Annotated in this window: 52 protein-coding genes; 32 read left to right on the top strand and 20 right to left on the bottom strand. The window is 45.0% G+C overall.

The window, feature by feature from the left end; genetic code table 11:
• From HQM11_14315 to HQM11_14325, 3 genes are all read left to right on the top strand, one after another.
• The coding region (locus HQM11_14315) for a hemerythrin family protein (GenBank protein MBF0352203.1) at positions 1–634 on the top strand (634 nt) is incomplete at its 5' end.
• Complete coding sequence (locus HQM11_14320) at positions 631–1,404, top strand: hypothetical protein (protein MBF0352204.1); 774 nt, start codon at positions 631–633, stop codon at positions 1,402–1,404. The genes HQM11_14315 and HQM11_14320, both read left to right, overlap by 4 nt.
• 14 nt (positions 1,405–1,418) lie before the next feature.
• Entirely contained in the window at positions 1,419–2,594 is a 1,176-nt protein-coding gene (locus HQM11_14325; protein MBF0352205.1) for a cation diffusion facilitator family transporter, read from the top strand.
• A gap of 261 nt (positions 2,595–2,855) precedes the next feature.
• Here the strand turns inward: HQM11_14325 and HQM11_14330 are convergent, their stop codons facing one another.
• The 3 genes from HQM11_14330 to HQM11_14340 form a co-directional block, all read right to left on the bottom strand.
• Positions 2,856–3,290, bottom strand: a complete 435-nt coding sequence (locus tag HQM11_14330) for an AAA family ATPase (protein ID MBF0352206.1) — start codon at positions 3,288–3,290, stop codon at positions 2,856–2,858.
• Positions 3,290–3,775: an AAA family ATPase gene (locus HQM11_14335; GenBank protein MBF0352207.1), complete on the bottom strand. Its 486-nt coding sequence runs from the start codon at positions 3,773–3,775 to the stop codon at positions 3,290–3,292. The genes HQM11_14330 and HQM11_14335 overlap by 1 nt, the downstream gene beginning before the upstream one ends.
• A gap of 62 nt (positions 3,776–3,837) precedes the next feature.
• A complete protein-coding gene (locus HQM11_14340) occupies positions 3,838–4,497 on the bottom strand; it encodes a thiamine phosphate synthase (GenBank protein MBF0352208.1) in 660 nt (219 codons plus the stop codon).
• A gap of 651 nt (positions 4,498–5,148) precedes the next feature.
• Between HQM11_14340 and HQM11_14345 the strand changes: the two genes are divergently transcribed.
• Together HQM11_14345 and HQM11_14350 are read left to right on the top strand one after the other, a co-directional pair.
• Complete coding sequence (locus HQM11_14345) at positions 5,149–5,295, top strand: hypothetical protein (GenBank protein ID MBF0352209.1); 147 nt, start codon at positions 5,149–5,151, stop codon at positions 5,293–5,295.
• Between the two features lie 1,254 nt (positions 5,296–6,549).
• Positions 6,550–8,151, top strand: coding sequence for a flagellin (locus tag HQM11_14350; protein ID MBF0352210.1), 1,602 nt, complete (start codon positions 6,550–6,552; stop codon positions 8,149–8,151).
• 113 nt (positions 8,152–8,264) lie between these two features.
• On the opposite strand, the gene HQM11_14355 is transcribed toward HQM11_14350, so the two are convergent.
• Positions 8,265–8,438, bottom strand: a complete 174-nt coding sequence (locus HQM11_14355) for a hypothetical protein (protein MBF0352211.1) — start codon at positions 8,436–8,438, stop codon at positions 8,265–8,267.
• Positions 8,439–8,485: 47 nt separating this feature from the next.
• Positions 8,486–8,725, bottom strand: a complete 240-nt coding sequence (locus HQM11_14360; protein ID MBF0352212.1) for a hypothetical protein — start codon at positions 8,723–8,725, stop codon at positions 8,486–8,488.
• 402 nt (positions 8,726–9,127) lie between these two features.
• Here HQM11_14360 and HQM11_14365 point away from each other — a divergent pair, with 402 nt between their 5' ends.
• The 3 genes from HQM11_14365 to HQM11_14375 all read left to right on the top strand — a co-directional run bounded on the left by HQM11_14365 (position 9,128) and on the right by HQM11_14375 (position 12,955).
• Positions 9,128–10,573, top strand: a complete 1,446-nt coding sequence (locus HQM11_14365) for a flagellin (GenBank protein MBF0352213.1) — start codon at positions 9,128–9,130, stop codon at positions 10,571–10,573.
• A gap of 319 nt (positions 10,574–10,892) precedes the next feature.
• Positions 10,893–12,014: a KamA family radical SAM protein gene (locus HQM11_14370; GenBank protein ID MBF0352214.1), complete on the top strand. Its 1,122-nt coding sequence runs from the start codon at positions 10,893–10,895 to the stop codon at positions 12,012–12,014.
• Between the two features lie 8 nt (positions 12,015–12,022).
• Positions 12,023–12,955 carry a hypothetical protein gene (locus tag HQM11_14375; protein ID MBF0352215.1) on the top strand — a complete coding sequence of 311 codons (933 nt, stop codon included), beginning with the start codon at positions 12,023–12,025 and terminating at the stop codon, positions 12,953–12,955.
• A 12-nt stretch (positions 12,956–12,967) separates the two neighbouring features.
• Here the strand turns inward: HQM11_14375 and HQM11_14380 are convergent, their stop codons facing one another.
• From HQM11_14380 to HQM11_14405, 6 genes are all read right to left on the bottom strand, one after another.
• On the bottom strand, positions 12,968–13,732 hold the full coding sequence (locus HQM11_14380) for an inositol monophosphatase (GenBank protein ID MBF0352216.1): 765 nt from the start codon (positions 13,730–13,732) through the stop codon (positions 12,968–12,970).
• A complete protein-coding gene (locus tag HQM11_14385; GenBank protein MBF0352217.1) occupies positions 13,729–14,040 on the bottom strand; it encodes a hypothetical protein in 312 nt (103 codons plus the stop codon). The genes HQM11_14380 and HQM11_14385 overlap by 4 nt, the downstream gene beginning before the upstream one ends.
• A gap of 47 nt (positions 14,041–14,087) precedes the next feature.
• Positions 14,088–16,865: a biotin carboxylase gene (locus HQM11_14390; GenBank protein MBF0352218.1), complete on the bottom strand. Its 2,778-nt coding sequence runs from the start codon at positions 16,863–16,865 to the stop codon at positions 14,088–14,090.
• Positions 16,866–17,184: 319 nt separating this feature from the next.
• On the bottom strand, positions 17,185–18,303 hold the full coding sequence (locus HQM11_14395) for a hypothetical protein (protein ID MBF0352219.1): 1,119 nt from the start codon (positions 18,301–18,303) through the stop codon (positions 17,185–17,187).
• Positions 18,304–18,631: 328 nt separating this feature from the next.
• The gene (locus tag HQM11_14400; GenBank protein ID MBF0352220.1) at positions 18,632–19,132 is read right to left on the bottom strand and encodes a cytochrome c; all 501 of its coding nucleotides are present in this window, start codon (positions 19,130–19,132) and stop codon (positions 18,632–18,634) included.
• A 30-nt stretch (positions 19,133–19,162) separates the two neighbouring features.
• A complete protein-coding gene (locus tag HQM11_14405) occupies positions 19,163–19,498 on the bottom strand; it encodes a hypothetical protein (protein MBF0352221.1) in 336 nt (111 codons plus the stop codon).
• 135 nt (positions 19,499–19,633) lie between these two features.
• On the opposite strand from HQM11_14405, the gene HQM11_14410 reads away from it, so the two are divergent.
• The 3 genes from HQM11_14410 to HQM11_14420 all read left to right on the top strand — a co-directional run bounded on the left by HQM11_14410 (position 19,634) and on the right by HQM11_14420 (position 22,327).
• A complete protein-coding gene (locus HQM11_14410) occupies positions 19,634–20,641 on the top strand; it encodes a hypothetical protein (GenBank protein MBF0352222.1) in 1,008 nt (335 codons plus the stop codon).
• A gap of 208 nt (positions 20,642–20,849) precedes the next feature.
• On the top strand, positions 20,850–21,665 hold the full coding sequence (locus HQM11_14415; protein ID MBF0352223.1) for a hypothetical protein: 816 nt from the start codon (positions 20,850–20,852) through the stop codon (positions 21,663–21,665).
• Between the two features lie 80 nt (positions 21,666–21,745).
• Entirely contained in the window at positions 21,746–22,327 is a 582-nt protein-coding gene (locus tag HQM11_14420) for a glycerol-3-phosphate acyltransferase (GenBank protein ID MBF0352224.1), read from the top strand.
• On the opposite strand, the gene HQM11_14425 is transcribed toward HQM11_14420, so the two are convergent.
• A complete protein-coding gene (locus tag HQM11_14425) occupies positions 22,324–23,478 on the bottom strand; it encodes a hypothetical protein (GenBank protein ID MBF0352225.1) in 1,155 nt (384 codons plus the stop codon). The genes HQM11_14420 and HQM11_14425 overlap by 4 nt on opposite strands.
• Positions 23,479–23,505: 27 nt before the next feature.
• Here HQM11_14425 and HQM11_14430 point away from each other — a divergent pair, with 27 nt between their 5' ends.
• From HQM11_14430 to HQM11_14470, 9 genes are all read left to right on the top strand, one after another.
• Complete coding sequence (locus HQM11_14430; protein MBF0352226.1) at positions 23,506–25,044, top strand: pentapeptide repeat-containing protein; 1,539 nt, start codon at positions 23,506–23,508, stop codon at positions 25,042–25,044.
• Between the two features lie 21 nt (positions 25,045–25,065).
• Positions 25,066–25,926, top strand: a complete 861-nt coding sequence (locus tag HQM11_14435; GenBank protein MBF0352227.1) for a hypothetical protein — start codon at positions 25,066–25,068, stop codon at positions 25,924–25,926.
• 11 nt (positions 25,927–25,937) lie between these two features.
• Positions 25,938–26,945 carry a methyl-accepting chemotaxis protein gene (locus tag HQM11_14440; protein ID MBF0352228.1) on the top strand — a complete coding sequence of 336 codons (1,008 nt, stop codon included), beginning with the start codon at positions 25,938–25,940 and terminating at the stop codon, positions 26,943–26,945.
• Positions 26,942–28,846 carry an NAD-binding protein gene (locus HQM11_14445; protein ID MBF0352229.1) on the top strand — a complete coding sequence of 635 codons (1,905 nt, stop codon included), beginning with the start codon at positions 26,942–26,944 and terminating at the stop codon, positions 28,844–28,846. Before HQM11_14440 ends, HQM11_14445 begins: the two co-directional genes overlap by 4 nt.
• Before the next feature lie 284 nt (positions 28,847–29,130).
• A complete protein-coding gene (locus HQM11_14450) occupies positions 29,131–30,255 on the top strand; it encodes a glycosyltransferase family 2 protein (GenBank protein ID MBF0352230.1) in 1,125 nt (374 codons plus the stop codon).
• 103 nt (positions 30,256–30,358) lie between these two features.
• Positions 30,359–30,967 (top strand): hypothetical protein, encoded by a 609-nt coding sequence (locus tag HQM11_14455; protein MBF0352231.1) that lies wholly within the window; start codon positions 30,359–30,361, stop codon positions 30,965–30,967.
• 83 nt (positions 30,968–31,050) lie between these two features.
• Positions 31,051–31,500 carry a hypothetical protein gene (locus HQM11_14460; GenBank protein ID MBF0352232.1) on the top strand — a complete coding sequence of 150 codons (450 nt, stop codon included), beginning with the start codon at positions 31,051–31,053 and terminating at the stop codon, positions 31,498–31,500.
• A gap of 26 nt (positions 31,501–31,526) precedes the next feature.
• Positions 31,527–31,832: a hypothetical protein gene (locus HQM11_14465; GenBank protein MBF0352233.1), complete on the top strand. Its 306-nt coding sequence runs from the start codon at positions 31,527–31,529 to the stop codon at positions 31,830–31,832.
• 195 nt (positions 31,833–32,027) lie between these two features.
• Positions 32,028–34,271, top strand: a complete 2,244-nt coding sequence (locus tag HQM11_14470; protein MBF0352234.1) for a bifunctional (p)ppGpp synthetase/guanosine-3',5'-bis(diphosphate) 3'-pyrophosphohydrolase — start codon at positions 32,028–32,030, stop codon at positions 34,269–34,271.
• A 5-nt stretch (positions 34,272–34,276) separates the two neighbouring features.
• On the opposite strand, the gene HQM11_14475 is transcribed toward HQM11_14470, so the two are convergent.
• Positions 34,277–35,608 (bottom strand): hypothetical protein, encoded by a 1,332-nt coding sequence (locus tag HQM11_14475; GenBank protein ID MBF0352235.1) that lies wholly within the window; start codon positions 35,606–35,608, stop codon positions 34,277–34,279.
• 28 nt (positions 35,609–35,636) lie between these two features.
• Entirely contained in the window at positions 35,637–37,658 is a 2,022-nt protein-coding gene (gene ligA, locus HQM11_14480) for an NAD-dependent DNA ligase LigA (protein MBF0352236.1), read from the bottom strand.
• Between the two features lie 61 nt (positions 37,659–37,719).
• Between ligA and HQM11_14485 the strand changes: the two genes are divergently transcribed.
• From HQM11_14485 to HQM11_14500, 4 genes are all read left to right on the top strand, one after another.
• Positions 37,720–39,102 carry a hypothetical protein gene (locus tag HQM11_14485; protein MBF0352237.1) on the top strand — a complete coding sequence of 461 codons (1,383 nt, stop codon included), beginning with the start codon at positions 37,720–37,722 and terminating at the stop codon, positions 39,100–39,102.
• Positions 39,103–39,227: 125 nt separating this feature from the next.
• Entirely contained in the window at positions 39,228–40,211 is a 984-nt protein-coding gene (locus HQM11_14490; GenBank protein ID MBF0352238.1) for a hypothetical protein, read from the top strand.
• Positions 40,212–40,222: 11 nt separating this feature from the next.
• The gene (locus HQM11_14495) at positions 40,223–41,119 is read left to right on the top strand and encodes an alpha/beta fold hydrolase (protein MBF0352239.1); all 897 of its coding nucleotides are present in this window, start codon (positions 40,223–40,225) and stop codon (positions 41,117–41,119) included.
• Positions 41,120–41,152: 33 nt separating this feature from the next.
• Positions 41,153–41,473: a divalent-cation tolerance protein CutA gene (locus tag HQM11_14500; protein ID MBF0352240.1), complete on the top strand. Its 321-nt coding sequence runs from the start codon at positions 41,153–41,155 to the stop codon at positions 41,471–41,473.
• Here HQM11_14500 and HQM11_14505 read toward each other — a convergent pair.
• A complete protein-coding gene (locus HQM11_14505; GenBank protein ID MBF0352241.1) occupies positions 41,470–43,494 on the bottom strand; it encodes a hypothetical protein in 2,025 nt (674 codons plus the stop codon). The two genes, HQM11_14500 and HQM11_14505, sit on opposite strands and share 4 nt — an antisense overlap.
• Before the next feature lie 417 nt (positions 43,495–43,911).
• Between HQM11_14505 and folE the strand changes: the two genes are divergently transcribed.
• From folE to HQM11_14520, 3 genes are all read left to right on the top strand, one after another.
• Positions 43,912–44,487, top strand: coding sequence for a GTP cyclohydrolase I FolE (gene folE, locus HQM11_14510; protein ID MBF0352242.1), 576 nt, complete (start codon positions 43,912–43,914; stop codon positions 44,485–44,487).
• A gap of 224 nt (positions 44,488–44,711) precedes the next feature.
• On the top strand, positions 44,712–44,936 hold the full coding sequence (locus HQM11_14515; GenBank protein ID MBF0352243.1) for a hypothetical protein: 225 nt from the start codon (positions 44,712–44,714) through the stop codon (positions 44,934–44,936).
• A gap of 8 nt (positions 44,937–44,944) precedes the next feature.
• The gene (locus HQM11_14520; GenBank protein MBF0352244.1) at positions 44,945–45,922 is read left to right on the top strand and encodes a hypothetical protein; all 978 of its coding nucleotides are present in this window, start codon (positions 44,945–44,947) and stop codon (positions 45,920–45,922) included.
• 41 nt (positions 45,923–45,963) lie between these two features.
• On the opposite strand, the gene HQM11_14525 is transcribed toward HQM11_14520, so the two are convergent.
• A complete protein-coding gene (locus HQM11_14525) occupies positions 45,964–46,152 on the bottom strand; it encodes a hypothetical protein (GenBank protein ID MBF0352245.1) in 189 nt (62 codons plus the stop codon).
• A 141-nt stretch (positions 46,153–46,293) separates the two neighbouring features.
• Between HQM11_14525 and HQM11_14530 the strand changes: the two genes are divergently transcribed.
• From HQM11_14530 to HQM11_14545, 4 genes are all read left to right on the top strand, one after another.
• On the top strand, positions 46,294–50,796 hold the full coding sequence (locus tag HQM11_14530; GenBank protein ID MBF0352246.1) for a GAF domain-containing protein: 4,503 nt from the start codon (positions 46,294–46,296) through the stop codon (positions 50,794–50,796).
• Between the two features lie 332 nt (positions 50,797–51,128).
• Positions 51,129–51,737, top strand: a complete 609-nt coding sequence (locus HQM11_14535) for a 2OG-Fe(II) oxygenase (protein ID MBF0352247.1) — start codon at positions 51,129–51,131, stop codon at positions 51,735–51,737.
• 79 nt (positions 51,738–51,816) lie between these two features.
• On the top strand, positions 51,817–52,074 hold the full coding sequence (locus HQM11_14540) for a hypothetical protein (protein ID MBF0352248.1): 258 nt from the start codon (positions 51,817–51,819) through the stop codon (positions 52,072–52,074).
• A 10-nt stretch (positions 52,075–52,084) separates the two neighbouring features.
• Positions 52,085–52,288, top strand: coding sequence for a hypothetical protein (locus HQM11_14545; protein MBF0352249.1), 204 nt, complete (start codon positions 52,085–52,087; stop codon positions 52,286–52,288).
• Positions 52,289–52,301: 13 nt separating this feature from the next.
• Here HQM11_14545 and HQM11_14550 read toward each other — a convergent pair whose 3' ends face one another.
• Positions 52,302–53,729: a VWA domain-containing protein gene (locus HQM11_14550; GenBank protein MBF0352250.1), complete on the bottom strand. Its 1,428-nt coding sequence runs from the start codon at positions 53,727–53,729 to the stop codon at positions 52,302–52,304.
• Positions 53,730–53,736: 7 nt separating this feature from the next.
• Entirely contained in the window at positions 53,737–54,642 is a 906-nt protein-coding gene (locus HQM11_14555; protein ID MBF0352251.1) for a MoxR family ATPase, read from the bottom strand.
• 94 nt (positions 54,643–54,736) lie between these two features.
• On the opposite strand from HQM11_14555, the gene HQM11_14560 reads away from it, so the two are divergent.
• A complete protein-coding gene (locus tag HQM11_14560; GenBank protein MBF0352252.1) occupies positions 54,737–55,162 on the top strand; it encodes a hypothetical protein in 426 nt (141 codons plus the stop codon).
• Between the two features lie 15 nt (positions 55,163–55,177).
• On the opposite strand, the gene HQM11_14565 is transcribed toward HQM11_14560, so the two are convergent.
• Both HQM11_14565 and HQM11_14570 read right to left on the bottom strand, forming a co-directional pair.
• The gene (locus HQM11_14565; protein ID MBF0352253.1) at positions 55,178–56,926 is read right to left on the bottom strand and encodes a hypothetical protein; all 1,749 of its coding nucleotides are present in this window, start codon (positions 56,924–56,926) and stop codon (positions 55,178–55,180) included.
• Between the two features lie 20 nt (positions 56,927–56,946).
• Entirely contained in the window at positions 56,947–57,555 is a 609-nt protein-coding gene (locus HQM11_14570) for a porin family protein (GenBank protein ID MBF0352254.1), read from the bottom strand.
• Positions 57,556–57,671: the final 116 nt, after the last annotated feature.

Here is a 57,671-nt window from a genome sequence, read left to right on the forward strand (position 1 = left end):
TGACGCTCCCGGATTGCGTGAAGACAAATTGGCACTGCTTGGGCTCTTTGAAGAAAGTGTCTGTCTCTATCACCTGGGCAAATACCTCCAGGCCGCGGTGCTGCTGAAAGAATATCTGCTTAAAGTTTCCGAAGATCCCATTGCCAAACTCTATTTTGCAAAATGCAATGAACAGATTGACGCAGGAAAAACCGATGTTTCTCAAACAGAATTCAAGGAGATCGAGTGGACAAAGGATCTGGAAGTTGGTGTGGTCATGATCGATCAACAACATCAGGAACTTTTCCGGCGTGTCAACAAGCTCATGCGTGCCATCCAGATTGAAGATTCCACAGAAACTGTTCCTGAAATGCTCGATTTTCTCGAGGAATACGTCATTATTCATTTTCATGCGGAAGAAAAGCTGATGATGGATACCGGATATCCGCATTATTATCGACACAAACAGGAGCACACCCAGTTTATCAAGGTCTTCCGACAATTGACTGAACTTTATGAAAACAAGCAGAAAGGTTTGTTTTTTCTGTTTCATTTGCAGAATCATGTCATTGAATGGCTGGTGTATCATGTCGCAGGCGAAGATCGCACCCTGGGACGCTGGTATAAAAATGACAGAAAAGGATCTCAGGAATGAAGTGCTTGTTCCCTGCTTGTGTGACACTGTTCCTGGTGACAGGATGTTTTTCCCTGTCCTACGCTCAAACGCAATCCCCTCAAGAAGTCAATTTCCAGTTGATGCAAGATTTCGGTGACAGGTTTTATGACACGCGGGAAGTGCCGGGTAACATTTTGCGTTCTGTGGAATTCTATAAAAAAGCCTTAAAGATTCATCCGAAATCCGGAGATATCGCGTGGAAAATCGCCCGTTCCCTGTGCGGCATTGACCGGCACACCACCATTCCTGAAACTCGTATTGAATGGCTGGAGCAGGGCATTTCTTTTGCGGAACAGGCCGTCGAATGGGCCCCGGCTAATATCAGGAGCCATTTCTGGCTGGGGGCCTGCTATGCGGAATATGGAAGCGCGGCCGGATTATGGAAAGCCTGGCATTATATTTATCCTGTACGTCGGGAAATGCGGCTTGTCCTGGAAAAAGATCCGAAATTTGCTGGAGCTTATCATGTTTTGGGGGCATGGTACTTCACCGTACCATTCTGGCTGGGGGGCTCCAGGGACAAAGGCATCGAACTCCTGTATCAGGCGGTGGCCTACCAACCCGATTATACTCCGCATTTTATTCGTCTGGCACAATACCTTTTGCAAGAAAAACGAACCAGTGCGGCCATACAGATCCTGAAACAGGTCTTACAGGTGGAACAACCTTATCATCCGGCACTGGCAAGTGAAGATTTTGAATATGCCCGTGAATTGCTTTCACTTCACCAACAATCATCAACCCCCTGAGCCCAGGAGATTTCATGACAACTTCTACTGATCATTCAGCCATTCGTATCACCTGGATTGGTGTCATCGCCAATCTTTTACTGACTCTGCTCAAACTGGTGGTCGGCGTGATTGGAAAATCGTCCGCGTTGATTGCGGATGCGGCTCACTCTCTTTCTGACCTGTTGACTGATGCGGTCGCACTCTGGGCTTTGAAAGTTTCACAACAACCCAAAGATCAGAATCATCCTTATGGCCATGGTAAATTTGAAAGCATGGGAACGCTGATTATTTCCAGCATTCTGTTTATCACAGGAGTCGGGATTGCCTGGCAGTCTCTTCAGAAAATTGATAATCCAGTCACGCCGGATATTTCCACATTGTGGGCCGCCTTAATTTCCATCGTGGTCAAGGAATGGATGTATCATGCCACCGTCAGGGTCGGCAAACGCACCAACAGCCAGGTTCTGATCGCCAATGCATGGCATCACAGATCTGATGCCATTTCATCGGTTGCCGCGTTCATCGGCATTGGTTTGTCCCAGTTTGGATATCCGGTGATGGATCCGGTGACAGGTGTTCTGGTGGCATTGATCATTATAAAAATGTCTATCACACTCTCATTTTCAAGCGCCCGTGAATTGACAGACACCCAGCCTGAAGAAGAAGTGAACGAAAAAGTGGACAAAATCCTGCAAAATATTGAGGAAGTGGTGAACTATCATGAAATCCGTGCCAGAAAAATGGGACCCTATCTGCTGGTGGATCTGCATATACAAGTAGACAGCGCCATGAGCGTTTCCGCGGCGCATCAGGTAGCTCAACGGGTCCAGCTCGATGTGCTGAAAAAAGTACCGATAATCCATGAGGTGCTGGTGCATGTGGACGCAGAGGAAGACACTGAACTGGTAAACCCGAAACTCATGCGTTCCCAGAAAGAAATTGAACGGGAAATCCTGGATCGTCTCCAGAATTTTAATGAAATTGACCAGATTTCACACATACTTTGCCACTTTCTCAATAATCAATTAACAGTGCAAATCACCATCAACCTGAATCCCGATATGACCATCCGGTCGGCCTATAAAATTGCTGAAAAAATTCAGGAACGGGTCAATGGCATTGAGGATGTGGAAGATGTTGATGTTCATCTGGAACTCTCCCGGGAGCATAAATTTCAGGATCTCAAGTTCCATCTTCCTCAAACCTGATCACAGAGGTTGATAATGAAACAAGCGGTCCGACACTCTATGGAAGATTTTAAACAAGACGTTTTGAAATTGGTTTGGAAGATGGGGAGGCGACCAATTTAAGCCGATACAGTTAGGTAGAGACGGGTTTCAAACCCGTCTCTACCGATGGTGCCCTTCCACGGTTCGTTGGCAAGCCACCGGAGGTGGGATAAGGAGGGTTCCCCACCAGAGGTAGGGAACCAGAAAAAATGTTTAAAGATTCATGGTCGATTACTCAACTCAAAGCTCCAGCGGTTGTCTGGAAATAAAATTCAACACGGACCAGGGATTGAAGATCACCTGGTTGCCAAACAGATAGCCGTTATACCAATCCTGCACTTCCTGACGGCGGTGAGTCTGTTGGAAATCCTCCAGCATTTGATCCACCTCCGGTTCCGTGAAGCCAAACCAGTTCGAAAATTGGGGCGATACCAGCGAATACACCCCGAGATTGTTGAGTCCGGAAAAAATCGAATCCCGGGCCACTCGCAAAATCCCGGTCATGACGCTTTTTTCCAGATCCAGGTTGTCTTTCATCGCGCCGCTGAGCAGGTTGCGCATGAACAAAACCACGTCTTCATAGTAGCCATATTGCCACCCCGCGTGGATCGGCGTGTCATATTCATCAATCAGCAGTATGACTTTTTGCTGATGCGTTTTGTGCAGGAGTTTCATCAATAAGCGTAGGGCATTTCCGAGCAAGGGAACTGAAGCTTTTTTTGCGAGATCTCCTGGAGTTCCTGATTCTCTCTTGCTGTCAAATGATTGTGCTCCAAAACGGAGTAATGACGTTCGACTTCCTCCGCTAACAACAAGCTCATCTCCTGGTAGCAGCTCTCCCAGGTTTTTTCCTTCACATCCTTGAAGGTGAGATAAATGACTGGATACTGCCCCTGCCGGGCCATGAGTTCGGGATGTTGCGCAATCGCCAACTCGGCAAACAGCGCGGTGTTGGCAGGGTCGGTTTTTTCAAAGAAGTACCGTAGCATGGAAAGATTCAATGTTTTCCCAAAACGTCTGGGACGGGGCAGAAGCAGGACTTTATCCCCAAATTCCAGCACCTCCCGAATCAACAGACTCTTGTCCACATAGGTGTACGACTCTTCTATCAATTCCTTGAAATCCGATAACCCGATCGGAAGTTTGCGTTTGTGTGTCATCGATGTTCCTTTCTCTGCTTGGCAGTGATTCCTGACGTCTCGTCGGGAACCATTCCATGTGTTCACTGTCCGTTCCTGATTTTCAATCGGGAACGTTCAATTTGATACAGAAAATCATTCAGCGATTTCAAGGGGTCGCTTGCCCCCCAAACTCCAGAAATCGCGGCAATTCCATAAGCACCGGCCTTCATACAATTTTCAACACTTTCCGGTGTAATTCCCCCTAATGCGAAAACAGGAATTTTGCAATTATCAGTGATCAGGCTGAGACCTTCAATTCCCGGTACCACTGTTCTTTCAGGATGAGAGGTTGTTGGGAAAACGGGGCCGAATACCACAAAATCCGCACCCTGTTTTTCCGCTGTCAAAACCCCTTCCAGCGAATGCGTCGAGATTCCGACCGATAAAGATTGACGAAGGACAGGATGCATTTTTTTCAATTCACAACTGTCTTCCCGAAGATGAACCCCTGACAATCCAAGATTCAATGCCAGATCCGCACGGTCATTGATAAATAGCGATACGTTGTGTTGAGGGGGCAGGCAATGGAGCAATTTTTCAGTGAAGCTTGTCAGGTCGCGGGGGGATTTGTATTTTTCCCTGATTTGCAGGCCCAGATGTCGTGAGGCAAGATGAGGTGCGAGTGTGAGAAGTTGATCGGGAAATTGCTCTTCGTTGCTGAGCAAATAGAAGCGAAATGGTGGGGGCGTCACAGAACGCATGACAGGTAACAGATAGCCCTTCAGAATCAATGAGTTGAGAAAATCATGAAGAATTTCTGAAGCTCAAATTTATTCAAAACAAGTATGCCAGAAATGGTGAAACCATTATTCCTACAAGCAGAACAGGTGTAAATATCATATGTCCTCCTTCTCAGTTGTCCAGTATTCACACCAACCAGACAATCCGGAATTATCATTACAAGAAATCAATCTTCTCCCAGTCATCCTGACAAGAGACACCCGCTGACATCTTTCCTGTGTATGATCTTCAACTTCCTTGTTTGAGAAGGTTATCAACAACCTTAAAAAAACTATGACAATTAATTAAAGAAAAAACAAACTGTTCCGATAAGAAAATCAAAGAAACTTCAGGGACTCAAAACAGAGTCTCCAGCACTGGATTTCAGCCTTGTGAATGGGTGAAACGCTGAAGGGAATAAAAATGGACAAAGTAAACCATAATCTTAAAAAAACTTAAGGGATCTGCTAAAGAAAATTTCAGGACGACCGATAAGAAGGACAAGACAAAAGAGAATTCTACCAAGTGGTTTAATCATATATTTCAAGATTCTACAGGTGGATTTTAGGCTCTCTCAAGAATGTTGTGAGATTAGCAGATAAAATTTTATTAACCATTGACGCTGAGGTTGTATGGGTATCGGAATCAAATTTTATGAAGAACGAATGGGACAACGAACAGAACGTCCTGCGGACCGACAAAGTTTGTGCACCTTGCAGGGAATGGTATTTCAACCGGAATCTGTTGAAAGCATGACATCCATGACTCGTAGTGCGTGACCGGAATGAGCCGGTGATTCCAGTATTGAATAAACAGGTTGTTTCAATAGATCACGTTTTCAATCTGCTGGTTGTTTGTGTGAATCAGGGTTTGTCCCATTGGGGGCCATTGAAGCAACTTGGCAATTGTGTCATCGAGTCGAAGACGAGAAATCGTCGAGTTGTCAGCGGGTTAAACGATTTTTCACATTCGTTCGCGATGACAAAGTGAACCCCTGTGAAGCTAACACAATACGCTGATTCAACGAGGGTTTGAGTTCATGGTTGAAGCCTGAGCAGGCACCAACCATGGTCGGGACTCATGGTTTTATGCTTGATTGACTCATGGGAACATCAGTCTGTTCACATGAATCCAAATCAATATCCAAAATTTCTGCTTCGCTATCGCAGACGCGTTTGTGTGCCTGATAGAATGAGGAGCTGAGTTGCCGTTATGAATTGCCAGCAGGATGTTGGCTGTCATAAAAAACAGTCTTATTTTTGAGGCGATCCTTTGCTGAGTCCTGGCGGACAGGCCTTAAAGTGACTTTGTCTTGAGGAACGAAGTGAGGCATCTTGGGAAAGTATCCTGCGTCAAGTGAGGCATTGATTTGGCTCTGTCGCAGCGTGTTTGAACGCCGGAATTTCGATGGTGAAACTCGCAAGTGAGATAGTCGTGGTGTGTGGCGATGAATATTGATCAGCATGACGGAAAATTTATTGTCAATCCAGATTGTGGTTGATGGCACTGTTAACTGTGTGCATTAGCCTCCGTAGGGATTCATGAACAATGTTCCTGGAAGTTGATTTTGTGTCATCATCCGGCCGAATATTTCCAGCAAATTTTGTCTGATGAACAATGGATGTTCTTCATTGTAGAGGTATGTCCTTATCAAGGTGCGAGCTTTGTTTTTCGTCACGTGAACCGGGGCAGGATTTCAGGTGTGTGCTTTCAAAACATTCAGCATAGAGGATACAATGTGAATTGCTATTCTGTTTATCAACTGGTCTGAGAACGTTGCAGGGATTCATAAATTTCAGGTGATCCTGGCAATAAATAAATTCAGAAGGGTTGGAGTGCATTCAGTCAATAAATCAGCGATCTCTGATGTATTGTCTGAGTGCGCCATGCTCTCCATAAGGGATTACAACGTATCATGCGCTCATAAATGATCATGTCGAACATGATACAATGCTTAAAAGTTTCAAATAAATAATATTTTTGCAACAAATCGGAAATAGAGAACTGCTCTATTAAGGAGGAATCAAATGGCGATGCGAGTGAATACAAATATTGCGGCGATGACCGCATTGAGAAATTTGGATCACACATCCAGGATGACGCAGAAAAACCTGCAACGACTCTCTTCAGGACAGAAAATCAACTCTGCGTCTGACAGTCCTGCGGGTCTGATGATATCCGAGAGTATGCGTGCCCAGATTTCAGGCCTTGAACAGGCTACGAAAAACTCTGAAACCTCCATTGCGATGGTTCAGACCGCTGAAGGGGCTTTGAATGAGGTGAGTAATATTCTGGTCAATATGCGTCAGTTGGCAATTCATGCGGCGAACGAAGGCGCAAACGATGAGAAAATGCTCGAAGCGGATCAGAATGAGATTGAGAACTTGTTGTTTTCAATTGATCAGATTGCGAAAAACACCCAGTTCGGCACAAAAACACTGCTGGATGGGAGCACTGGTGCCAGCGGCGTTGCGGTGGGTGATGGTCTGGTGTTCGTGGAAGCGACCGATCAGACAAAACCATCTCCTGAACGTGGGTATGCCGTGAATATAACGCAGGTTGCGACACGGGCTATTGCGTCTGGATCTCGTGAAATAACGGTCAATGACGCACGTGAGGAAATGTCATTTGTGATCAATGAAGGTGGAAAAACCGCTTCGTTGAGTACCTCGAAAGGGGAGATTCACGAACAGCTTAGTACATTACTCAAAAACCATGACCGTTCTCCTGAATTGTTTACCGCAGAAGAAACCTCGGCAAATGTCCGGGAGTTGATAGCTCGGCATCTTCAGCGAAAAACGGAAGAGGCTGGACTTCAGGTTGATGTTTACATTGATGAATCGGGAATGTTGACGGTGCGTCATCGTGAGTTTGGTGGCAAGCCTTCGTTCAGTATTACGGGCAATGTTGATGGTGTTTTTTCCCTCAAAGCCAACGAAGCGGTTATTGCGGAAGAAGGAAAAGATGTGGCCGGTCTTATTGAAGGAGAACTGGCTTTTGGTGATGGTCAATTTCTGGTTGGAGCTCCTGGAACTCCGGCCGAGGGACTTAAACTGAAATTTGACAAAGTTCTGGGGACAAAGATTGAAGAAGTGCTAGATCCTGAAACCAACGAAGTTATCAGTAAAAATGTGGTCAAGGAAGATAACAACACCCTGGTGGGCGGTGATGTTGAGGGATATATCCATGTCAGTCAGCAATCGCTCGGATATCAGGTTGGGCCTAATTTTGGTCAGCAGATTCATCTATCGTTGTCGGATATCCGTTCCAACAAGTTGTCAAGGTCTGTTGAAAACAGCAGTGGCTTTGGCAGTTTGTCCGACATTGATGTGACCAATTCTGATGGATCACAGAACAGTATTCTGATGATTGATGGCGCTATTTCAGAAATTTCCAACTTGCGGGCAAAACTGGGATCCTTCCAGAAAAACGCCTTGGAGACAAATCTGAACTATCTGAAAGTTGCTACCGAGAATCTGTCCAATTCAGAATCCATCATTCGTGATGCGGATATGGCGGCTGAAATGAGTGATTTTACTAAAAACCAGATCATGCTTGCTTCTGGAACTGCAATGGCGGCCCAGGCAAACCAGATCCCCAAGTCCGTTCTGCAGTTGCTCAACGGGGCTCAGTAATCTTGACGCGGCCTCATGGTCAATCAAACCATGAACCGCGTTGAGCGTAACAACGGAAACCATTGATACCAAGATTCTGATAATGTGCCCGGAATCATTGATCTATGGATTTGTTAGGGAAATTGTTTTTGAGCGTCACAAATTTTAATGGTGACAGCGTGGTAGTGTAACAGATGGATAGCAATGTATTGAAGTTTGGGAATAGAGTTTCTGGTCCCCCAATCGGTTTTACAGAATTTGAAAATAATGATGTCACAGGGTGTTTCATGGATAGTTGCTCCAGCCATGCAAATCGCTCCTGCTACGTATGATTATTTACAGGTTCCGTATGATTTCAAAAGCACCTGAAATCCGGTGAAAAAATGATGGTTCCCCGGGATTTCCCCGTGAGGAGGATCCAGGAAGAAAACTGAAGCCTGCATTGAAGGGTTTCGTTGCCGTATTGAATCCGGATATATCGGAGTGGATCTTTCTGATAATACGAACCGGCTTCTCTGTGTGTAGAGGTTTCTGAGTAGCGATTGATAAAACTGTAGCGTCTTGGATACTTGTTTCTCATTGGGAGATGATCCATGAATCTCCTGAAATTTTGGGCACCTTTCATAAATTGTGAAAAGTAGTTAACCGTTTGAAGGTAGTCATCCCGACAGAGTGGGGTACGAGCGATGTGAGTAGAGACGGGTTTGAAACCCGTCTCTACGTCCGTTGGTCGAGATGACAAACTGTAAACAGAAAAATGAAAGGTGCCAAATATTGTATGTAAAATAATATTTTTAATATGAAAAAATTTTATTTCAGGGGTGTGTCTTCGGAAAAGTCACACAAAATTTCAGTTCCCGCAAGGGAGTTTCAAGCGGCACCATTCAGTGTGGTGCGCAAACAGGGTAAGGGCTCATATTGGAGGCCATGGAGGTGTCTGGAGTACCACCCAAAATGTCAATTCATGTTAAACAACCTAATCATTTAAGGAGGAGTTATGGCTATCAGAATCAACCATAATATTAGTTCATTAAATACACAAAGGCAGTTAGGGAACACCACCAGCATTCAGGCGAAAAATCTGGAACGATTGTCATCTGGCTTGAAAATCAATCGTGGCGCGGATGGACCCGCTGTGTTGGTAAGTTCCGAAAGAATGCGATCTCAAATCTCAGGCCTGAAACAGGCTGTTGATAACTCGGAAGTCGCGATTTCACAGGTTCAAACCGCTGAAGCTTCATTGGAGGAAGTCAGCCGACTGTTGATCAATGCACGACAACTTGCTGTGCATGCGGCGAACGAAGGCGCCAATGACGCTTTGATGCTGCAAGCAGACCAGGAGGAAATCACCAATGCTCTGGATACGGTTGACCGTATTGCAAAATATACCCAGTTTGGAACAAAAAACCTGATTGATGGAAGCCGGGGAGCCAATGGCGTTGCCAATGGTGAAAACATGGAATATGTCACTGCGGGTGTGAATACCAAAACATCTCCTGTTTCAGGATATCGTGTGAGCATTGATCAGGTTGCGACACGTTCTGAAATGAAAGGACAGGTGGCACTGACACAGGCTGTTATTGACGCTGGTGAACGGATCACCATTTCTGAGGGAGGCAAAACTTTGACGTTTGTCACCGAGGCCGGACAAAATGTGGATTCAACCTTGAACGCACTCGATGTCAAAATCAAGGAAGTCGGACTGAATGTCGATCTTCTTCGGGATGAAGGGGGTATCATTCACATGCGGCATAAAGAATATGGCAGCAAGTTTGGTATCACAGCATCCAGTTCAACCGCCGGAATTCTGTCAGTGGAAGGCAATGTGTCCGTACAGGCAATTCGTGGACAGGATGTCGCCGGAAAGATCAATGGTGAGGAGGCTGTTGGTGATGGGCAGATTCTCACAGGAAAAGTCGGGACTGCCAATGTTGAGGGACTTGCTGTGAGATATACAGGAGAGTCTGTTCCTCAACCAGCCTATGAAGTGGGAACCGTTGCGGTGTTCCAGAACTCACTCAGCTATCAGATTGGCGCGAATGCCGGGCAAACCACCCGGTTATCGCTCAAGGATATGAGTTCCAGGGCCTTGGGCAAAGGCGTTAAAACCGAGTCCGGATTTAAAACTTTGCGCGAAGTGAATGTTCAAACTGAAGCCAAGGCACAGGATACGATCCGTGTTTTGGACTCTGCGCTGGCAGAAGTCTCGACCACAAGGGCGACCATTGGAGCCTTCCAGAAAAACAACCTGGAAAGTAATTTGAACTCCTTGAGAAACGCTCATGAAAATTTGACCAATGCCGAGTCAGTCTTGCGAGATGCGGATATGGCATCGGAAATGGCCGAATTTACCAGGAATCAGATCATGCTACAGTCTGGAACTGCCATGCTGGCTCAGGCAAATCAGACTCCTCAGGCAGTCTTGTCCTTGCTGGGACAATAACAGGTGGTTAGAAAACACTCTGAATCTGGCCAACCGTTGCACTGACTTTTTTGGGAATTATCTGTTGACTTCCATGAAGACTGTGAAATTCGGTTGGCCAAAAGGCCTGACCTTTCTCAGAGAATTTCGGCTCCAGCCTTAATTGGAGCAGGTGTGGTTAACGTTGGTTGACATGTTTCTCCCGATTGCCCTGGATGGACTTTCGGGAGAAATTACCACCTGTGTCCTGGTAGCAGACTGGCTTGAGAAACACTGCGGCGCGATGACAAAAAACTTGTTTCCATATCAGCTTTGGTTATGTTGAATGATCCGGTGAATCATGTATTCCGGGATTGATCAACATCTGATTCTTGAATGGAGTTTGAGATTGAAAATCTCTTTGGCAACAAAGAAACAGGGCGTGGACGCCTTGAAACAGGTTATATCTCGTGAAACAGTCCTCTCTCAGCAATTAAAATTGGATGTTGAACAACTGAGAGCCATCACTCGTGAGTATCGAGTACGCATTCCGGAATATTATCTGAATCTGATTGAAGCACCGGATGACCCCATTTGGAAGCAGTCCGTTCCTGATGAACGTGAACTGGATTCAGACAATCTTCCTGAAGATCCCTTTCTTGAAGATGATCCGCATTATTCTCCTGTTCCTCATTTAACTCACCGTTACCCGGATCGTGTGTTGTTGCTTGTCACCGATCAATGTCCGATGTATTGCCGTTATTGCATGCGCAAACGCAAAACCCAGAAACATGGAGGTGTGACACGCTCCACGATTCAGCAGGGGATTGCCTATATCCAGCGTACACCTGCGGTTCGTGAAGTGATTTTATCCGGGGGAGACCCCTTGATGTTGGCGGACTCTCTGCTGGAAAGAATTCTCAGACAGATCCGGGCTGTCGAACATGTGGAAATCCTCAGGATTCATACGCGGATGCCCTGTGTTCTGCCCCAACGGGTGACTCCTGAACTGGCTCGAATGATCGCGCGGTTTCATCCGCTGTTCATGGTAGTGCATTTCAATCATCCCCGTGAGTTGACCCCTGAAGCCAAAACCGCACTGGGCTATCTGGCTGATGCCGGAATTCCCTTGAATAACCAGTCTGTTCTGCTCAAAGGGGTCAATGATGATCCGGTGGTGTTACGGACGCTCTGTCTGGAACTGTTAAAGAGTCGGGTTCGTCCCTATTATCTCCATCAGGCGGACCTGGTGCATGGAACCGATCATTTCAGAACCAGGGTTGAAACAGGATTGGAAATCATGCGTTCACTACGTGGCCAGATCAGTGGTTTGGCGGTTCCGCAGTATGTGCTTGACGGTCCAGGAGGAGGCGGTAAAATCCCGTTATATCCTGATGATCAACAGGTTGTTCTGGAAGAAAAAGTTATTTTGAAAAATTGTGACGGCGGCAATATGGAATATCCCCAGGTCGCCAAAGATTGAGAGAGACTGTGGACCTTTGGAAAAAAGCTAAAATTTTGTGGCAGGCAGGCAACATGGATGAACTCATGAACACTTATCATGAATTGGTTCATCAGGGGGAACTCAAGGCACACTGGTATCTGGCTTATCTGTATTATGCGGAAAAAGCGGATTATCCTCAGGCTCTCGGGCATTTGGGACAAATTTATCCGCAATATCCTCAGGCTTCCTATAACATTGCCATGGTTTACTGGCGCATGAAACGCATCAGGGAATGTGTTTATTATTTAAAGGCCGCCATTCATGCCGGGGTACCGGAAGCCCATCTTCAAAGGGGATATATTCATGAATGTCTTCAGGAATATGTGGAAGCGATCATGCAATATCAGATTGCGGTCTACAAAGGACTTCCACATGCCAATCTGTTACTGGCCCAACTTTATGAATCCATGTCTGACTGGGAACGTGCCGGTGATTATTATGAAGCCGTCAGACAGCATGGTATGGAACAATGGATACAGAATATGAATCTGCATAAAATCCCCGGTGGGCAAACGGCCTGGCAAATTGATGACTATTGTTCACAACTGAGGAACTGTCAGACTACAGGATTCTGGGTAACAGGCAGAGCATGTCAGGAAGAAGGGCGGTATCTTGATGCCGCGCTGAATTATGAGCAGGCGATTGATCACGGTGATGAGCGTGGAGAAGCAGGATTTCATGAGTTGTTTTCAGCCATGTCCAATGATCAGGAACGTTTGCCTCTGATCAAGGAACTCCTGCACCATGGGAGTCGCGAAGGTTATTATTTTCTGGCGGAATATTATGTGGATCACAACGACTTGAAGCGGGCGTTGATCGCCATCAGAAAATATAATGAGGCGACCAATAAACAGCAAAAAAAAGGTATGGTGTTGTTGAATACAATTTTTGAGAAGTTAGCCTCTGCTGAAACAGAATAAACATTCACTGCTTCACATCAATTCAACCAGTTGTGGATGAAGTCGGGGATTGCTGATAAGAATCTGCTCAGGTTTCTGCCACGGGTTTCCGGAAAAATCGGTCACTACCGCACCAGCTTCCCTGGCAATCACCATTCCTGCCGCAATGTCATACAAATTGAGATTTTGTTCCCAAAAGCCATCCAGTCTACCATCTGCCACAAAACAGCAGTCAATGGCGGCGGAGCCCAGAACCCTGATTCCGGAAAGCCGGCTGGCAATGCGCCCGAAGCGCGGAAGATTATTGTCCTCCAGATTTGACCGCAGACAGGCAAAGCCTGAAGCAACCACTGCTTTTTCGAGTGTGTCCACATCCGAGACATGGATCGCGGTGCCATTTTTGAAGGCTCCAGCACCTGCTTCAGCAATGTATAAAGTGTCCATCGCCGGTGCGTAAACAGCGCCCATCCTCAGTTCATGTTCTAGTTCAACCGCAATGCTGATGCTCCAGTGGTATTGTCCTTTGGTGAAGGAAAGGGTTCCATCAATGGGATCAACAATCCAGCGACCAACTTTGCCGATTTGTTCTCCGCCTTCTTCACCGTAAAATCCAAACTCGGGAAAATATTTACGCATATTCTGGCGAATACAGTGTTCAACAGCGATATCGGCTTCTGAAACCAGGTCTTTTTCACCTTTGTGATGAATTTTCAGATCACCCAGCCTCTCAGCCCAGTTCAGGGCTTCCCTGCCAGCGATTCTTATGGTTTCTTCCAGAAATTCCAGAGTCATTTTCATAAGGAGAGGCCTGAACCTTTTTCTAAAATATCCATCACTTCTACGATACTGAACCAACCTCGACTGGTGTTTTCAAGATGTTCGGTTGTGATCATGGTGACTTTCAGTTTGATTTGCTCAATATGAGAAATGTCGCTCAGGATCATGGTCAATTCCTTTCCCACTCTGGCATCAGCACTGACTGTAATGCCAAAGCGCACTCCCTGTTTGACCTCATTATTATTCTGGAGTCGGACAATACAGTTGTGAACCAGTATATCGTCCGAATATCTGAAATGTGCTTCCAGTACATCCGATTTTTCAAACATAGGTTTTCTCCCAATCCCCTGTTAAATTCGAAATAATGTTACAATTTTTACCACCATTGCATCAATCGTTCAGTTTCTTCTTTTTGACGCTTGAGAATTTCTTCTTCCGTTTCAATGACTGGTGGAATATCAGGTTCAATTTCAAACAGAACCTGTCCCCGTGCCACAATAACACCTGTGGAACCATCAAGTTTCATCGATTTAATGGTTCCGGGAAATTCCGCGCGGATCGGGTTGAACATTTTCATGACTTCCAGAAGTCCCACAACCTCTCCGGTTTCGACATGCTGCCCGATTGTCACATAAGGCGGAGAGGTTGGTGTTTCTCTAGAGTAGAAGGTTCCACCAGTCCAACTCAGGATCTCATTGCTTTTGGCTGGCGGCGGTGGTGCCAAGGCGGTTATCATTTCATTGATTCGTTTTGAATCGGTAAAGATTGCCGGAATTTCTACTTCAAGTTCATCATTTCCATGGAAATCAAAAAATTGAGATTCTTTGCCCAGTGCTGCCGGCATTTTAAGAATATCCAAACCTAACTGGAAGCCACGATGGGAAGCCTGAATATTAGCCCACAATTCAGGTGTGAAACGATTCCCGGGAATTTCTGAACCGGAAAGCACCTTGTCGAGTGTCTGCCAATCCATGTCAGGATTACCCAGACGCTGTTTCAGTTCTTTATAAAAGTCCAGACCACGTGTGATCAGTTTCTGGTCATCTTCCCAGATCTGTTCACTGGGCTCTACTCCGGGATGTTCCTCGAGTCTGACGTAATGGTAGAGTTCATCCAGAATTTCCAGAGGATTCCTCACCCAGATAAACTGGTTATTGTCCAGTTTCCAACGAGGTAAGGGGCGTGTTGCCAGCCAGCCAGCCATTAAATGGGAATCATCCAGAAGAATCTTGAGTGGGCGTGTCAACAGGGTTTGCTTCGTCTCACACATCGTAACAGCGTCTTTGCCGTTTTGATCTTTAACGCGTTTGATGAGCAGATTCCAGGCAATGTCCAGATTGACCAGATCCGATATTTGACGAATGTGGCCGACCAGCGCCAGGTAGGATTGGACAAACCTGGTTGAGGGTTTGACCATTGCGTCATTGCCTATGAGCCAGTTGAGCAAGCCGTAATGGAAGCCAATATTTAAATGCAGATCTGTTCCACGGATTTCTGTTTTCCGGAGAATATTTGCCAGTTGTTGAAAATTATTCAGCCTGGACTCACCATGGTTCACGATCAACGCCACATTGGAATCATAAGCGCCTGCCAGATTATAGGATTGAAACAAGCCTGTATCAGGGTTCAGAATGCCAATTCCCTGGTCATCGCGTAATTCATTTTCCAGTGGTGGCGACCAATAACGGAGAATTCCTCCCGCATGAGGTTTGAGGGCCGCATTGGTAGCGTTGATCCGTGCTTCGCAACCTGAAACGTTTCTGGGAAGCCTCTCAGGCTTCGGAATCTGTTTCCCGTAACAGGCGATAAACAGCATGGCACCTACCAGAGAATCCAGAATGAAATATTCTTCAGGATCAGCAGGATTAGCGAATTTAAGGGAATAAGCCATCTCCGTCACACGATGTTCCACCTGGATCCGTGTGTTGACTTCCATAAAATAGTGTGAATCCTTTTCCACAATACACTCAAAGGTGGAGGCCGAATTGAGACGAATTTCCTCGCCGAATTTCTGAGCCTGCTGGCACATGGCCCTCACAGTTTTCAAATCTGCCTTGAGTACTTCCGCTTTTCTGGTTTTTCCCTGTGCTTCATAGTCACGAATTGAGGCTTCCAGCAATTCCTCAGTCAAGGACACTTCCAGCAGTTTCTGTTCATGCATCTGCAAGGAACAGTCACGGGCACCCAATTCGACACACCACTCCCCATTACCAAGCAATTGAACTTCATTATGGCGTGTGTTCTCGATGTTGAGCTCAATCAGAAAGTTTTTATTGTCGCCTGCGCCAGTCGCTTTGGATTCAATCAACACCGCCTTGACGGCTTCTGCTATTTCTTCAGGTTTTTGTACGATACGCTGACCTTTTCCACCCCCACCGCCAATATGTTTTAAGCGGATGCGTCTTCCAGGGAGGGTGGACCAGATATTTTGAATTTGTTTTGCGGTTTCTGTTTGAAGTTCAGGAATTGTAATCAGGTCAACTCGTTTGTCATAGGATGCCTGTAACACATATTCCGCCTTTCGTTCCAGGGTTTCCTGATTGTAGCCGTCAGCGATTTCAAGATGATACTGGGAAATTAAGGATTTTAAGTATCCTTCGCCATCTGTTCCAGCCTTGGCTAACAGTGTAAGCGCAGTGATGTTATCCACACCCGGTGTAACCGAGACACCGAGTTTTCTTGCAAGTAGCTTGGCTTCATCTTTTGCGCCGGCGCTATGCGCGACATGCGAACCCGGACCAACAAACACAATATCAGCGTTTTCAATGGATTCAATAAACTCTCCATCTTCAGCCATGAAACCATAACCGGCAAACAGATGTGTATAGCCATGATCTTTGCATATTTGAATGATCTGATTGATTCTCGCGATCTTTTCTTCTTTGGAAGCACCGGTATAATCTGGAACAGAGTGGACAGAGCTTTTCCGGTTTTTGATCATTCTCAATTCAGGTGCCAGCGTTTGCGGGTAAACGATGCTGTCTTTATCAGAAAGCAAAATGCCACACGGCTGAGTTCCCAGGCTCTCAAAGATTTCAATGGCTTCTTTCCGGATGGGTCCGCGACAGACAATCAGACATTTGACATGCTCGAAAGTAAAAGATCTAGACCATGCACTTTGTTTGGATGACCATTTCAGAATATCGTTGTTCATGGAATATACTCCAGAAAAGTTATGAGGATCACAGAGAAGAGGAAAAGAATTATTTTCTGTCGGTAATGTGAAAATCAGTGCTTTTGTATAAAAAACGGCGAATCAACGCAAGCGGAAGTATCGTGTGGCGACTTTTTTTTAAAATTCAGACAATTTCTGGGGGCTGATCTGGGGGGCTGAAAAGTTGATTTACCTTGTGACGTCAAAATATGTAATTGCCTGAAAAATAGGCATTCCTGAAAAAAATGCATAAAAAAACCTGACTGAAGTCCTAAAACACCAGTCAGGTCAAATTTTACTGTATCAATCGTTTATTCGATTAGAAATAGGTTCCAATCTCGATTCCGATTTGTGACGCAACAGATGCGTTTTCTGTACCATCCATCCAGTAGCTGAATCGTGCAACAGCTTCACCCAGGCTTTTTTCAACGCTCAGGTAAGTTTGTGTTACTGCATCAGCATCACCATTTTTGTCACTTTCCATACCGACAGTCAGACCCACTACGCCCAAATCCATATCCAGACCAATATTGGTTTGGGTATTTGTGTTGTCTGCATCAACAACATCAGAACCGTAGTTCAGGAATGGGGTGAAGCCACTGACATTGTAGCTAAAAGCCAATCCCATGGAACTTTTGGAATCTGGAAGTTCAACACCGGTTGGAAGATCTTGCAGTTCAGAATATGATTGCATTTCATACTCAAAGCCAACATAGAGCGCATCCATTTCGTATTTGACAGCCAGGTCAACATTCATGATGCCAAAGTGTGTGCCACCAAACGCCTCAGCAGCGGCTTCAGCCTGAGCATCAGCAGCAGCTTGAGTCATCACACCCGCAGCAACAGCTTGAGCATAAGCGGCGGCAACAGCAGCTTCATAAGCGGCAACACCTGATGGATTGGCTTCTTCAAAGGATTTGTCATACAGACCCAATCCAAGTTCTACATTCAATCCGTCGGCGCTATAGCCACCAGTCAAATAACCGGCATCACCCTGCATGTTACCGTAATCACCATAGTTGCTGTTTCCAACTTCTGGGACATAAGAGTTTCCGGTTTCAACATCACCGATTTTCATGATACCGGTTCGCAGGAACATGCCTGAAGAATGAGCAATTTTGGCATACAATTCGTCCAGGGTGATTGCTCCACCTGGAGCTTCTTTGATGTTCAAATCCACAACGGTGCTGGCTTTCCAGCCGTCTTTTTCTGCGGACATGGTTTTTACCTGGAGTTCACCTTGAGCCGCCATGTAATTTTTGGAGTAACCTGAATCACTGTTGGCTGGTGACTCAATCAGCAGAGAACCATACAGTTCTCCATTGGTACAAATATTTTTGCTGTCTGTGCAGGATTTATAAGCATAAGCACTGTTTGCTCCAAGTCCCATAACCGCTGCGGCCATACTGGCGATAATTACTTTTTTCCATTGAAACATAAGAGTTCCCTTCCTCTGAGATTAATCATGAACGGTCATCACCACGACAACCAACCCGACGCTTAAGGCATTTCAACTATTATGCCAAAAGAAGCTGTTCTTTTTTCAAAAATTCGTCCCTTATTTCGAAGATTGACATTCTTTGTGCTTGTTCCCACAAAAGAAACAATCCGAACGTCTGATTGTTTCTTTTGCGGGAACAGCCTCATATCCTGCCAAGCTGAACATAAGATATTTTTTGAAAGATGCGGCTATGTAATGAAAGATATCTGTAAGTGTCAACCTTTTTGTAGATGTTAACACAAATTTAATATTAAAAATCTTTATGTTACATTGATTCCCATTCAGAATCTTCTCCACGAAACAGCGAGTGGCAACCCCGGCAACCGTTTGCCGCAAATTCACGTAACTGTTTTTTGATCAAGTCCATATCTTGTGTTTTCGCAATTTCTGCCATTTTTTTTGCTTCCTGCTTCATGATCTGTGCTTGTTCAACAAATGTCTGAGACAGTGTTCCATCCTTATTCCATATGGTGGGCAATGTTCTGGAATCAGCACCCTGGGATCCTGGTGGAAAGAGATGCGGCATATCTTCAGCCATTTTGTTCAGAGCCTCCGCATGGGTCACAATCTGGGAGTAAAGACCAATTTTTTTACTGACCAGCAGTTTGATGGCCTGGGTATGAAGACCTTTGGCATCCATAAATATTTTGCGATATTGAATGATGGAGTTTCGCGTTGCTACAGAGACACTGTCCTCTGCCTGCGCCAGAGCATAGGATAGAAAAACAATCAGAAACAATACTGACAGGAATGGTATAACTTTCATAATAATCTTTCATTCATTGTTGTGAATATGTTACTGATCACATTGGAGATCATAGGAAATCTGTGCGGAATAACGCAGAACAAAACTATTGGCTTGCGGCACCCAGTACTGGTGAATCTGGAGCCAGCGAACATGGTAACGGGGCGTGTTGTCTTCAGGACATTCCAGAGCCGCATCCGATAGCGCGATTTTATTTTTTCCTATCTGAATTTCTCCTGCGATTCTCTGGCCTTCGCTCATTGCCTGTTCCTGATTCTCATACATCGGGGTATGGATATCCAGGGTGATATTTAAGGCCATGACAATCGTTGCCTGAAATGTTATCAATAAAAAACCACTGAGAATCGCAATGCTTCGGTGTTTCATAAAACCTGCTTTGGAAATAATAAAATGTATGATTACAAACCGCTAAATGTTGGGTTGCTTCTGTTGTTTTTATGTTTTCCGTTCTTGGTAATCGCATCATCCGGATTATACAAGACAGAATATGATGATATGTCCATGATGCGTCAAAAATTAAGGACGTTGCTGGAACGGCAGCAGTTCAATGAAAGTTTACAGGCCGTTGACGGGATATTTGAAGATTTCAACGCCCTGGATAAATGGTTGGAGCATTTACATAAAAATCCTTCAACAGAAGCTCTTGAGAAAATAATGAAAATTCTGGAAGAATTTGAAGCCAGATTGAGACGGGTTCTGGAGCAACAGATGGCAGTCAGTCAACAATTGGATCCCTTGGGGAATAATCCTGCTGATCAACAAATTCCCCTGCAATCGATCATGAAAGAACTCCGACAGCATTTACTCAACAATGACATTGGCGCCGCACAGGAATTGTTGAATCGCCTTCAGGAAAACCTTGCCTATCAACAAAGTCAGGCCTCTCAGAAAATTTCACAATATTACGAAGCCCAAATGGCAATGCTGAATCAAAAGACACAGCAGTTTTCCCAGGCACTTGAACAAGTAGAAGCCCTTGAAAATCAGGTGTTGCAGAGGGTTGGAACCGGTAACTTGACAGGTGACGAAAAACCACAAACTTTAGTGACGGATCAGGTTGTGAAACAACAGCAGGAAATTTCTGCCATTTTGTCTCAGGCGACAGAATCATTTTTTCCTGTGATGGAGCCATGGATTTCGACTCAGAGTCTGGAGAATCTGGCAAATCAGGCAAAGAATAATTCAACTGCGGCAAGTGCTGCTTTCATTGGCAAAAAGTGGCAGGATGGGGAAACTTTTTCGAAACAGGTATTGGCTGATGTTCAAGCCATGAAAAATTCATTAAACACTATTCAAAACCAACTGCAACAACTGGCAACTTCAGGACGGCCCATGCAACAGACTGGTGCCGGGCGTTATGCTGGTGGAAAAGGTGTACGCCGGTTGAAGTTTGAATACCAGTTTGAACCAGACCCGGTATACAGGGGGAACGTGCAGGACTATAATCAGCAGAAATATCGTTTTATCACGCCTTCGCAACGGCAATATATGGAAGAAGTGATAAAATAGGACTCAAGACTTGATAAAAAATGTCGATAAAGTCGTAAAGGATGATTTATCAACAGAAGATTATCCGGATCAGTTAGTTTATACTTGATAGGGGGAAAGTTTTATTTTTGTCCAGAATGACAAAATCCCGGCTTAAGTATTCTCGGGATCTGTTCTATCCAGATGAAGCAGATCCTGTTCCCATGACCCAAAGAGACAGGAGGTTCAGATGCCCCCGTTAAATTATATAAATATGTATATTGCCGCGTTTGTCATTTGCCTTGGTGGTTGTCTGGCCGGGTCGTTTTATTTTTATAATGGAATGTCAGATGTCAGTTTTGTGGTTGCGACACCCTCAGGGGGGATAACCTACTACCTTGATAGAGGACGCTATGACATTTATTTAAAAGGATTTATTTATTGCCTGACCTTCCTGGTTGCCAGCGGTTTGTTTTTGAGTGTCATCATGGTGCCTTCCATGGGCCAGGTTCAACAACGGATGGCCTCACCTTATAGTGGCGGAGCGGCAACCATGTCTGTACCTCCTGCTCAGGCCAGAGTTTCAATGCCACAAGCCGCACCAGCGGCACCCGCGAAGGCTCAGTCTGTTGTGACACCGCCCTCAGGAACCGTGGTTGAGAAGGAAACTCCTGCCAAGGCCAGCACAAAGATGGCAGCACCTGTGATTGAAGACGAACCCGAAGATTTGGAAGAAGAGGATGGAGACCGTCCAGATCGTCCAGATGATTCCAATGAGGCCGATGTTGTCTATGGCTCAGGCCGAATCACGCCTGATTCACTGGTTGAATTCATTCATCTTCATCCTGACAGTGCTGTCAAATTTCTGTACAGCAGAAGTCTTGATGGAAAACCCTTGAGTAATCAGGAGGATGAAATTTATCGCGGATGGCAGAAACGAGGATTGTCCAAAGCCAAAGTCAGAGATTATGTGATGCAGATCATGGAATGGGATGCCGTACCAAACATTGCGATTTATGACATCTGGTCTCAACTTCGTGACCAGATTTTTGAACTAACTCATTGATATGGAGAAATGTGACACCGGATATTACATGGTGGGTTTTGCTGGGCTCCGCCTATTTCCTGGGAAGTTTGCCCTTTGGCATGCTGGTAGGGCGCCTATGGCTGGGGATTGATATCAGACAACATGGTAGCGGTAATATCGGCATGACCAACGTCATGCGTGCCGGAGGAAAAGGGCCCGGCGCAGTGACCTTTCTGCTGGATTTTGCGAAAGGCGCGGTGGCTGTGGTTATTGCCAGATTCGGCTTGTCGGAGTCTGGAATGGAACTGCCGGAGTTATTCACGCATTATACACTGATTGGCGTGGTCGCTGTGCTGGGTCATGTGCATTCCGTCTTTCTGGGTTTCAAGGGAGGAAAAGGCATTTCAACCCTGTTTGGTGTGCTGGCCGTGCTGGATTTTCGTGTAGGATTGCTGGTTGCGGTGATCTGGGTTGTTGTCTTTATCGCGAAAAAAATTTCGAGTTTGTCTTCACTGGTCATGCTGGGATGCCTGCCGTTCATGTTTGTGCTGGTTTATAGTATTTCAGGGCAGGGAATCAACTGGACGCAAACCGGATTGATGCTATTTTTGTCGCTATGGCTGATTTATCAGCATCGAGAAAATATCAGGCGACTCCTGGATGGAACAGAAGGCACTTTGAAAGTGCAGGGAAAACGTTAAATCGTCAGACTCTTCAGCGAAACAGGAAGGTCAACATCCTCTTCATGGGCATCGACGCGGGCAACCTGAAATACAAATTGAAGCCATTCCTCCAGCTTGATGAATTCCCGCATCTGATGTTTGAGCGGAACATGATATTGTGCGATCACCCCATGATAAGCCTTGTGAAGAATGCGCTGGAAAAAAGAATAACGCCTGTATTGCAACTGTAGCAGGGAAATCAGATTCGCCTTCAGATAGCGCTCCATGCCTTCCCTGATCAGGACATGGACATAAAGAAATTCCTGCATTTTGGCCACATGAAAACTGTCATTGAAAATATCATCAAAGCCTTCCACGTCCGCCTGTTCTTCAGGCGCGGCTTCTCCATATTTTTGATGCACCATATTTTTAATCAAGTCAAACACACCCGTACAAATCTGAATGGAGGGGGTGTATCTCAGTAAATCCTGAATTAAAGTAAATTGAGTGTCAGTGAAAGGAAATTGTCCCAGACTGATCCTGCGTTTTTGTCCGGGAGATGGCTCAAGAATTTGCTGGAACACATTGTTCAAGGGAACAGGTTGTTTGATGATTTCATCTTTCCATAAATCTTCCCTGGTATATTCCTGATTTTCACCCACCACCTGATTTTTGTTGCCGGACGAGATCTGCCAGAACTTTTCCTGAAGCAACGCCATTTTTTCATGCCCATGAATATTTTCGAGCAAGGTGTAGTGCAGTGTTCGATAGGCAATTCGCATTTCACCAATAAAATTTTTAATCTTTGATTCCATTTCTTTGAGGGACCATACCTTTGTCAGCATGGTTTGAATCTCTCCGGAAATTTCATGGTTCGGCTTTGTGTTAAATTTTTGAAGCACTTCCAGAGCCCGGGGGTAGGCTTGAACCAGTCCTTTTATATTTTTTACCGTGAGATGCTCAAATTCTGTGCTGCTGAATAATAACTGATTGCACAAAACAATTCTGGTCGCGTTCAGAATCAGTTCCTGATCATGGTGTGCTGGAACCATCCCTGTGAGACCTGCCGCAAAACGGAAAAAATCTATTTCTTCGTATAAACCCATGGATAACTTCCCCGGAAAAAGGATTTGCAGAATAAACTTCCTGATTCGTGCCTGATGTTTGCATGAGGCTTTCAATGAATCCATACCTCTAACAAAACTCATAAGCAAACCATGCGCCTGAACAAACGTTATTTGATGATTTTCCTCCTGATGGTTCCGGTTCTGTATGTTGTCATGAACCCTCACTTCAGGAAAACTACAGCCGGGATCTCTGATGATGCGCCGTTGGAACTGTCAGCGACAGAACAATCACGACGTGTTGTAAGTCCTCTATGGCTGGAGGCTGGCATGGAAGTGGATTCTTTTTCAAAAGACAAATTGAACAAACGTATCAAGCAGGGTTTTAAATTTATTCAGGGCGCGCCTCTGGAAGAAATGGATCTGACCGGCGCCTATCTGATGTCCATGAATTTATCGGGCACACGTTTTAACCGAACGATCCTGAAAAACGCGCAATTGATCAATACCGTATGGGCCTTCGCGGATCTGACAGAAGCGGATCTCAGCGAGAGCACATTGCGTGGCGCCCGGTTTAAAGACGCAATTGTGGTCAGAACCAATTTTCAGGGCGCCCGACTTCAGGGGGCGCAGGGACTTCCGGAATGGGTGATGCAGGGGGTTTCCGCAGACCAGATATTTGAATTTAATATTCTGGTCCATCGTGTTCGCCGGGGCTTTAATCAGCTTGATGGAAGTCGGTTGACAGGTGGTGATTTTTCAGGCGTGTTTCTAAAAAACGGATCCTTTCAACAAGCGGATCTGAGCCATGTGAATTTCAGTCATGCGGATTTACGAGGCAGTCGTTTTGATGGTGCTGTGCTTGATTTTGCTGATTTTTCAGGCGCGGATGTGCGGGGAGCCTGTTTTATAAAAGTCCGTGGTTTGCCTCCATGGATCTCAATGGGATTGAATGATCAGGGGGTCTTTGACGAAAAACAGCTTGTGGCCGCGGTTCGTGCAGGATTTCATCAACTACAGGGAGCCTTTTTACCCGGAGCTGATTTTTCAGGTGTCCGGTTTTCTGAAGCTGATGTTCGTCAGGCTGTTTTACCTGGAGCTAATTTCAGTGGCAGTTCATGGCATTTATCAAATTTTGAAGACAGCGATTTATCCGGAAGCCTGATGACAGACGTATTTTTTGAAAAGACTCTGTTTCATAAGGCACGCTGGCATCGAACTCAACTGGAGGGTGCGGTGTTTGATCATGCGGAGGGATTACCGCCATGGATTCAGGCAGGACTCGATGAACAGGGGATCTATCACCAGAAAACACTGGTTCGCGCCATCAGTCAGGGATTCAAACAATTGCAGGGCGCTCAGCTTGAAGGGGCCTTACTGGAAGCCATTGAGCTGACGAACGCGAATCTTGAATTTGCCAATTTAAAAAATACAAGATGGATTCGGGTCAATCTGCCCCATTCAAGTTTGCGGCATGCGAATCTTCAGGGCGCTCAGTGGCTTGATTCAGATTGTCAGCATGTGGATCTGTCTGAGGCGAATCTGGCGGAAAGTGACTGGGAACGGACTGATTTGCGTCATGGCAATCTAACCGGGGTCTATCTGAATGAAACAGGGATGAATCAAACACGAATCTTGGCATTATGGAAAGACAAACTGCAAGGGCTTGCCGGTAACCCGTCATGGGAATAACAATCACATAAAAACAAAACTATGCATCTTTCTATTCGTATAAAAATTCTGCTGGGTTTTCTGAGCACCTTGCTCATCATGGGTGCCAGCGAAGGCTTCAGTGTGGTTTCCATGAGTGGAATTCTGAATGAAATAAGGAGTATGGTTGATGTGGATGTCGCTATCCGGAAGCAGGCCTATCAGATCCAGTTCCTGTTTTTTCAGATGCGGCGTCATGAAACGATGCTGACCAACCATTATTCTGCTGAAGAATATGATCTGATTGAAGATCGGCTCAAGCGAATGGAAACAGCCTTGGAATCTCTGATGTTATTGTATCAGGATCAACTGTATTCACGTGAGGATCTGGTAAATATTCAGCGGTTTCTGGGAGAGTACCGTTCAGGATTGGAGCGCATCCAACATGAACTCTCGCGTCGGGGGCAATCACTTCATGATATTTTGCGGCATGATCTGCTCGATATATCAAAAAGTTTAGACCAGGAAGTGTTGCGGCAGAATTCACCGGAAATGATCCAGCAGGATTTTTTACGGAGATATTTTGAGTCCGGATATCTGGCTGAAGGACGGTTGCTGGAAGACCTTAAAAAAATAATCGGCCTCTGGCAGGAAAAAATGGAAATGGACGAGTCTGGTGTTCTGACCCCGTTGCATCAAATTCTGAATCAGTATGCAAACAAACTCAATGCGCTTTCAGGACTTGATCAGCAGCAGCAACTGGATATCAGCATGCTTCAGTCTTCTGTGGAGATGGTGCCTGTAATTCTGGAAAAAATCATACAGCAGGCCGATCAGGGGATTGCGGACCATGTGGAAAGTATTGAACGTAAGGAAAAAAAGCAGACATCCTTGTTTTGGTCGGAATCCTTCTTGCTCTTGTGATTGCGGCATTTATGGCAGGATGGTTTGTGACCGTGATGATTGTGCAACCTGTGAGGAATGTCACTCACATGGCTGTAAATATTTCCAGGGGAAATCTCAGTATGGATAAAATGGAGACACATTCCCGGGATGAAATCTCTGATTTGACTGAAAGTCTCAATAATCTTCAGGGCAGTCTCCAACAGATCATCGCACGGTTTCGTTCTTCTTCAAACAGGATCATGAATTTTTCCAGTATGATTCATGATACAGCCAAAGATGTGGCCGACACGGCAAACGGTCTGGATAAACGGGTACAGATTCAGTCCAGAGATTTGCGGAAATGCACAGAAATTATTCAGGAAATGGCTCAGATGATGGAAAGTGTTGTGCATATTACGCGCGAGGGCGCCTCCTTGAGCAAAAATGCTTATCGAGAGTCACTGGATGGAAACCGGCTTATGAGCCAGATGCAGGGGAAAATTGACGAAATCAGCAGGATGACCCGTGAGATTCATACCAGTATTGGATTGATTTATGAATTTGCCAACAACACGGCAATTCTGGCCATCAACGCATCGGTTGAAGCCATCAAGGCCGGCGATTCAGGAAAAGGATTCGGTGTTGTCGCGTCTGAAATCAGAAAACTGGCCGAACAATCGACCACTTATGCCATACAGATCGGAAATCTGGTGGAACGGGCACAATACACTGTGGATGATGGTGTGACTATTACCAAAGCGGTGGATCAATCCTTTCAGAACATTAAAGATATTGTGCATTCCATGTCAGACAGCCAGCAGTCGATCGCGCAGATGATTAAAAACCAAAGTCAGCACAGCCATAATATTATTGTGACAACCATTCATGAAATTGAACGAGGCATGGTAAAAACAGGAACAGAAGCAAGGCATTTGAGTCAATCGGCAGCCTCACAATCTGAAAAAATCAACAATCTCTCAAAAATGACGCTCCAAACGTTGCAGACCCTTAAGGTTTTCAGAATAGGCAGCATTTCGGTCAAGGACGATAATTCATGAAAATTATTCTGGCCGTCAATGAGCCAACCACCATCAAAACATTGCATGAATTGGGGCTAACGATTTCCGTCATTCATCCGGACAATTCAATTGCACAGAAACTTCCGACCGGAGTCCAGTTGATTGAAGGGGATTTTAATGAAGAAGCCACCCTGATTCAGGCCGATATCGGTCATGCTGATGTGTTTCTGGTTTTGTCCCATGATGACGCATTCAACTTGAATGCGGGCTTGATCGCAAAACGTCTCAATCCCCGGATTCGTGTGGTGATCCGCATGTTCAATCAAAGTCTGGCGCATCGCATCAATCAGCTTTATGACAATTTTTTCTGTGTTTCCACATCTCATGTGATTTCTCCAGTCTTTGCTTTCCGATTGGTTTTCCCTGAATACTGCGGCTATTTTTATCACGATGAGGTCTATCATGTTCTGCGTAATCTTACGATTCCCAAACATTCGCCATGGGTCGGACGCAAGGGCAAAGTGTTTGATGAAGGGACCAAAGTTCAACACACCCGGGGCAACGAAGAAATTTTTGATGATGAGGAACCCATCCGTGAAGGCGACTCTGTGATTGTTGCCAAACGGCAGGAATTAGCGGTCAAGCCACTGGGACTTTTTTCCAGAATCATGCACAGCATCAAATCCCGTTTGGAGCCCATCCAGATTTTTGTGCGGGAGTATATGTTTCGTGACACGTTGTTCCGGGTGAGTTCGCTTCTCACCATCACCTTGCTGTTGTTTGCTGTTCCCTATTTCTATTTTGCGCTGGATCTCAATTTTCTCGATGGTGCCTATTTTGCCATCACGATTCTCACAACCATTGGTTTTGGCGACATCAGCTTCATCAATTATCCTGAAATTCATAAGGTGATCGGCATTGGCATCATGCTGATCAGTGCTCTGATCATGGCGTTGGTCACAGCGACCGTGACCAATTTTTTCATGTCTGAACGTCTGTCGAGAACACTGGCCCAGTTTCAGATTCCCCGCATGAATCATTACATTACCTGCGGTTTAGGTGAGATGGGTTCCCAGGTGCTAAAGATTCTCAAGAAGATCGGGATCCCGATTGTGGGAATTGAACCGGAATCTTCGAATCAATTTCTACAGGAATTAAAGGAACTCAAAATTCCGGTTGTTCAGGGCAACGTCAAGGATGTGACCATTCTGGAGTATGTCAACACACATAAGGCAAAAGCGATTTTATTATTGACTCCGGATGATCTGGTAAATCTGGAAGCTTCCATGACAGCACTGGATATGAACCCTGAGATCAGAACCATTATCAGAATGGAAAAAATGGAATCAGGGTTGGGGGCACAGGCAGAAAGTCCGGCAAAACTGTCTTCGTTTTTCTTTGTGTCCGCCGCCTTGGGCGAACCAAGCATCGGCATCATGGAAGATCGTGGCAACCCCTATCTGATTTTTCAGATCAGCGTCGATCATTTTCCAAGATTGCTGGATCAGTCGTTGCTGGATATTTCAATTGCATACGACCTCAGTATTATCATGCATTCCACTGAATGGGATTATCTTAAAAATCTGGATAATAAATATTTACGGGCCGGTGAATGGGCCATTTGCATGGGACGTATGGAGTCGCTGCTGGCATTGCAGCAGAATGAACCATTATCCAATAGCAGTCATCAAGTGTTAATTGAGTATGTTCCTGAAATCAGTTTGGCTCAAGTTTCTTCAATTTTAGCCGATTATCATGAAAGAGACCCTGAGGAAATCCGTGCGACCCTGAAACATCTGCCCTGGGTTGCGTTGGAAAAAGTCTCGCTGGCTCAGGCGCGGGTGCTTGTAAAACAATTGCAGGCACTGGGAGTGCTGGCTCACGCTTTAAAAAATCAGCAGTCCGGTGTGGATCAGCTATTGTCAGAATTAGGATTATAGGATAACAACCAATTTTAGGGCCTGTGTTAAAAGTCGACAGTGGTAAGTTCTCAGCTTTCAGTTCTCAGTTTTTTTGAACCGATTGAAATTATTATGATTTTCATATAAATCTAAAAGGTTCTTTGAAAAAGAAGATATTCAGAAAACTTTAAATTTCAATGATTTACTAAAAGCTGAAGGCTGATAACTGAAAACTTACAACTCTTGAGTTAAAAGAAATGATTCTGACCATGAGGACAGGATGCGTTCAGTCTGGAAAACATCGCCTTTGACCGAGGAGGATTATGCAAAAACCGATCTTGTCTATTGTGGTTCCATCTTACAACAGTGCGCCGTTGTTGCATCGCTGTTTGAGAGAACTGGAAAACCAGAATGCCAGCAAGCATCTGTTTGAAGTGATTATTGTCAACGATGGCTCAACCGATAATACTCAGGAAGTGCTGAGTTCCATCGCGCAAACCACCACGTTGCGGCTACAATTGTTTCAGATTCCACATAGCGGCCCGGCTATTGCCAGAAATCATGGCGTGCTTCATGCCAGGGGCGAATGGATTGGTTTTATTGATGCGGATGTCTCAATTTCAGCACAGTGGGTGCAAACAGGATTGAACCTGATTCAACAGTATCCTGAAGTCGGCGGTTTTGAAGGTAAAACAGAAATTGTGCCCCGGGAACTGGTGACACCGTTCACACATCAGACATCCAATACTTACGGGGGCCGTTATCCCACATGCAATTTGATTTTACGCCGCTCCTTGTGTGTGTTTTATCCAGGCTATAAAATCCCGTTTCGTGAAGACACGGATCTCGCTTTTTGTGTGTTACAATCGGGTTATCAAATTCGTTTTTGTGAAGACCTGCTGGTTTATCACCCACCATTGACGCCTCAATACTCAAGACCCCTGGCGTTGGCACTCCGGTATTATTATGACGGATTGCTGGCCAGACGTTTTCCTGAAAAATACAAGAATGATGTGGATGTCCATCAGGTGATGGGATTCAGAATTTCACATTTAAGACGAAAAATTTATAATGTTTTTGTTTTTTCCCAAATGCTGTGCCTGCTCATGATACCGATTGCGTCAGTTCCACCAACATCGCTCGTGGCGGTGAGTCTGTTTCATTTATTTTGTTTTTTTCTGGTTGTCACTGTTCATTTGGTACACACAAAACTGTCCAGCCTCAGATTTACAGATTTACTGATTCTGACCATGATCACTTATTGGGTGCCGTGGGTGATGCTGGTTCAACGTTTAAGGGGATTCTGGCATTTTAGAAATATTTCCGAGTTCACGCCTGTTTCGCTTGGAAAAATAAAATATCCCTTGCCTGCCAATGTCATTCCTTTATCCACATTGTCTCCCATCAGGGCCGCGTCACCTTCTGTATTATACCGTAAGGCGGATTGAATTGTTTAAGAACGCATTCATCTATTGCGTTCTTCTGCGTGAATGTTTATGAACAATGAAGAATGAAATAATCAGTCATTGTTCAGGGGGGAGTCGATATCTTATGAGTTACCGACACATTGTCATACCGTCCAGATCCGAGTTGTATTGCCCTATCTGCCACATGGAGGATGAATGCAAAACTCATTGTGTGGAAGTCTGGAAGGGCGAACAGCGGATTGATCATCTGACCATCATCATTGAACAGAATCAGGGGATGATCACTCCTGCGTTTCGGGAAAAATTTACGCATATCGAAAATTGTTTTGAAGGGTTCTATCGTGTGAGTTGGTATGAGGATGCTCCGCTCAGGCATTTGCCATTGTTCAGTGGAAAAATACTCGACACACCCTCTACTTCTGAACAATGGCATGCACTGTTTCATCCACGGGGAATTCAGTTGCTGGAAGTTTACAATGAACTGATTGTCGCGCAAATCCGCAAACCGGACCAGATACGAAAGATTCTGCGAGCCATGCGTCAAACGCCTCAGAACGTCCGGCATGAGTCAGGTGGGTTTCAGCAACTATCACTGTTTTCCATGGATGACATTGCCCAGTTTCAAACGGAAAATAAAATGACCGAACAAGCAATGATGGAGGAGGTCACGTCGTTATGCGACGCTATTGAACCTGAAAAATTAATGGAAGAAATTTTAAAGAACCTGACATGATTTTTAACAGCAGGGGCCGATGGGTTGAAAACCATTTCCTGCAGGATATGACAGGGCTATCGTCGATTGCGTTATGGAGGTAGATGGATAAACAATTATTGGAAAACCTTTCAGCGGAAGCTAAAACCTGGCTGGCACATGCCATTGCTGGAATGATCTCAGCCGATGGGGTGGTGGATAAATCAGAGATGGTTTTTTTAAGAGATGCCATCGGGTTCATGGAAAATGTGGAAGACGTGAATGCCCTGGTGAATATGGTAAAGGCAAAGGAAAAACCTGAATTGCAAAATCTGAAAATTGATCGAAAAAACGCCTTCCTGATTTATTGTGAATTGGGACGTTTGGCGGTTGTGGATCAGAAATTGTCTGTGCCCGAGGTTGAGTTCCTGAAATATGCAGGGAGTAAACTGGGTTTTCCTGAAATGTTTTGTAATGAGTTGGTCAAATGGGCTTACGAACTGATGAGTGTTTTGAAGCAGGAAACACAACTGATGTATCAGGCCGAAAAAATGCCTCCGGTCTACAAAAAATAGCAGTATATCTGTTGCTTGGCTGTTGTGTGTCGGCCTGCGCGCCATCAAGGAAATACCCCAATCCGTATGCCAATCCTGTCGTTCAGCGGGATTATCTGATGTGGGTGGAAGATTATCAGTCAACTTCCAATTATTATATCAACAGGGCTAATGATTATAAACTCACACTTCAACCCATGGAATATCAGCAATTTGTAAAAGATCATCAACGTCGATTGCATTATACCAACGTCAAGTATGTCCGGAACCGTTTGGAATATTATAAACAATATTGTAAATCAGTACCTGCCTGCAACAATGCTCCTGAAGAATCCGCGGAAGCTTCTCAATAAACATCAAATAATTATCTTTTCCTGAAAGATAATGCCTGTTACGATCCCTGTACTTTTTTATAGGCACCGTTATATGATTCAATAGTTGTAAGTTTTCAGCAATCAGTGAAGGCTGAGAACTTGCAATCGTTGCGTTATGTAATGTCAGCAACGGTATGAAGGTTTCTATGCAATTTTTCAGGGGAGAAGGGGAGTATGTCAGTCTCTGATCAGAACGATACGTCTGTTCTGGATATCAAGGCAAATATCACAGAGGAAGAGATACCGGCAGATTATGCGGTGTGGATGGTCCATGAACTAAAGCACAATATCAGGGTGTATGTTTCATGCAACAGTTCCGATGAAGAACGACAGTTGCTGGAATACGCAATGGAAGATATCGAACATTATCATGGTGGTCAGACAAGGAAATCCGGAGACCCTGTGATTATTCACCCGTTACGGGTGGCATGGGCGATCTGTAGAGCCGGACTTGACGCTCCAACGGTTATTTCATCGTTACTCCATGACATCATCGAAGATACAGAAATCACCAGGGAGGACATCACAAAACGTTATGGCGAATGGTATGCCTATATTGTGGATGGTTTGACGAAAATCAAGTATTCCAAAGACTCCCATGGCAAGCAATCGTCCAACCTGGAAGCAACCTACCAGAAGATCCTCATCACTGCTGTCAAGGATGTTCGCGCTTTGCTGATCAAACTGTTTGACCGGCTCGACAACATGCGCGATCTCAGTTTTTTATCACGAGCCAAACAGCGTCGAATCAGCCGTGAAACCATGAACATTTATGTGCCGATGGCACGTCGTTTAGGACTCGAAGAACTCAGTCGCGAACACACCGAACTGGCTTTTTCATATCTGTATCCCCGGAGGTATCGACAGGTTCTGCGGGATATTGACGACCTGATGCGGCAACGTGATCCGGCAATCCATGATATGCGGAATTCCTTACTGGAATTACTGAATAACTATAAAATCCACGACACCGAAATCCAGATCATCTATGAACACCCTTCCTCTTATATTTGCAAAGCAGGCCGGGTTAGTAAAATACTGGGCGGTTTCAGAGTGTTGGTGGCCGAACCTATGATGAGCTATCAGGTGCTTGGCGTTTTACATACCAATTTTAAGGCAGTCCCGCTGAAAATTCGTGATTTTATCAGTAATCCACGATGGAATGGTTATCAGGCGCTGCAAACAGAAATTGATCTGTTTGGAGAATTGGTCTGGATTGAAATCACCTCACGGGAAATGCACGGCTTGAATCAGCATGGCATCATGGCCCACTGGAAAGGCAGTCATGCGGCGCTGGCAGAATATTATCAGAACTATTTGCAGCAACTGGAAGATTTAACCGGAGACAGTGATATCCGGATGAATGATGTGCTCCAATTTGCCAGTACAGAACAAATTCATGTCTATACCCCCAAAGGCGATATGCTGACCTTTCCCAAAGATGTCACGGTTCTGGACTTCGCTTATTATATTCATACTGATCTCGGCAACACATGCGCTGGCGCGATCATCAATCCCACGCCCTTCGCCCGGGTGAACCAGGCAACCCCCAAGAGAGTTTCCATTGATCGAAAACTGCTCAATGGGGAACAGATTCAAATAGTGAAAGATCCCACTATTCGCCCCTCCCGGGCCTGGCTGGAGCAGGTTTTTACTCCAAGAGCGAAAATGCAGATCAAACGGGCCATCAATGCTGAAAAAATGGGCCGTGCCAAAATGCTTGGCCAGGAACTGGTGAGTCAGGATCTCAAACTTTTCGGAGTGGATTACGATGAATTTTTTACATCAGAAGAATTCACCAATGCTTTGCGGATAGAACACCTGAGTCTTGAGAAACTCCTGATTGATGTGGGTTTGCGCAAACGGAAAATCCGTGATTTTCTGAAAAATCATGAACTTGTGTCTCAGCAGAAACTTGAACGTCGTGAACGGATGGAGCGTCTCTTTCTGTTCAAAACGCAAGGAATGCTGATGATTCGGGATCTGGATGATATTCTGTTTCAATTTGCCGCGTGCTGTTCACCTGTTCCCGGAGATAAAATTATTGGCTTTGTTACTGAACAGCAGGAAGTTGAAATTCATAGAAATGTATGCCCTGATTTGAAGGCCATTGCTCAGGAGGCGCTCATTGCTGTAGGATGGGATTTGCCGGAAGATTATGTCTGTGCTTTCAAGTTATTGCTTTTGACCAAAGATGCTCCGGGAACCTTATATCGGATCACCAAAGTGATCAATGATGCCGGCATCAGTATTTTTGACAGCGCAAGCTATGGAGTTGATCGCGGAAACGCGGAAATTCTGATCAGCCTCGAACCGGCCTTGTGGCGCACCAGTTACAAGATCATCGAACGTCTCAGAAGTATGAAAGGTGTTCAGAAGGTCAGTGGTGGAAAAATTAATTACGCAACGGTGCCTTAACAGGATCAACTGCTTTTAAGCGGTGGTAATCCCTGTGCCTCAAGAATTTGCTGATAATTGCCCAGGAGTCCCCGTTTGTCATATTCCTCCGTCAGTTTGCTCATCAGTAGCGACTTTCGTCCACCCAACAGAAATTCCTTAAACACAGAAGGTGGGATTTTTAATTGTTCCTTGAGCGAGAAGGCATAGAGGCAGATTTGCGCGTGATCCAGCAGTATTTTTTGTTGCATCTGACGCATGTTTCCGATTCCTGACAGGAGCTTGATGCTGTTGCCGTAAGCGACAAGACATTTTTTCAAGGCGTTTTTCATACTCGAATTCAGATATTCCGAATTGAGTTCAGAGGGGAGAAGTTCACTGTTCAGATGCATCAGGTCCACTCCTTTTACCGCAAATTCTTCCTGCACTGTCATATTTTTCAGTTCATTGCCCCAAATGCAGGCTTCCAGATAAAAAGGGAGAGGACTCAACGGGTTCAGTTTTTTCATGGTTTCATCAATGAAACGAAATAATTCGGGATGCAAAAACTCAACCTCCATGAGCGACATCACAATGCCGGTAAGATTGCGTTCAATTTGCAACCGTGTATCCTTGATGGTTTTTCCGCGTTGAGCCGGCAATGTGCCATCCAGGGCTTTCTGGATTGTCGACATCTGGATGGACTGGATAAAATCGGTGGTTGGGAGCTTGTCAATCGGAAGTTTTAATAATTTGGTCAACAATCGTTCATTGTTATGCACTGCGGTGAACTGTGGATTTTTATTGGCATTTCCCACTTCTACCCCCTTGCTCATTTTTTCACGGGTGGTTCGAAATTTGGACAGCAGTTTGTTTTTGTACATTCTGTTAGCGGAAACCAGCAGTTTGAGATTTCCCACATCAAACGACCCCAACCCCAACGGCATTGCCAGTTGCATCATCATCTGTTTGATCTGCTCCGGTTCAAAAGCACGTCCTGAAGTCATCACATTAGATGCCAGCAAAACTCTTAGCGCATGTTTGCCCGGTTCCCGTGTCAGCTCCTCCACAATGGCGAGATTCTTTTTAGTTGGCTGAAACACTGCGATTTCCTGTCCACTTTTACGTGCGCTGACCTGGCTGAAATCTGTTTTTCTGTTTTTGAAAATAATATTCTGGAAAACCTGGCTGGCGGATGTCAGCAGAGAGTTGTTTTGCTGCTGTAATTCTTCCACTCTTTGACGGAATTCATTATAGTAGAAACCACCAATATCAGGAATGGTACGAACAGATGTCACATCAAATTTGGTATTCAGGAAGCTGTTGTTCTGTTTTGCTTTGGCATTGTGCTGTTTAATCGTGCTTTTTGCGGATGCCATAATGGTGTCTCAGTCTTGTTTTTGAAAGTTAGACTTCAGTCAGCCATTGAAGAACTGTCTGTTCATCAATCACCGTGATTCCAAGTTTTCGCGCCTTGTCTAGCTTGGAACCCGCGTTTTCCCCGGCCAGGACATAATCTGTCTGCCGCGAGACACTTCCTGTGATTTTGGCGCCTTGCAATTCCAGACGGGCTTTCCATATTTCTCTGGGTTCAGAGAGTAACCCTGTGAGTACAATGATTTTGCCTGACAACCGTGAATTCCACAGGGTTGCTTGTTCAGGTTCAGGAGTCACACCTCTGGCCAATAGCGTTTCAATTTTCAAGCGCTGTTCATTCTGTGTCAGAAAGGACATTACGCTGTCGGCGATGACACTGCCGATTTCATCAATTTCCAGCAAGGCTTCACGGGTATTTTCCCGGAGTTCCAGCAAAGCTTGTGCGGTTTTGAAATGTCGCGCCAGCAATTTGCCTGTTTTTTCGCCAACATGCGGAATTCCCAACGCAAAAATAAACCTTGCCAGCGTACATTGGCGTGATTGATCAATATTTCGCAGCACATTTTCCGCTGATTTTTTCCCCATGCGATCAAGGGCTTCCAGTTGTTCCAGGTTGAGACTGTATAAATCTTCGACATCACGGATCAGTTTTATATTCAGCAACTGATCAATCAGCGCAGGGCCGATGGTGTCAATATTCATTGCTTTGCGCGATACAAAATGCAGAATTTGTTCTCGTTTCCGGGCTGGACACAGGTTGTTGGGACACCTCCAGTCCACTTCTCCGGAAACATGAACAGTAGTCGTCTGACAAATCGGGCACGTTTCCGGAGGTGTAATTCTGGATTCGGGTGTTCTCCTTCCCGGGGTTTCAACCTGTATGATTTTAGGAATGATTTCTCCGCCTTTTGCCAGAATGACCTGATCCCCAAGGTGAAGCTGGAGTCGTTCCACCTGATCATAATTATGCAGAGTGGCACGGGACACGATGGTGCCGTTGAGTTCCACCGGGTCAAGAATGGCCACCGGTGTGAGAACACCTGTGCGGCCCACCCCGATCTCAACAGATCTTAGTGTGGAAACGGACTGTTCTGCTTCAAATTTGATGGCCTTTGCCCAGCGTGGCGATTTCTCAAGATTCCCCAGTTGTTTCTGGAAACGGAAACTGTTCAGTTTGACCACCATTCCATCAATATTGTAGTCAAGTTGATCCCTGTTTTGTGACCATTGTTGACAAAAATGAATGACTTCCTCGATGGAGGACGCATTCAGATGCAAAGGATTGGTAGGAAAACCAAGTTTGGTGAGCGTGTTGATATTTTCAGAATGTGTATCAGCCAAGGGTCCCTGCACCATGTTATAGGCAAAAATTTTCAATTTCAGTTTTCGAACTTCGCGGCTGTCCAGGGTTTTTAACGTCCCTGCCGCGACATTTCTGGGATTCATAAACAGTGGAAGATTGTTTTGTTCCCGCTGACGATTGATGCTTTCAAACTGACTTCGCTCCATATAAACTTCGCCCCGGACTTCCAGGGAGCCGTCATAATCAATTCGCAGTGGCAGGCATTGAATCGTTTTGATGTTGGTTGTCACATCATCTCCCCGGGTTCCGTCACCACGGGTAATGCCGGCCTTGAAGTGACCACCTTCATAGATCAGTGAAATCGAGGCTCCATCAATTTTCAGTTCACATACATATTCCAGTTCAGACTGGTTCAGTAATTTTTTAAGCCCTTCATCCCAGGTTTTCAGATTTTCATCCCAGGTTTTCAGATTTTCATCCACATGCGGAAATTTGGAAAGACTCAGCATGGGAATCTGATGGGTTTTAGCTTCAAATTTAAGCTGGAGACCCGGTGAGACCCATACGAGGGGGGAGTCTTCGGAACGCCCTTGAGGATGTTTTTGTTCTGCTTCCATGAGCAACATTTTTAAGTGATCATAAGCAGCATCGTCTATTTTTGCGGGACCCGTATAATAGGCGATATTGTACTGATGCAGAAGCTCCCGTTGCTGATCCAGCGTTGCTCTGGAAATTGTATTGCTATTCATAAATTATTCATGCGAAAAAGGTTGGAGTTGTTTAAGGATTGTAGCCTTTTGATGAGAATGTATGAAAACTGTTTCATATTTGCCAGCAATACGTTTATCTCTTGTCACTTTTTTTATGGTGATTTGTGGAATCTATCTGCTTCAGGTATTTATTGATATTTCTTTGCCAGATTCAGGGAACTTTCACAACCCTATCGTGCAGGAGATGCTAAAAAAAAGCACACATTCAGAATTAAGAACCTGGGCCACAGATTTTCCACGCTGGTTATTAGCGGTCAGTGGCCACAATACCGTTCAGGGATATGTGCTGTTTCTGAAATGGAGCGCAACCTTGTTGACTCTGGGTTTAACCTGGCTGCTTTGCGGTATTTATTATGGTATTCTGTCTAGCATAACCATCACTGTGTTGCTGGGGCAACCCTGGATGGAATTGTGGACACCCTCAGCATTCCTGCAGGTGTTCCCATGGATTCTTGGAATCTGGCTGTTGCAATTTCATAATGGGGTTCCACATGGTTTGAAAAAATATATTTGCCCCTTGATGGCCTCAATAGTGTTTATGCTGGATCCGCTGACTGGAACAGGACTCCTTGTTTCAGTGAGTTTCTATTTGTTATTCTGGGGACCCGGTGTTGGTATTTCCCGTGGAAGCTACAAACGGCTCGCACGCTCACTGACTTTTTATATGCGGCTGTTATTGCTGGCGACCTTTGCTGTTCCAGTCATTGTTTATGGCTGGAGAATATCAGGAAAATTGTTTTCAGAATTTTTTCTGCTGCCTTTAACCATAATTTTGCTGGTTTCCGGCGAGTATATCTGGAGCCGTCGCTTCAATCCCGACAGTCCCAAATTTTTTATAGTGAGAATTCAGTCCCTGATGTTGTTCCTGTTATTGACCTTATCAGGCATTGCGGCTGGATTGATGCTCAGTTATGGATTTTCCGCAAGTGTGCACTATCCAGGGAATTTATTGAAAACAGAATTCATGACCCAACTCCCCCTTGTGTCTCACACATGGTGGGAACAGCCGGAATACCGTGATTTTATGCACTTCAGTTGGATTGGCCTGCCTGTCCTGACGTCCTTGTTGATCGGTCTCATCTGGACCTTGAAACTGTTGTTTCCCAACGAAGTTCTATTCCTCAGATATCAGTGGCATATTTATAAATCACAGGCGGTTTCGCTGATGATGCTGTCCTTGATAAACGTGTTGATTGCGATGCTGTTTGTTCCGCAAAAATATTTATCCCAGGTCAGTTTTCTATATATCCCCCTGTTGTTTTATGCGATTTCACAACTGGAAGCTTTTTTTATGTCGCCCTTGTCCCCATGGAAACAGCGATTTCAAGGGATTCTTGCCACAATATTGATTTTATGGCTCAGTCCACTTTTTTATAGTGAAAACCTGAAAATAATCTGGGAGTTGGTCTGGGAAACTTTATGACTCCTTTTCTAATGACAGGGCGACGGGATCACCCTTACGTCAAAATATGGGATACCTGAAATAAAAGCGAATTAGCAGGATCGACCAACCGGTCGCCCACACATCAAATCATTCTGAAGGAACAAATGATCACCAGTAATTTCCAGACAGGACGATCTCAGGGAACAGATCTTTATGCCGAACAGGTTAAAAAAGTAGCGGTTCAGTGTCTTGTCGCCGCATGGGATAATTATGATCAGGCTTTGGACTATCAGTTAGAAATGCAGTGGTCTAAATTGCTGGAGTGTCTGTTCAATGCCATTCATGGTGCGGTTGAATGCGCTACGATTCTGTATAGTTCGTCGCTGGAACTGCGGGCTGAATATGATTTGATTCGGCATTTACTGGATACTAAACCGCAATTTGAAGCATGTCCCCGGGATTATCTGGAACGTTATCTGTATTGGAAAAGTCATCGAAAACAAGTTGTTTCACAAAAACAACTGACTGATGAATTTCAACTTTTTTTTCAACAAACAAAATTGTTTCTTCAATGTGTGGAACTGTTTTATCAGAATTTCAGAGAACAAATTTATTATACTGCCACAGAACAGCAGTCACGATCGGTGGTTCGCTGGCTGATTTTAACCTTTCTGCTCGCCGGAATCGCACTGATTTCCGGCTTTTACATTTATTTTGAAGTTGCTGATGAATCTTTTGTAACCGTGGTGCCAATGGCTTTTCATGCCAGAAATACCACCAGCCAGGTGGTATGGCTCACAACGGATGGCAAGCCGCAAGAATATGAAACAGTATGGACTTCAAATAATCCTGATTCAGTTGCAATCAAAATTTCTGGCATCCATCACCTCAACATGATCTGGCATGAAATCCGTTTTCTGGATGCCAGTGGACAGGTTGTTGAAACGGTTGATTTTCAGAATCAGTTGGATGCTTGGCATTTTTCTGAACCCTACCAGGTAGAGCGCGATGGATTGCATTTTTCTCTCCGGTCTGGACAGCAACTGAATGTGCGTTTTCCTGTAGATCGGTTACAGTCCGTGATTTCCGCTAAAATAAATGTGACCGCAGTGGCGTTACCGACATTTTCCCAATGGCTGTTTTATTGACAAAGGCCTTTATGAAAACCAGCGTTGAAGAGTTACCAGTATTGCCAGAATGGTTGGCGTCCATGTTTCCTTTCAAACGAAACATCATAAGGGTCAATGGCATGCCCATCCATCTGGTGGATGAAGGTTCAGGACCCATCGTGATGCTGTTTCACGGGAATCCGACATGGTCGTTTTTGTGGCGGAAAATTATCCCTCTGCTGACGTCCAAAGGACTCCGCGTGGTGGTTCCTGATCTGCCTGGATTGGGATTCAGCCATAAACCGCTCCGGCCTGAGGATCATTCGCTTGAATTTCATATCCAGACCATGTGTGGGCTGGTCCAGACACTCGGAATTGAAAAAATGGTCATTGCCGCACAGGATTGGGGCGGACCAATCTCATCCGGGGTTGCCGCCAGAATGCCTGAAAAAATCACAGGGGCTGTTTTTGCCAACACTGCTGTTCTTCTTCCCAAACTTCCAATCCGGACCACACAATTTCATCGTCTCTCCCATGTGCCGTTTGTCAGTGATTTCATGTTCCGGGGATTGGCGTTTCCACTGCCGGTATTGAGTCAGGTTCAGGGCAATAAACGCTCAATTGGATTCCGTGAGCATTTGGCTTATTTTTATCCGTTGCGGCACATCAAGGACCGCTCAGCCATGTTGGGACTGGCCCGAATGGTCCCGGATAACGCCTCCCACCCGAGCCTCCAACAACTGGCACAGAGCGATGCATGGGCGCGGTCATTTAAAGGCAAAACCGCGTTTATCTGGGGAACCCGCGATCCCATCATGGGACGGGCCTTGAGCCGTTTGAAACAGGCAATACCCCATGCTTCTGTGACAGAAACTCCCGCAGGCCATTTTTTACAGGAAGAAGTTCCCCATGAATTTGCCCAAAGTATTTTATCTGTAATTGACTGACTACAGCCCTTTATTCTTGAAGGAGAGGCGTTTATGGAGCACCAAACGAGCTTGATGTATGTCACCATGCCCAACATGGAAGACGCCGGAAAACTGGCTGAAAAACTTGTATCAGAACGGCTGGCCGCCTGTGTGAATCTGATTCCGGGGATGCAGTCTTTTTATTGGTGGAACGGGGAAATTCAACAGGCGCAGGAAGTGATACTGCTGGCCAAGACAACTGTGGAACGGGTATCTGAATTGACGGAATTTATCCGGAAGCAGCACCCCTATGACTGTCCCTGCGTGGTGGAACTGCGGATTGCTTCGGGCAATCCGGATTTTATACAATGGATTACCAGAGAAACTCGTTAACGCTCGGAAAGATTGATGGGGGATGACTGGGCAATGGTGATGAGATCATTTTTTATTTTCACATTGAGGAAATGTTTCTGAAGTTCCGCACTATATTTTTTTCGGATAAAATTCCTGATGACCCTGTATTCAGGAAATGACAGCGTCTTTTCATAGGCATTCACAAATTCATCATTGCGGTTCAACACGAAATGTTCGATGTCTTTGGGTTCCGGGTCAGTGATGTTCCCCATTACGGCGGTTCCCATGGCGATGCTGTAATAAATTTCTTCAATCAGATTCCAATAGGAAATGAGACTTTCAAAGTATGAGAAATTTTCCATGAAATGATTTCTCAATGTGGTGCATTTCTCAAAAAACAACCCGGGATTGATGTTGTTATATTTATCAGTCAATTTACGAACATCCTTATTCACTTCGGTTAAGGGCGCCAGCATTTCACGGGCTTGCGGATACAGTCGTTCCAGTTGTGCCACCCGTATTTCAGTGACCTGATTTTTTTTGTGCAGTTTGTTAAGAAAACTTGCGGCGGCTTCGGGTTCCAGATCCAGGGCAATCATATAGGCAATCGAAATAAACCGGCGTCCGGGACGCATGCCCGGCATCTTGGGAATTAAAAACTGGAGCGGAACTCTGGCAAACTCAACCATTTCAGGAAATGTCAGACTGCTTCGAAGTTCCCAGTTCTGGACAATCAGGTCCAGAACATTGCTGTCTTGAACAATCACAATGTTCAAGGCGTTCTTGTTTTTGTCTCTCAACTCCTCAATTGAATTTGCCTGTGTCAGATTTGGAATATCAATCAGTTTCGGACCTTCTTCTTTTTTGGGTGATTTTGAAGGTGATGGGGCCGAGGGCGCTTTTTGAGAATCCTTGATCTGCTGGGCGGAAATCACCAGGCCTTTGGCGGGTTTCCGGAATTCGGGTACTGGAAAGTTGACGGGTTCTCCAAACACTTTACGGATTGTTTCCGGAATGGATGAATCTTCCAGAATTTTCTTTTCGCGGACTACTTCCGTGATGGTGTCATACCCATTGATCATCCAGTCACGTCCTTGTGACTCTGTCACTTCTGTAGAGGTGAGTTTGTTTGAAATAAACGCATACATGTCCGCAACAGTTTTAATGCTCAACACACAGTATTCTTCAATCACCCGTTTTCGCTCCACGGGCGTCAGCATTCCGACAAGCACAGCCTTGCGCATGGGCGAGGAGATTTCCTTGTATTGCAAAAAGAATTGTCTGGGGTTCGCGGGTGGCAACAGCAGACATTTTTGTTCATGCTGAGTCACTTCCGAAGTTTGTTCGAGATCTGAATAATTCAAGGTGGTTTTGTTTTGAAATTCGATAAATATTTTTTGGAGATTCCATGGAATGGAGATTCCATTTTTAAAATAGGCCATCAGCAAATTGCTGAAAACGATGTACATGCGTCGGAAATTATGAATGTCATATCCCTGAATGTTGCGGGTTTGACGCTTGTTGAGGTATTCAATTGTTTCCAGTGCGTCGATGAAGCCGTCCTTCTCTTTGTTCTGTTCTTTGGCAAAGGCTTCAATCAGTCTTGGTTGCAGATCCTCCAGTTGCAGGATATAACGGCAGAATTTATAGATCCAGCGCTGGATAAAAATATGAATGTAGGCTTGTCTGTCGTCTTCATGGATATTCTTTTTGTAGGACAGAATTTCCTTGATCAGATCCGAAACTCGCAACAATCCATAGCGCAGAAGAATGGCATCCATCATGCGTGGAATGACCTCATTCTGTTTGGGTGCTCTGATCAGCGCGTAATATTCCATGGAGGCTGCACGTTCCGTGTGTTTTTCCAGCATACTCCTCAATGCTTCAATATCCTCCTCACTGCCTTTCGGGAGAATTGAGCCAACAATCTCATAATATTCCTGATCAAACCGCAGATTCTGCTCAAGGTAAAAATTGAGTTCATCCACCATTTTATCAGCATTGTTGAACGCTACTTCCCGCGTCAGCAATTCTTTGGTAACTTTTTTGTCTTTGCTCATAGTCGATCATACAACAGAGTGTCTGGAAGATACATGACCGGCCTTCATGCAACTTTATTTCCAAAGCATCACTATTCAGAAAAGTTTATTCTAACAAAACAGCTTTTGCAGGGTTTACACAAAGTGCTGAAACGATCGGGTTTCCGTTCGATCTGGTGATGCTTGAGACTCTAATGAACGCACCCTGAAGGTTTCCTTCTTCAATTGTTTGGACAGGCGATCCGGTAGAAGTGGAATTTTGTTCATAGTTGCCTTGTTAATAAGAAAAGACTGTGCAGAATATTTTCAATTCAAACCGCAGGATCATCTGCACGTGTTTAATCACTATCAATCCTGTTTTGAATGAACAAAACCTGAACTCATTGTTCATTGAAACCATGGATGATACTAATTGACTCTCATGATTGAGGAAATACCATGAATAAAAAGCAGGTTGAAGAAGGATTTCGTCTTGTTCTTGATGGACTTGGCGTTGATTTGAAAAGTGAACATTTCAAGGATAGTCCCCATCGTATTGCCAAAGCCTGGACCAATGAACTGGCTTCCGGGTTAAAAAACCAGAATTTCAAGATGACCACTTTCGCGGTGGCAAAAAATTATGAGCCATCCATGATTGTGCTCCAGCATATTCCGGTCAAATCCATTTGCGCCCATCATCTGTTGCCGTTTATTGGTGAAGCAACTGTCGCATACATCCCGGACAAGCGGCTTTGCGGACTTTCCAAACTTTCCAGAGTGGTGGATTTTTTTTCAAGACGCCCCCAGGTTCAGGAAAATCTGACCAGCGATATTGCCAGGTTTTTAAATGAAAATCTGGTTCCGCAAGGGGTTGGGGTGATCATCAAGGCCTCACACATGTGCATGGAAATGCGCGGTGTCAATCATCAGGGGATGATGACAACCTGTTCTCTTTTGGGCTGTTTTATGGATGATGGCGTGGTTCGTAATGAATTCATGGCGTTGGCACAATCCAACACACCCCTGAAAATCTAGAATCGAGGCTTCATGATCCGGTGTTGCGCGAATCACGCTTTGTTCCCGTCGGATCGAAATGTGGACGTCTTGTGAATCATGATTAGGAGAAAAATCCGCGTTTTTAGAAAAATTTTTCTTGTGGAAGAGATATTCCTCTGATAGAGGCAACCAAGTATGGTTTTTTGAGTCTCATTTTTATGTTAAATCAAGTTGTGAAGCAATGAATACAAAGAAGGATTGTTATGATTCCTGACAAATCAAATCCCAAATGGAAACAACTGGTGACCGGCGCATTGCCCCATCAGTTCAAAGTAGTACCAGCCGGCATGTTGATCAGCCGATTGTTGCGTGAAAGTCAAAAAGACCGTTCAACCGCCAACATCGAAAGGTGCGTTAAAGAAGCTCATGAGTTTTTTATCAAGTATGAGAGTTTGCTGGGTAATGATATTAAAGCGATTTTTGGGTAGGAGTAACTATGTTAATGAGTATTGAGGAAACACGGAAAAAAATTGAAGAAGGCGAAATCCTGTTTCTAGCGGGTGACGAAGACTTGTTGAAGCAACTTCCCCGCGGAAAATGGATTGGCGGCTCAATTCCTTATTTTATGGACACTACTGGAGGGATTACCACCAAGGACAAGATCTTTGCCAGTAAACCACCAGCTTATTTGAAAGATATTCAGATTCAGTGGTATAGCGCTGCGAAGCTCTCAAAAATTACCGCTGATGCCCCTGAAAACGGCTTTTCTGTCATCATTATTCCAGCGACAAGCAAGGCCCATGTCGATTATGCGGAAAAGGCACCGGGCTTTGAAAATATTTTTCTGCGTCCGATCATCGGGTGGATTGCGGGTGTGCATCTGAGTGATCTTGGGAAAATTACCCCCAAAACATTCAATGGCATGACTGGTGACAACTCTGACCAGGATGCGGTGGTGATGCATGTTACTTTGCCGCCTGACAAACTTGCGTCCATTGGTATTGTCAATATTTTCCAACAGGGCAATGGCGACACGATCACCTTTGATACAGAAGGTTTCAGTGTCAATGATTGTTACATTAATGGTAAGAAACAGAATTTTGCGGATTATGTTTTAGCCAATAAAATTGACACACGCTATCCGTTGGTGGCCAATTATTGTGGTGCCATGGTCAACGTGAGTTTCCAGGCCGTTCTTGAAGCGGAAAAAATCGTGAATTTGTATGCGCCCGTATTTCAGCATGTGGAATACAAACTTGCGGCACCTGTAGCGGACTATGTGAAAGATTTTCAGGCGGCTGTGCCGGCTGAAGTTTCCAATCCCGCGTTTTCCTGCAACTGTATTCTGAATTTTCTTTATTCAGAACTGGAAGGCAAAAAAACAGGCGACATCATTGGTCCCATGACATTTGGTGAAGTGGCCTATCAACTGCTCAATCAAACCATGGTTTATGTCGATATCATGGATGTTTAGATAAGACAGGCAACACAGCATTTTCCCGGCAGGACTCTGCATCATGCAGTGTCCTGTGCCAGAGGAAACCGCAGGATAAAACTGGTTCCCTGATCAGGGGTGGTTTCAACCTGCATGTTGCCATGCAGTTCGTTGATCGTGTTCTGTACGACATCCACCCACCCCCCCTCTTCCGGATAAATCAGTGACTTGTTCCGCTGTGCTGAATCCCGGTAGAAAAAAATTTCCACACAGTGTCCTCGTCGGCAGTGTCCCCGCCCAATGGCTAAGGTTTTTTTCCGAATTTTCCGAACTTTGTAGTTGGAATAAATCATCTAATTTGTTAGAGGTCGATATACCCAATCCTCACTCATTGATAGCTCTTCGGGAATATGTTGTTTGACCTCATACGCTTTGATTATTTTTTCCCTCGGGTGTTTCTCCTGCTGGTGAATGCCTGTGTGTTATTTTTTCTGGCCTCCCTGATCATCCAGACGGGGAGGGAAGAACGAAAACATCAGTTGCTCAGCATTTTCCTGATCATCCAGACAATTTCCTGTCTTAATTCTGCGTTTCGCCATCTGCTGATATCCCATCAACTGGCATTATACATTGTCAGGGGCGATGCCATGATTTATCTGTTCAGCATTCCTGTCGGAATTCATTTTATTCATAAAGTCGTGGGCCTTCAGAATCGTCAATGGCTACCCCGATTCCTGTATCTGTTTATTTTATTTTCATTGCCGCTGGTTTTGACCCCGTATTATATTTGGGGAATACAGGAAACTCCCTATGGTCTGGGATGGAGGGGCGGATGGTTTCAAAAAACAATTAGCCTCACAGCGTTGCTGGTCGTGTGTTATGGAACCGCATTGCTGATCAAACAGTTACTGCGTAACAATTCGGTCAAAAAACAGCAGGAGTTGTGGTTTGTTCTGGGTGGGTTTGCCTCAAATGCCATGTTGCAGATCATCTCTGCCATTCTGAATACTCTGGAGATTCGTATTTATCCGATTTCAGATTTTGCTTTTATTCCAATGCTACTGATGACCTACGGCGTCCTGCGTTACCGTTTTCTGGAAACACAACAAAGCTGGATTTCAGAAAAAACACTGGCAAAAGTCATGTTCTGGTTTGCGTGGATGGCGCCATTGATAGCGCTGGTTTACATCGCGCTGATTCCTGAACAATTGCTTCTGCCGGATGTCTATGATCGGGTGATTCATTATGGATTGCCTTCGCTGGTGACCATTGTGACCTGTTTCGGACTGGCCTCATTTTGTTTGTCCGCGGGTTTCATGCAGATGGATAACCGGTTGTTCGGAATTACATGCCTGCTCTGGGGAGGACTGGGCATTGAGATGCTGTTTCATCATGTCCTGGGCGATGCGACGACAGACCTTGTCATCACAAGGATTGATCATTTTTTTCTGGTTTATCAGGTGCCGGTTTATATGCATCTGATCTATACGCTCATCGACAGGCAACACCGGAAATTGATCGTGTCCAATTATCTGCTGTCTTTTATGCTCATGTGCACGGTTCCTACATCCTGGTATTATCAGGATACAATGCGCTCGTTTTCCTGGGGATGGTATCCCGTTCCCTCCTGGGGATTTCTGATTTTTTCAGTCAATTCAGGAGTCATGTTGCTCTGGGGCCTGTTTTTGCTGTGGCGTGCATGGCGGGTGGACACAACTTCAGAACGAAAACAGCAGTTGGGTTTTATCTTTGCGGGGATTTCCTTTGTGGCGCTCCTCAATCTGGGCAGTGCGTTGCCTGTTTTCGGTATTTCGCTGTATCCACCCGGAAATTTTACCTTTCTTCCCATGTTCATGATGGCCTGGGGAATATTTCGTCATGATCTGCTTAAATTCAATCCGTATACAAAAAAAAGGATACTCGCAAAAATTCTCACGGGTTGTACCTGGCTGGGATATGGTGCCTGTGTTCCTGTGTTGTGGTGGACGTTACGGGATCTTCCACCGGAATACATCCTGGAGCGCATCATTCCTTATGGTTTGCCGCCGCTTGTTTCGTTTCTGTGCGCGTTCACACTTTCATTCATGTTGCTTAAATTCGCGCCCAATCAGCAGGAAAGTCAGGTGTTCAACCTGATTTGTCTGTTGTATGGCTTTCTGAATCTTGATATTTTTCTGAACAGCATTGTGCCTGATAGTACCATTGGTCTCCGTCTGGCACGGTTGAATCACTTTTTTTTCGTGCTCACGTTAGGTCTCAATCTGCATTTGCTGTTTCTGCTGACCAGGCGCAAACGGCATCAATGGCTGGTAAAAGTCGGTTATGCCATCAGTTTCATGATGGTGCCTCTCAGCCAGACATCCTGGTATTTTCAGGGGATGTACCGTTATGAATGGGGATTTTTCGCCCAAAAATCAGTTCTGTTTGACTTCATGAGTCTCTGCTGGACCGGGGGAATTATCTACAGTGTCATCATTCTGTTCAAGCACTACCATCACAGTGTTCAACCGTTTGAGAAGCATCGTACACTCTATTTGCTGGCAGGATGGTTTCTGTCGACAGTGATGCTGTTCGGCAATATTCCCGCAATGCATGGCTATGAAGTGTATCCTTCGGGGAATTTTTCTTTCATTCCGTTATCTGTCATGGCTTATGGCATGATGGTGCACAACCTCAAGGAATTGCTCGCCCTCATCCGTACAGGAGCCTATTGGATTCTGCTTGGGATTGTATTGGTTTTCACCATGTTCTTTCTGGAGAGCCTTCTTGCTTTGTGGCATATTCCGACGCCATGGAGTCTGGTTCTGGAAGTCATGGCCGGTCTGAGTGCTTATCTTATTCTCAAGCGGGTTCTGATCGCTGTATTGAACGTGTTTATTCCCCCCGAAACAGTGTCTTTTCAACAAAATTTTGATTTTCTGATAGAACTGCTTTCACAGTCCACCCGTTATCGGGAAGTGTTTCAGTTTGTGAGTTATTCCCTGTTTAACAAGGTATCCGCTGAACGCTGTGCGGTTTTGGCTGTTTCTCAAGGTCGGACAGAACTTTCGGGTTGGGACTACCGGAGTTTCCAGACAGGTTTTTTTGAGCAGGCCAACCCGGTGTACGGAGCCGAAGAACCCTTGCAATTGAGCATCGCACACCCTGTTTTCGCTAAAATTGTACAGCGAAACAAAATTTATTTTCAGGAGGAAATCGCACAGAAATTATTCCTCCTGGACATTCTCAATGAGGCAGGGGACAGAGTGACGCAGGCGGAGATCATTCATCCCATTTACTATGAAGAGCAACTCATTGGTGTGATTCTGCTGGATGAGAAAACAGATGGATCGCTGTTTTCGTTGATGGAACAAGATTTTATCCATCAGATCGGCAGTGCCCTGGGCCCCTTTCTCAACAGTATCCGTCTGACTCAGGGGTTGGAAGACAAAGTAGAGGAAAGAACCCGACAACTGGCTGATGCTCACAACGAAATGTCACATATCAATCAGGTCATGGGTCTGGTCAATTCCACACTGAATATCCAGGATGTGATCATGGCTGTCATGCAATCCCTGGTCAATGTGTTGAATTTCAACCAGTGCGGTGTGTTTCTGGTGGACTCCGAAAAACAGATCATGAAAGCGGATGTTTATTACGGATCAGGAGTGACTCATGAAATAGCCAGTCAGATTCTGCAAGTGGAATTACCTTTCAAGGCTTATACAAGCTATATTTGTGAAACCTGCCTGAATCAGGAAATTTATTATTTTTCCCCTGTCACTCCTGAAATGGTTTCATGCTTTTTTCAGGCGGATTACAATTTTCATCAAATAAATCCTGTCGCCTCCTATCTTCTGTTTCCTTTAATCATCCAGAACAAAGCCATCGGCACACTGGTGTTTTCGCACTCAGAGGAACCTTTTTCTCTTGAGGAGCAGGATCTTGAACGAATCCAGCGGTATGTGTCCCAGGTTGCGTCGGCGGTGCACAACGCTCACTTGTATTCGCAACTGAAGCAAACCAGGTTTCAACTGGCGGAATCCCAAAAAATCATGGCGATGACACAGACCTTTCAAAAATTTGTACCACAGCAGTTTTTGCGCAGAATTGCTGGTGAAAACCTCGAAGAAATCGCGCTGGGTGTTGCTCAAGGTGATTTTATTACGGTGCTGTTTTCCGATATCCGGAATTTTACAGGTTTTTCAGAAACGGTCACGCCTCAGGAATTGCTGAATTTTCTCAATGCCTATTTTCAGCGAATGAGTGACGCAATTCATCAGTGTCAGGGATTCATTGACAAATTCATTGGTGACGCGATCATGGCCTTGTTTGATTTGCCCGACCAAACAGATGAACAGGAAGCCGTTTGCGCCATTCATGCGGCAATCACCATGCAGAAAGCGGTTGCGGAATATAACCGGCACCGGGCGCAATCAGGGTATCATCCCGTCAAAACCGGAATCGGGATCCATAGTGGTCCTGTGGTGATTGGAACAGTAGGATCCCGTGACAGGATGGACAGCACAGTATTGGGGGACACGGTCAATGTGGCCTCACGTCTGGAAAGTCTGACCAAACAATATGGTGTGCCCATCATCGTCAGCGGCCATACCATAAAAATGATCCACTCCATGAAATTGTTCAGTTACAGGGAAATTGATTATATTCAGGTTCGGGGAAAATCAGAGTGGGTGACCATTTATGAGATTTTTGACCATGATTCTGCTGAAATTCGGGAACTCAAACAAAAATCCGGAACGCATCTTCAGATGGGCTTAGCCCATCGATACGTTCAGGATTGGGCCTCCGCAGAACACCATTTCCAACAGGCACTCCAGATTTATCCGGAAGACCCGGTGGCCAGGTATCATCACAATCAATGGCAACAGCAACTAGAGACGCTGTCGCCTCAAACGCCGCTTGTGCAGTGATTCCGGTTGAGATACAACAGTCCGCACGTTAAAATTTAAAAAGTTTCAAAAAATGCATGAGCATCTTCTCCATGAAAACGCATCTCTTTTTTTCCTCTCTTTTCCCTCATTTCCAACGGGAACCCGGATACGGCTGAGTTATACCCTGTTGTGTCTCTTCGTCATGTTTTGTGGCGTTCCGCATTTCAGTTCCAACGGAAAATTCTGAAAAACTATTGATTACCGGGGTTTCTGCGCAGAACGCCCGCAATGTTTTTCCTGAACAGGCGATGTGTTGTCCTTCATGGGACCGACGCTGTTTGGATCTCAAAATCAGTTTTCCGGGTTATCCTATGGCATGTAACAAACAATGGGCTCAGATCATAACGGATCTGACCGTGCATGGCTGGTCTGTTCAAACAGATTTCGTTTCGAGGGATTTGGTTGGAGCGTTAAAAAAAACAGCAGAGAATTTATGGCAGGAAAATGAATTCAAAAAAGCAGGAGTCGGACGTCAAAATAATTATTTGAGGAATCCTGAAATCCGGAGCGATTATATTTTCTGGATGGATGAGGTTCAGACACCCGATGTAGAGGAATGGAATCATTTACTGGACAACATGAAAGCACAACTGAATCGGGAATTGTTTCTGGGGTTGGAAGAGGTCGAATCCATGTTTGCGATTTATCCGCCTGGTGCCTTTTATGCCAGACACAGAGACAGGTTTGCGGATAATGATCAACGGACGATTTCATGTGTGCTGTATCTCAATGAAACATGGTCCGGAGAAGATGGTGGAACCCTTAGAATTCATGCGGATGAGAAGCATTTTGTTGATGTTCCTCCGGAGGCGGGAACTTGTGCGATTTTTCGCAGTGATACCATTCTTCATGAAGTGCTTCCGGCAAACAGGCAAAGATTCAGTGTCACCAACTGGTTCCGTCGCAGACCTCTGCTGTGAGGAATGGCTTGACATGAAATTTATGTCCCCTCATATTTTATGAAAATGAATTTATAAATCAGATCTCTGAAAGAATATAATGATCACAATATTTGAAAATAATGCCAAACACATTTTTAGAAATGCCAAAGGACATCTATCGCAAGACACTCCGGAAAACAGAGAACTTCTCATGTCTATTGTGACCGATAAAAATCTGAATGGCGTGGATGAAAATGGTACGAGCTGGTATTCCAAAATATTTCCTGATGAAACCCAGGTTTGGGTATGTGTCAGAGATTCAAAAATCAGAAATGGCGGAATCAACTTGAAACCAAGAAAATTACCACCCATCTAAAAAGGTATTTATGAAAATAGACGAAATACAAGCTTATGGAATCATGGAGATTTTCTTGAGGAAATACTATGAACGGACGAAATCAGACGATATTGCCATGATACTAAGTGACATGCAAATCATGCTCGATGGTGAAAGTGCTGATCCGGCAACGCTGATTGAATGGCAAGAGTGTGTCAGTTTGTTTTTTGAAAGGAATCGAAAAGCTTCATAAACAATTCAGCACCTCATCGCAGGCTTTCCACAAATTCCTCAAGCTGTTCAAAGGTGCGGCATTCCCGAAATTCAGTACAATAGTGCAGATAGGTATTGACTTCGCTGTCACCGGAATTCCAGAGTCGGGAGGATTCAGGATTTAGCCAGATCACCCGGCGGGCTTTTTTATAAATTTTTTCGAGAATATGGTGTTCAGTCATGTTGCCGTTGTTGCGGGCATCGCCCAGAATCATGACGGTGGTTCTGGAGCCAATCAGTTCCATGTGGTTCTGCTCAAAATCACGGAAGGCCTGTCCATAGTCGGATTGTCCCGGTTGTTTCAGTGGTTTTGCGTCCATGATGGCATGAAGTGATTGTTCCCAGGAAAATCCATGAAAATAATCGGTAATTTCTTCCATGTTGTCTGAAAACACAAAACTGCGGATTCTGCGGAACTGACTGGACAGAGCATAAATCAGGCTCAAGGTCACTTGAACCACGCCAAACATGGATCCTGAAACATCACATAAAATCACTAAGTCCCCTTTGTGTTTTTTGGGGGCGTGATAATGAAGTTTGATGGGGATTCCGCCAAAACGCATGCTGTGCCGGAACGTTTTTTTAATATCAATGTTTCCATGTTTTTTACGGCGTTGACGCAACGCCTGGGCCGTAGTGATTTTTCGAATCAGATGATTCATCAATTCCAGCAGTTTTTCCTGATCTGTCCTGTAAAGATCCACCAGACTGCGCTGATGTTCTGTGGCATGCGGCATCACTGGCGACCGATAGATGCGGGGATGATCTGACAGGGTGGTGGTTTCGCCATAGAGCATACGGTCCAGCATTTTCAATTGTCTGTCATAGCGTTCGCGCGAACGTAGTATTTCAGGCTGAATGTCCGGATACTCTTCCACTTTCTGATCAAAAAAATGATGGAGCTGTCCCCGGATTTGGTCAATGGAACGCCAGATTCGCAGTTTCTGCCCTAAAATCATGATTCCTGAGGCTGGAAGTTTTCCTGAACTGCCCTGGGTTTCTCCCATGCGCAACTGATCAATCCGTTCAAGAATGCCTTCGCTGCCATGCAAGATAAAATCCGAGATTTCGCGTGCGGTGTCTTCTTCCGGCGAGAGCCAGCTATCCCGGTTTTCCCATTCCTGTTTCCATTGTTCAGCGAATTCAATCGGGCGGTCAGATTCTGTTTCCTGTATTTTATCCATTTCGGACAATGTTTCTACAGGGTCCTGATGGCTGAAAAACAATTCAAAACAGCGGTCAAACCTGACAGAATCTTTGGGGGATTTGACAAAAAAAGCTTTCAATGTGGTGTGAAACTGGTTGCTGTCAAACAGGTTGATCCAAGGCAGGGCCTGGACGCAATCCACGGTTTCAGCCGGGCTGACCATGACTCCGGAGGCCCTGAGCATTTTGGCGAAGCGGGCAATGGTGTTTTCCATGAAAACCTCACAGCAACTGTTTTCTGACCAGCTCAACATCGCTCTGATATTTCAGCAGAACCGAGAGCGTGTGGCGTATATCCGCATGATTCCATTCCTTCAACTGCAACAGCAGCAGGCTCTGGATCCAGTCAATGGATTCGGAAATGCTGGGTGTTTTTTTCAAATCCAGTTTCCGGACTTTATGGACAAATTCCAGTGTTTGTGACAGCAGTTTGGGATTGGCTTCCGGAACTTTGGCGGCAATGATCTGCTGTTCGATTTCCAGGGTTGGATAATCAATAAACAGGTGCAGACAACGCCGTTTCAGGGCATCACTGAGATCGCGCTGATCGTTGGATGTCAACAATACCACCGGAGCTTCAATTGCCCGGATGGTGCCCAGTTCTGGAATTGTCACCGCAAAATCTGACAGGAACTCCAGAAGAAATGCTTCAAATTCAGGGTCTGATTTGTCCACTTCATCAATCAACAACACACACCGTTGTGGACTTCGGAGTGATTTCAAGAGGGGTCGATTCAGCAGAAATTTTTCTGAAAAAAAAGCATCTTCCTGAGATGAAAGTTCCTTGACCGCCTCATTAATGGTTTGTGTATGAGCCAGCGTATCGCTAATTTTTTCCTTGAGGATCTGAATATAAAGAAGTTGTTTGGCATATTCCCATTCATACAGTGCCTTGGATTCATCCAGACCTTCATAACATTGAAGGCGGATGAACTCCAGATTCATGGCCTGGGCAATACATTTGGCCAGTTCGGTTTTTCCAACGCCTGCCGGGCCTTCAACCAGCAGAGGTTTTTTCATTTTGATGGCCAGATACATCACCGTGGCAATCTGGTCACTGGCAATATAATGTCTGACAGCCAGAGCGTCTTTGATTTCCTGGGGGTTGGCGGGAAAGATGCCTTGCATGGGGAACTCCATCCATTCAGATTTTGAGTTAGTGTTCGGCTTGAAACGTTTGAAGATTCTTCTTCACCCTTGATTTGATGGACAGAGATTATATATGACACCTCCTGATGTGCAAGCACTGATTCAACGAACCCATGTGACCGCAGGGCAAAATCTGAAAATCCGCGAAAAACTGGAAAGTCTGCAAAATTCTTCTTTGGGTGATTCTGTCAGGCAACGCTGGGAAGAACTGTTGCCCATGGTGACAGATATTGGAAATCAAATGTTGCGGCAATGGCTGGAACTGGCATTGCTGGGAACCTGCACAGGTTTTGCTGAACGCAACCTTTCTGCCACCCATCCTGATCATCAATACATTTATCCCAGGATTATTGAGGATGTCACCGCAATGTTTGAACATTTTCAGCGCAATGCCCTGTCGCTGGATTCAGCCGCTGTCGAATTTCAGGTTTTTGACTATGGCATTCAGTGGGTTTATTACCTGGACTGGGATTTATATATGTCGAAGGAGTTGTATTGAATCAATTTGAGCGGGTCATTCATAAATGTAACTGGTGACCGTGTAACACAGAACCTCGGCCTCACAGGCATTCACACACAGTTGCGTGGTCGTATCGGTCGCGCCATCTTTGCAGAGATTGCCCTCGGAATCATAAAACTTTTTCGCTTTCAGATAGAGATTTGCGTCATATTCATAGGAAATATTGTAACTTTTCGTGGCATCGCCTGTGTCATCCACATAGTAATACTGCTCTTTTGTTTTTTCTCCTGTCAAATCATAGGTATATTCAACTTGTGTGGCCAATATGAATTTTGAGGAGTCTGTTGAATAATTGTAAGCCATGGATGTGATCAGACGACCTTTGAGGTCATAGGTGTACTCGGTTTTGTTGGAAGGATCGATTGCGATTCCATTATTGATACAATTGTATTTAACGATAGAAAATGTGATCGAATCCGCATCCTGACTGTAACTGTATTCCTGCTTTCCTCCGGAGACAGAAATGCTGTTTTCGGTGATGTCTGTGGAACTGCAAGTTTGGCTGGAGCCAATGTCATAAGCCACTCGAGATGATTTTCGCCCCAGCGTGTCATAAGTGTAAAGCGCCTCAAACGTCAATTTGTCATCCTGATCGAAAATATCAACTGCGCCAGGGCGACCTTTGGCGTTGAGTGTGTAGGATTTGGTAGAAGCAAGAAAAACAGGGTTGTAATTATATTCATGGACCAGGTTGCCGTTGTTATCATATTCGTAGTCTTTGGTGATTTGCGCACTTGAAACACCTGCGCTTTTTGTAAATCTCAGGATCGTTTGACGCTGCATTTTTTCAATGCTCAGATCATAATAATCGATGGTATTCACTTCACGTAAAAACTCAGTGGAGGTTTTTTCGCCGGAATACCGGACTGTCGTGGTTTTTCGGGTTTGCGCCACCTTGTCAGTTTCTTCTGTGATGCTCTGGCGGGCATATCCCAGTTCGCAGTAATCACCAATTTCCTCATCCACGTTGTAACAGGTAATTTCCTCTATCCGGGTGTTATACTTGTCATCAGACGTGACGGTTCGACTGGTTTTCACTTCGAAGGAAATGTCTTCGGAGGCATCTTTATAGACCACTTTATCTGTGGCATAAAAAGATCCGCCAAAGGGATCCTTGCCATAGGTGAAAACACTTTTGGTTACAAACTGATTGTCTGTGTTTCCTTCTTTTTTAGAGATGAGGGTCGCTTCGGTTAGTATCTTGTTTTTATTCAGTTTCAGCGTCCATGAACTGACAGTGTTGGTTGGTGTTGTGACGACTGTTCCATTTTTGTCATAGTTGGTGGTGTACATCCGTCTGGGATAGATGGGCACCACTCCCTGAAAACGAGCAATGTTCCGGGGAAAGGTTTTATCAGAAAATTTCGGGGTTTCCAGCGAGGGGTAACTGGTTTTGCTGTTGAGCAGAACCGGTCCGTTGCTAGCCAGTGGGGATGACTGCACATGAAACAGACTGATGGTTTGTCCATCTTTTGAAATGGTTGGAATCAAACTGTTTCCTTTCAAACCATTATCATGCCATTTCCAGAAAATGGATTCAAAGGGTTGGGTTCCACTGAGAACCAGACGGGTGACACCGTTGATCCTGTCCTGATCTGTCAGATTGAAGCCTACAAATCGGGCTTTTGACAGAACCATGTCACTATTTTCCAGTTCCTGTTGTGAACCTGTATCATTGGTGCAGGCTGCGATCAGTCCAAGCAACAGCCAGCTCAGAATAAGACTAGAAGGGCGAGATAGCATGACCATTGTTTTACAAAAAGTTAAGGAAGAGGTTCCCCAGGGAACATATATTTGACCATCAGCAAAAACTGGTTGGAACCTGTGGCAACACTGACATTATTAAAATTGGAGTTTCTCGAAAAAACATGAAACTGCCCACCCAGCCCCCATGTTTTCATCATATAAAATAAACCCGCTCCCAGCGTAAGACCAAATCCTGCATCAGTCTGATTGGCTATATTATTATTGGTTTTAAGGGCACTGTTCATATACGCCAGTCCTGCCAAACCATAAATTTCGAGAGAACCGTTGATGCTGGTGGAACGGTAATCCAGATAGAGGCTGTCTGTCTGTGCCTTATGCTTCCATGTTTTACCATGAGCTTCATAGGTGAGGTCTGCCTGTGTCATGTTATACCCCAGTCTCCAGTCCATCCAGTCGCCATTATGATCCAGAAAAAAATCGAGCGGGTAACCTGACGCGCTGAAATCCTTGTCTTCAGGAAGCGAATACACGCCCAATCCTGCGCCCACACTCCAATTGTACGTGGCAAATGATCGGGGGACTTCCTCCATGGTTTCTTCAAAATCTTCCGCATGTGCGGAAAAGACGAAGACCGATGATAAAATAAGGCAGAACAGATATTTCATGGGCTGTTTATGGACTAGACAGTTATGTTCCCAGATCCTGAGTTATTGAATAGGAATGAGAATAGCATCAACGAAGCTAACCTTGTTATTTCAGTTTTATTCTTTTAATAGTGATT

The organism is SAR324 cluster bacterium, from assembly GCA_015232315.1.
In the GTDB taxonomy this organism is placed as follows: Bacteria; SAR324; SAR324; order SAR324; family NAC60-12; genus JADFZZ01.

What these genes read in the sequence shown, in the direction of transcription:
- ligA (MBF0352236.1), bottom strand. Translation starts at nt 37,658, where the DNA reads ATGAATAGCAATACAATTTCCAGAGCAACGCTGGATCAGCAACGGGAG.
- HQM11_14370 (MBF0352214.1), top strand. Translation starts at nt 10,893, where the DNA reads ATGTATTCCGGGATTGATCAACATCTGATTCTTGAATGGAGTTTGAGA.
- HQM11_14455 (MBF0352231.1), top strand. Translation starts at nt 30,359, where the DNA reads ATGAGTTACCGACACATTGTCATACCGTCCAGATCCGAGTTGTATTGC.
- HQM11_14400 (MBF0352220.1), bottom strand. Translation starts at nt 19,132, where the DNA reads ATGAAAGTTATACCATTCCTGTCAGTATTGTTTCTGATTGTTTTTCTA.
- HQM11_14505 (MBF0352241.1), bottom strand. Translation starts at nt 43,494, where the DNA reads ATGAGCAAAGACAAAAAAGTTACCAAAGAATTGCTGACGCGGGAAGTA.
- HQM11_14365 (MBF0352213.1), top strand. Translation starts at nt 9,128, where the DNA reads ATGGCTATCAGAATCAACCATAATATTAGTTCATTAAATACACAAAGG.
- HQM11_14335 (MBF0352207.1), bottom strand. Translation starts at nt 3,775, where the DNA reads ATGACACACAAACGCAAACTTCCGATCGGGTTATCGGATTTCAAGGAA.
- HQM11_14545 (MBF0352249.1), top strand. Translation starts at nt 52,085, where the DNA reads ATGAAAATAGACGAAATACAAGCTTATGGAATCATGGAGATTTTCTTG.
- HQM11_14420 (MBF0352224.1), top strand. Translation starts at nt 21,746, where the DNA reads ATGCTGGTAGGGCGCCTATGGCTGGGGATTGATATCAGACAACATGGT.
- HQM11_14460 (MBF0352232.1), top strand. Translation starts at nt 31,051, where the DNA reads ATGGATAAACAATTATTGGAAAACCTTTCAGCGGAAGCTAAAACCTGG.
- HQM11_14555 (MBF0352251.1), bottom strand. Translation starts at nt 54,642, where the DNA reads ATGCAAGGCATCTTTCCCGCCAACCCCCAGGAAATCAAAGACGCTCTG.
- HQM11_14495 (MBF0352239.1), top strand. Translation starts at nt 40,223, where the DNA reads ATGAAAACCAGCGTTGAAGAGTTACCAGTATTGCCAGAATGGTTGGCG.
- HQM11_14535 (MBF0352247.1), top strand. Translation starts at nt 51,129, where the DNA reads ATGGCATGTAACAAACAATGGGCTCAGATCATAACGGATCTGACCGTG.
- folE (MBF0352242.1), top strand. Translation starts at nt 43,912, where the DNA reads ATGAATAAAAAGCAGGTTGAAGAAGGATTTCGTCTTGTTCTTGATGGA.
- HQM11_14490 (MBF0352238.1), top strand. Translation starts at nt 39,228, where the DNA reads ATGATCACCAGTAATTTCCAGACAGGACGATCTCAGGGAACAGATCTT.
- HQM11_14430 (MBF0352226.1), top strand. Translation starts at nt 23,506, where the DNA reads ATGCGCCTGAACAAACGTTATTTGATGATTTTCCTCCTGATGGTTCCG.
- HQM11_14440 (MBF0352228.1), top strand. Translation starts at nt 25,938, where the DNA reads ATGGCAGGATGGTTTGTGACCGTGATGATTGTGCAACCTGTGAGGAAT.
- HQM11_14350 (MBF0352210.1), top strand. Translation starts at nt 6,550, where the DNA reads ATGCGAGTGAATACAAATATTGCGGCGATGACCGCATTGAGAAATTTG.
- HQM11_14385 (MBF0352217.1), bottom strand. Translation starts at nt 14,040, where the DNA reads ATGTTTGAAAAATCGGATGTACTGGAAGCACATTTCAGATATTCGGAC.
- HQM11_14540 (MBF0352248.1), top strand. Translation starts at nt 51,817, where the DNA reads ATGATCACAATATTTGAAAATAATGCCAAACACATTTTTAGAAATGCC.
- HQM11_14500 (MBF0352240.1), top strand. Translation starts at nt 41,153, where the DNA reads ATGGAGCACCAAACGAGCTTGATGTATGTCACCATGCCCAACATGGAA.
- HQM11_14475 (MBF0352235.1), bottom strand. Translation starts at nt 35,608, where the DNA reads ATGGCATCCGCAAAAAGCACGATTAAACAGCACAATGCCAAAGCAAAA.
- HQM11_14340 (MBF0352208.1), bottom strand. Translation starts at nt 4,497, where the DNA reads ATGCGTTCTGTGACGCCCCCACCATTTCGCTTCTATTTGCTCAGCAAC.
- HQM11_14560 (MBF0352252.1), top strand. Translation starts at nt 54,737, where the DNA reads ATGACACCTCCTGATGTGCAAGCACTGATTCAACGAACCCATGTGACC.
- HQM11_14445 (MBF0352229.1), top strand. Translation starts at nt 26,942, where the DNA reads ATGAAAATTATTCTGGCCGTCAATGAGCCAACCACCATCAAAACATTG.
- HQM11_14320 (MBF0352204.1), top strand. Translation starts at nt 631, where the DNA reads ATGAAGTGCTTGTTCCCTGCTTGTGTGACACTGTTCCTGGTGACAGGA.
- HQM11_14325 (MBF0352205.1), top strand. Translation starts at nt 1,419, where the DNA reads ATGACAACTTCTACTGATCATTCAGCCATTCGTATCACCTGGATTGGT.
- HQM11_14565 (MBF0352253.1), bottom strand. Translation starts at nt 56,926, where the DNA reads ATGCTATCTCGCCCTTCTAGTCTTATTCTGAGCTGGCTGTTGCTTGGA.
- HQM11_14405 (MBF0352221.1), bottom strand. Translation starts at nt 19,498, where the DNA reads ATGAAACACCGAAGCATTGCGATTCTCAGTGGTTTTTTATTGATAACA.
- HQM11_14570 (MBF0352254.1), bottom strand. Translation starts at nt 57,555, where the DNA reads ATGAAATATCTGTTCTGCCTTATTTTATCATCGGTCTTCGTCTTTTCC.
- HQM11_14520 (MBF0352244.1), top strand. Translation starts at nt 44,945, where the DNA reads ATGTTAATGAGTATTGAGGAAACACGGAAAAAAATTGAAGAAGGCGAA.
- HQM11_14380 (MBF0352216.1), bottom strand. Translation starts at nt 13,732, where the DNA reads ATGAAAATGACTCTGGAATTTCTGGAAGAAACCATAAGAATCGCTGGC.
- HQM11_14470 (MBF0352234.1), top strand. Translation starts at nt 32,028, where the DNA reads ATGTCAGTCTCTGATCAGAACGATACGTCTGTTCTGGATATCAAGGCA.
- HQM11_14390 (MBF0352218.1), bottom strand. Translation starts at nt 16,865, where the DNA reads ATGAACAACGATATTCTGAAATGGTCATCCAAACAAAGTGCATGGTCT.
- HQM11_14410 (MBF0352222.1), top strand. Translation starts at nt 19,634, where the DNA reads ATGATGCGTCAAAAATTAAGGACGTTGCTGGAACGGCAGCAGTTCAAT.
- HQM11_14425 (MBF0352225.1), bottom strand. Translation starts at nt 23,478, where the DNA reads ATGGATTCATTGAAAGCCTCATGCAAACATCAGGCACGAATCAGGAAG.
- HQM11_14345 (MBF0352209.1), top strand. Translation starts at nt 5,149, where the DNA reads ATGGGTATCGGAATCAAATTTTATGAAGAACGAATGGGACAACGAACA.
- HQM11_14415 (MBF0352223.1), top strand. Translation starts at nt 20,850, where the DNA reads ATGCCCCCGTTAAATTATATAAATATGTATATTGCCGCGTTTGTCATT.
- HQM11_14395 (MBF0352219.1), bottom strand. Translation starts at nt 18,303, where the DNA reads ATGTTTCAATGGAAAAAAGTAATTATCGCCAGTATGGCCGCAGCGGTT.
- HQM11_14360 (MBF0352212.1), bottom strand. Translation starts at nt 8,725, where the DNA reads ATGGATCATCTCCCAATGAGAAACAAGTATCCAAGACGCTACAGTTTT.
- HQM11_14355 (MBF0352211.1), bottom strand. Translation starts at nt 8,438, where the DNA reads ATGGCTGGAGCAACTATCCATGAAACACCCTGTGACATCATTATTTTC.
- HQM11_14435 (MBF0352227.1), top strand. Translation starts at nt 25,066, where the DNA reads ATGCATCTTTCTATTCGTATAAAAATTCTGCTGGGTTTTCTGAGCACC.
- HQM11_14450 (MBF0352230.1), top strand. Translation starts at nt 29,131, where the DNA reads ATGCAAAAACCGATCTTGTCTATTGTGGTTCCATCTTACAACAGTGCG.
- HQM11_14330 (MBF0352206.1), bottom strand. Translation starts at nt 3,290, where the DNA reads ATGAAACTCCTGCACAAAACGCATCAGCAAAAAGTCATACTGCTGATT.
- HQM11_14530 (MBF0352246.1), top strand. Translation starts at nt 46,294, where the DNA reads ATGTTGTTTGACCTCATACGCTTTGATTATTTTTTCCCTCGGGTGTTT.
- HQM11_14550 (MBF0352250.1), bottom strand. Translation starts at nt 53,729, where the DNA reads ATGGAAAACACCATTGCCCGCTTCGCCAAAATGCTCAGGGCCTCCGGA.
- HQM11_14485 (MBF0352237.1), top strand. Translation starts at nt 37,720, where the DNA reads ATGAAAACTGTTTCATATTTGCCAGCAATACGTTTATCTCTTGTCACT.
- HQM11_14515 (MBF0352243.1), top strand. Translation starts at nt 44,712, where the DNA reads ATGATTCCTGACAAATCAAATCCCAAATGGAAACAACTGGTGACCGGC.